Source organism: Streptomyces sp. T12 (assembly GCF_028736035.1).
Lineage (GTDB): Bacteria > Actinomycetota > Actinomycetes > Streptomycetales > Streptomycetaceae > Streptomyces.
In genome coordinates this window covers 6,729,644-6,786,775 of record NZ_CP117866.1, presented here as the reverse complement: position 1 = coordinate 6,786,775, position 57,132 = coordinate 6,729,644, and the positions used below count along the sequence as shown (strand labels likewise).

Here is a 57,132-nt window from a genome sequence, read left to right as displayed (position 1 = left end):
TCGACGCCGTCCAGAGCCCTTACGTCACCGAAGGTCTTCACCAGGCCTTCGGCATAGATGGCGCCTGGCATATGAATCTCCACGTCTTCGGGGAAACTTCGGAAAGCCTAGGTTTGCACTTTTCGTTCCGCGCTCATCACTCAGCGCTGCGGCGGGGATACGAGACACACCATAACGCGATGTATCGCGTCTCTCAACGGAATTGCCCGAATGAGTGACAAAGAGCCTCCGACCTGGGCTTTCTCCCGATCGTGTCTCAGCCGATGACCGTGTAGCCCGCCTCGCGCAGAGCCTGGCCGACCTCGACGCAGTGCGCGGTGCCCTTCGTCTCCAGGTGCAGCTCGACCTCCGCCTCCGTGAGCCCGAGCCGTGGGTCGGTCCGTACGTGGCTCACATCGAGGACGTTAGCGTCCACCACTGACAACACCCCGAGAAGCGTGGCGAGCGCGCCCGGCCGGTCCGTCAGCCGCAGCCGTACGGCCAGGTAGCGGCCCTGCGCGGCCATGCCGTGCCGTAGGACGCGCTGGAGCAGCACCGGGTCGACGTTGCCGCCGGACAGCACCGCGACGACCGGGCCCTCGAAGGCGCCGGGGTCGCTCAGCAGCGCCGCGACGGGGCTCGCCCCGGCAGGTTCGACGACCAGCTTGGCCCGCTCCAGGCACAGCAGCAGGGCGGTGGCCAGCTCGTCCTCGGTGACCGTACGGACCTCGTCCACCAGGTCGCCGATGATCCGGAACGGCACGTCACCGGGCCGTCCGACCTTGATGCCGTCGGCCATCGTCGCCGGGTTGTCGACCGCGACCGGGTGCCCGGCCGCCAGCGAGGGCGGGAACGCCGCCGCGCCCGCCGCCTGTACGCCCACGATCCGCACGTCGGGCCGCAGCGCCTTCACCGCCGTCGCGATGCCCGCCGCGAGCCCGCCGCCGCCGATGCCGACGACGATCGTCCGCACCTCCGGGCACTGTTCGAGGATCTCCAGGCCGACCGTGCCCTGGCCCGCGATGATGTCGGGGTGGTCGAAGGGGTGGATGAACACCGCGCCCGTCTCGGCCGCGTACTCCTGCGCGGCCACCAGCGTCTCGTCGACCACCTGGCCGTACAGGCGCACCTCGGCGCCGTAGTCCCTCGTGGCGCTGATCTTCGGCAGCGGGGCGCCCTTCGGCATGAACACCGTGGAGCGCACGCCGAGCAGCGACGACGCCAGGGCGACGCCCTGCGCGTGGTTGCCGGCGCTGGCGGCCACGACTCCCGCCGCCCGCTCCTGCGGGAGCAGCCCGGCGATCCGGACGTAGGCGCCGCGCAGCTTGAACGATCCCGTCCGCTGGAGGTTCTCGCACTTGAAGTGCACCGGGGCGCCCACCAGCTGGGACAGGTGCCTGCTGCCCTCCATCGCCGTCACCCGCGCCACGCCCGTCAGCATCTTCTGGGCGCCGCGCACGTCGTCGAGCGTGACGGGAGGCAAGGAGTCAGCCGTGCGGTAGCTCATGACTCAAGTCTCGCAGTTCACAGGCGCAAGGCCCTGGTGTGACCAAGCACCGAGATGTGTTTGCGCAGCGCCGGTACACCCCGCGTCCCGGCCGCGTACCCTGTCCCCCAACCCAGCACCCCCTTCATGAAGTGAGCCCCCGGCCATGCCCACAACACCTGAAATGTCGATGGACATGACGACCGTCGCTGACAGCGGTCTCCTCGACACGCTGCAGCACGAGGTGGCGGTGTTCGCTCGTCGTGCCGAACAGACCCGGCTCGGTGGGGTAGGGCAGGTGCGCAACTCCATGGACCGCGCCGCATACCTGCTGCTCAACCGTCTCGACAAGGAAGGCCCCATGGGCGTCAAGGCGCTCGCCGCGAGCATGGGGATCGACTCCTCGACGGTCACCCGGCAGGTGGCGCCGCTCGTCGACACGGGGCTCGTCAAGCGCACCTCGCACCCCGAGGACGGGCGCGCGGTGGTGCTCCAGCTGTCCCCGCGCGGGCAGTCGCGGCTGGAGGAAGTGCGCTCGTCGCGGCGTCAGTTGATGGCCGAGCTGACACACGACTGGGCCCCGGAGGAGCGCGAGGCGTTCTGCACGCTCCTCACCCGCTTCAACTCCGCGTTGTCCTCGCGGATGACACCGCAGGGGATCGCGGGCGCGGAGTCGCCTACGTCCTGAGGGACGGTCGTTCGGCGACCGCGCGTGCGAGGGCCGCATCGGATCTCGCCCCCGCCGCCCCTGCCCGTCCCCTCCTGAAGGGGCTGCCGCCCCTTCGACCCCGTCCCTGGGGGCTGCCACCCCCAGACCCCCGCTTCGGCCCTGAACGGGCCTCGTCCTCAAACGCCGGACAGGCTGAAAGACACGGACCGGCGCTGAGAGGCCCGGGCATGCCACCGGCTCGCGCATTCCCGGCTCTTGACCCCGGGCCGCCGCTGGCCTCATATGAAACCGGGGCCCCTTCTCGTGCGCGACCGAAGCGTCACGGGTGTGGCCGGGGCCCGGTTCCTCAGGGCGCTCAGGCAGGAGGGGCGGTGGGACGACGGCGTGCGGCCCAGGACGCCCGCCGGGCCCGGGAGTTCGAGGCGTTCGTCGCGGGCGCGGCAGGGCGACTGCTGCATGCCGCCACGCTGCTCACCGCGGAGCCCCCGGACGACAACCCACGCGCGCGGCACCTGCTGACGCTGTCCCTCGCGCACACGTACGCGTGCTGGGACCGGCTGCGCGGCGAGGACCCTTACGACCGCGCCCGCCAGTACCTGGCCACCCGCTTCTCCCGAGCCGCCTGGCATCAGTACGGCGGCCTGGGCGCCCTCGGCCGGTCCCGCCCGCACCCCGACAGCCCGCTCGCCCGGCTCTCCCCGCAGGAGCGCCTGATCCTGGTCCTGCGGCTGTACGAGGGTGCCGCCGAGGAACAGACGGCGGCCCTGCTCGGCCTGCCCAGGGAGCGCGTGCACGCGATCTGCGACCGGGCGACGGCGACCCTGCTGCATCCGCCGCGGGGGCCCGCACCGACCGTGCTGGAGGCGAAGGCGGCGTCGCCGTGAATCGCATCCAACGTGAGGCCGCCGCACGGCGGATCATGGAGAGCACGCCGCCACCGGTGCCGCCGGAGCTGTACGCGGAGGTCGTGCGGCGCGGTGGCCGGATGCTGCGCCGCAGGACGGCCGCCGTACGCCTGATGTGGCTGCTGCTGTTCGCCGCGACGGTGGCGTTCGTGGTGTGGGCGCTGATGGCCCAGCCGTGGGTGGAGCCGCCGTCGGAGACGACTCCACCACTGACGGGCTGGTGAATCCTTCCTGCGGGCCCCGGACCAGCCGAGTGCCTGTACCAGCCGAGCGCCTGGACTAGCCGAGCGCCTGCTGGAGGTCCTCCAGGAGGTCGTCGACGTTCTCGATGCCCACGGAGAGGCGGACGAGGTCGGCGGGGACCTCCAGGGCCGAGCCGGCCGCGGAGGCGTGGGTCATCCGGCCGGGGTGCTCGATGAGGGACTCCACACCGCCCAGGGACTCGCCGAGCGTGAACACCTTGGCGCGGTTGCAGACCTCGACGGCCGCCTCCTCACCGCCGGCGACCTGGAAGGACACCATGCCGCCGAACGCCCGCATCTGCTTCGCGGCGACCTCGTGACCGGGGTGCTCGGGCAGGCCCGGGTACAGAACGCGCGTCACGCGCGCGTGCCGGGTGAGCATGTCGGCGATCCGCGTGGCGTTCTCGCTGTGCCGGTCCATGCGCACCGACAGCGTCTTGGTGCCGCGCAGCACCAGCCAGGAGTCGAAGGGCCCGGCGACCGCGCCCATCGCGTTCTGGTGGAAGGCCAGTTCGTCGCCCAGGTCCGAGTCGCTGACGATCAGGGCGCCGCCGACGACGTCCGAGTGGCCGCCCATGTACTTGGTCAGGGAGTGCACCACGACGTCGGCGCCGAGGGCCAGCGGCTGCTGGAGGTACGGCGTGGCGAAGGTGTTGTCGACGACGAGCTTCGCGCCCGCGTCCCGGGCGATCTGGGCGACGGCGGCGATGTCGGTGATGCCGAGCAGCGGGTTGGACGGGGTCTCCACCCAGACGACCTTGGTCTTCGGGGTGATGGCGGCCCGTACGGCGGACGGATCGCTGGTGTCGGCGACCGACCACTCCACGCCCCACCGGGCGACGACCTTCGCGAAGAGGCGGAACGTGCCGCCGTACGCGTCGTTGGGGATGACCACGTGGTCGCCGGGGCTGAGCAGCGTACGCAACAGGCAGTCCTCGGCCGCCAGTCCGGACGCGAACGCGAGACCCCGGCGGCCGCCCTCCAGGGCCGCGAGGTTCTCCTCCAGGGCGGTCCTGGTCGGGTTGGCGCTACGGCTGTACTCGTAGCCGCCACGCAGGCCGCCCACGCCGTCCTGCTTGTAGGTCGAGACCTGGTAGATCGGCGGGACGACGGCGCCGGTCAGGGGATCGGCGGTGTTGCCCGCGTGGATCGCCAGGGTCTCGAAGTGCTGACTGATGTGCCTGTCACTCATGGGCACCGAGCGTAATGCGCGAACGAGGCTGATGCCGGACAGCGGGGTTTCCCGACGGATGTCCAGAGCCGGAAACCGACATTCCGAGCACCCCCGTCCCGTACGGCGGGGCCGCACGGCGCGTACCCCCACCCCACCTGCACAGGCCGCCGCAGGCATCCCCCGCCCAACCGCCGCAGACACCCGTTGGCCAATTGTCAGCGGCGTCTGGAACGCTGGAGGCATGGAGATTCTCTGGGTCCTGATCGCGCTCGTCATGATCGGCTTTGTGCTGGTGCCGTTCATGAGGCGTCGGCAGGGCATGATCGAGCAGGTCCCGCCGGGCCACCCGGACGCCGCGGACCCGGCGAACTACGGCTTCGTACGGCAGGAGGAGCTGGACGTCCGCATGCCCGGCCCCGACCAGGACCTGCTGGACGTCCTGGACCTGGTGCAGCGCACCCAGGACTACCGCGCGGCCTCGCAGCTGCTGGCCGGCACGGAGGCGGAGGGCGAGGTGCGCTGGCAGCGGGTGCAGGCCTTCGCCGGCGCCGCGTCGCTGGAGCTCCAGCAGCGGCCGGGCGGGGTCAGTGAGTCTCCAGGTGGGCAGTGGCTGCGGGTGTGGCGGGCCGAGCAGCCCAAGGACGCGGGCGGGGCGGCCGTGCACGCGGAGTTCCTGGTGCAGCAGGCGTGGCGCACGGCGACGCCGGGCACGGACGAGTTCCGGATCATCATGGAGGAGGCGAAGTCAGCGTGCGCAGACGCGGCGCTGCTCGCCCCCGGTGACCCGATCCCGTACATCGTCGAGCTGTCGGTCGCGCGCGGACTCGCCTACTCCCAGCCGGAGTTCGAGCAGCTCTGGCTGAAGATCCTGGACCGCGCCCCGGCCCACATGGGCGCGCACCTGGCGGCCCTGCACTACTGGTGCGAGAAGTGGCACGGCTCGCGCAAGCTGGCGTACGACTTCGCGGAGGCGGCCGCGGCCCGCGCCCCCCAGGGCTCCCTCCTCGCCGCGATGCCGCTCTTCGCGGTCTTCGAGCATCTGCCCGAGGTGAACCTGGTCAGCGGCTTCTACCAGAGCGAGGTCGTGACGAAGGCGATCCACGGCGCGCTGTACGCGGTGCACGCGGCCCGCCCAGACGACCCGATGCTGGCGCACGTACGTCATCTGCTGGTCTTCTTCCTGGTCCGCGGCGAACGCTGGGCGGAGGCCATGGACCAGCTGATAGCGGTCGACGGCCACGTAGGCGCGCTCCCCTGGACGCTCTCCCCCGACCCCGCAGCGGAGTTCGCGGTGTACCGCGCGCTGGCGGTGGCGGGCTACGAGGCGAACGGCGGCAGCCCGGCGACGCTGCCGCACTGAGCGGCCAACTCTGCGCGCGGGGCGGAATCTGAGGACCCAGCCGTACGTTGGAGGGGGTACCGCCCGGTGGGGAAGTGCCCCTGCCGACGTACCGCAGCCGTGGCCCCGGCCCGCGGGTCCGACAGGCCCCGTGAGTCCCGTGAGTCCCGCGAGGAAGGAACCCTCATGCTCTTCGGCCGTACGCCCGTCCTGCCCACCCCCGAGCAGGCGCTGCAGGGCCGCGCCGAGCCGGCCTTCACGGTCACCGACCGCCACACGGTCCTCGGCAACCCGCTGCTCGGCCCCTACCCCGAGGGTCTCGAGGTCGCCGACTTCGGCCTGGGCTGCTTCTGGGGCGCCGAGCGCAAGTTCTGGCAGCTTCCGGCGGGCGTGTGGACGACCCTGGTCGGCTACCAGGGCGGCCACACCGAGAACCCCACCTACGAGGAGGTCTGCTCGGGCCTGACCGGCCACACGGAGGTCGTCCGCGTGGTCTTCGACCCGAACGTGATCTCGTACGAGCGCCTCCTGAAGACCTTCTGGGAGTCCCACGACCCCACCCAGGGCTTCCGCCAGGGCAACGACGTCGGCACCCAGTACCGCTCCGCGATCTACACCCACACCCCGGACCAGGCCAAGACGGCCGAGGCCTCCCGCGCGTCGTACCAGCAGGTCCTGACGGGCTCCGGCTACGGCACGATCACGACGGAGGTCCTTCCGGCGGAGGGTCGGGCGTTCTATCCGGCGGAGGAGTACCACCAGCAGTACCTGGACAAGAACCCGGCCGGGTACTGCGGGATCGGCGGGACCGGGGTGTCCTGCCCGATCGGTGTCGCCAAGGCCGACGGGTGAGCACCGGCGTCACACCCACGCTGCTCGCAGCGCTCTGGCGGGAACGGCGGCCGTCGGGGCCGCCCCTCGCCCACACATTCCGCAGTACGTACGCGGACCGCTGGGTGCGCTTCCACAGCCTCCCCGGCTCGAAGCGCTACCCGGAGTCCGAGGGCGAGTACGCAACAGCGCTGGAGCGGTACAACACGATCCTCGACGAGCTGTTCGCCGGCACAGAGGTTTTCGTGGTGACGGCGGACTGGTCGGACACACCGAACGGCCCCGCGCACCACCCGGAACCGCGCCAGGCGCTGCACGCCGACGGCGTCCGCTGGTGGAACGAGCCGGACGAGGACGACCCGCACCCGCAGTTCCACACCCACACACGTCTCTACGCCGACCGACGGCCGTGGCGACACGGCTGCGCCGACGAGCTCCTGCGCGCCGTCGCGGACGACGGGCTTGCCGGAGTCTTCCTCACCGACACCGACCTTCGTCGTATCCACCACCCCTACGACGGGGGCGCGGACGTCATCCTCGCGACGTCGGCCGAACGGGACCAACTGCGCGACCGGCACACGGACTGGCTCTCCACCCACCCGGCCTGCCTTTGACACCAGCAGTACCGGGAAGGGGCACGCGGGAAATGCCCTCTCCATTCATGGCCGCAGTCTGAATCCCGACCAAGGTATCGGCACGGGATTTTTCCTCGGATAACATGATCGAACTCACGAGCGATCGACCCCATCATCCGCCCCGGATCGGAAAGCAGTGCTATTCGACACGATAAGTAAGCAATTCCGCCGATAGATTCCAAATCAACCAAAACACCACAATTGATACCTATATCATCGCGGGCATTTTCCCGAATAAGACACCGAATAAGACGCAGACATGTCCTGTGGGCCACGGCAGGCGTAGCGACGCTCGGATTCCTCGTCGCGCTGGAGATCTCCGCGCGCCGGTACGGCCTACCGGGGCCGATCACCAGTCAGGCACGAGAGGTGATATTCGCCCCTAAATCGGGGTTTCTGCTGTACGCCAGCATGGCGTTGATGATGGTGGTGCTCACCTGGCGGCAACGGATCATCGCGATCGGTGCCGCGATCGGCATCGACGTCGTCTTCGTGCTGGTGCGGTGGGTGTTCGACGTCAAGACGACCGACGGCCACCCCTTCGGCAACGGCGCGCTGTGGGTGATGCTGGGCTGTGCGGTCATCGCCGTCACACGCCGCACCGGCCGGGAACGTGCCCTGCTGCTGAAGGGCGTCGGGCTGGGCCTGCTGCTGGTGGCCGGCCGCAAGACGGGCGACACCTGGCTGCTCATTACGGCGAAGACCCGCCCGACGGTGCTCGACCAGTACCTGGCGACCGCCGATCACGCACTGGGCAACCCGTCGTGGCTGGTGGGCCGGATGGTCAGGGCCACCGGTCCGGTCGGCACCCATGTTCTCGACTTCGTCTACGTTCAGCTCGCCGTGGCCGCGGTCGTCATCGCGCTGTACCAGCTGCGCAACGTGGCGGTCGAGCGCCGCTTCCCGAGCCACCACCTGGTGCGCACCTTCTTGCTGATCGGCCTCCTCGGGCCGGGCATCTACATGATCTTCCCGGTGGTCGGACCGATCTTCGCCTACGGCACCGGCGCCTTCGGCACCGGCGGTGGGCACTGGGCGCTGGCCAACCTGTGGCCGGACGTGCCGCCACCGCTCAATACCCCGCACGCGATGCCGTACGACGAGATCACCCCGCGCAATTGCATGCCCAGCCTGCACACCGCATGGGCCACCGCGCTCTTCATTCATTCCCGCAAGGGCCCGCGGATTCTGCGCTTCGCCGGCGTGTTCTGGCTGATTGCCACGCTCAGCGCGACGCTGGGATTCGGCTACCACTACGGCGTGGATCTCATTGCCGGCGTGGTGTTCGTGCTCACGGTCGAGGCGGCTCTGCGCGCGCAGGGACGCGGCTGGGATCGGTCAGGAATCCAGCTGGTCACTTACGGTGCAACGGTCTTCGCCGCGCTCCTGGTGTCGTACCGCTATCTACCGGCGGAAATGGCCGCACATCCCTGGGTGTTCGGACCACTTCTCCTTCTGGCGATGTTTTCAGTGATCTACGGCTATGTGCGGACCACCAGCCTGTGGGAGCCGAAGGCCGTGTCGGCGCCGCATCCGGAACCGCAACCCGAACTCGTTTGAGTCGAGCGCCCTCCGGCGGCGTCACGCGCCTGGGCCGCAGCCGCTGAACCTCGCGCACCTCGCCCGCCCCACCTGCCCGGCAGCGCCCGATTTTCGGAATTTCGAAAATATCTGCGAATCGCGCGTCCGTAGGCCTACGCTCCTCCCCATGCCGCTTCGCCGAGCGTTACAGGTGTTCTTGGCCCTCGTCGTGGTCCTGACCGGCGCGGTCGGGACTGGTACGGGGAAGGCGCTGGCCGAGGAGGGCCCGGCGCAGTCCGATCGACAGCTGCTGTTCTACAACCACGCCTACGGAGTGCTCGACCGGGAGACCGCCGACGCCATCGAACACTCCGCGTATCTCCGGGAGTTCGCGAACTTCCAGGTCCGCACCACGACCGGGGCCGGCGGACAGACCTGGACCGGCCGGTATCTGATGGGCCGGGAGACGTATCTCGAACTGTTCGGGGTGGGTGATCTGCCCGGCCAGGACGGCACCCTCGGCGCGGCCGGGATGGGCGTCTCGACCGAGCGGGCCGGTGATCTGGGCGCGGTGATCGCCCGACTGCGGGAGCAGGGGATCGCCGAGCCGATCGAGTTCCGTCAGACACGTGACTTCGGTGACGGGGTGCCGGTGCCGTGGTTCGACGCCGTTTTCACCACCGATCAGTACGACGCCTTCGGCGCCTGGGGGATGGAGTACCGCCCGGAGTACTTCGCCGACCCACGGAGCAACACCGAGCCGGCCGCTCATCCCGGCGACGTGGGCCGGGAGCGCTATCTGCCCGACGGCTACCGCGACCACCTGATGCGTGACGTGGCCTCCGTGCGCATCGCGATGACCGAAGGCGACCTGGCCGACACGGTGCCGTTGCTGCGGGCCGGCGGGTTCAGCGTCCGGGATGTGGCGGGCGGTGGGGTCGTGGCGCGGGGCGGCGGGACGACGATCCGCTTCGACGCGGTCGCGCGCGACCAAGTGGGCCTGCGTCAGGTCGCGTTCTCACTCAACGAGGCGGTGCCGTACCGGCACGAGGAGCGGATCGGCCGGTCGACCCTCACGGTCGGGCCCGGCGCCCGCGCCGTGTGGAGGTTCGGCACCTGACGGGGCTCGGGACGGGCGGGAGCGGGGCCCGGGCGCCTGTCACACCGACGGCGCCGACGTCCCCGTACCCGTCGTACCCGCTGCCCCCGCCTTCGTCGCGTCGGTGCCCCAGCTCGCCAGCAACCGCAACGCCTCCGCCGACGGCGACCCCGGCTCCGCGTGGTACGTGATCAGGCTCTGTTCCGAGCCGTCGGGCAGGCGGAACGACTCGAAGTTCAAGGTCAGCCCGCCCACCAGCGGATGCCGCAGGTGCTTGACGCCGTAGCTCTTCTCCTTGACGTCATGGGTGGCCCACAGCCGGCGGAACTCCTCGCTCTTGACGGAGAGTTCGCCGACCAGGGCGGACAGGAGCGGGTCGTCCGCGTGGCAGCCCGCGTCCATGCGGAGGTAGCTGACCATGTCGTACGCCTTCTGGTCCCACTCCACGAACAGGTCGCGGTACTCGGGCCGCAGGAACACCAGCCGCGCCCAGTTCCGCTCCTGCGGCGGCAGCTCCGACCAGTCGCCGAAGACCGCGGCCGCCATCCGGTTCCAGGCGAGGATGTCCGAGCGCCGACCCGAGATGTACGCGGGCACGCCGTCGATCGAGTCCAGCAGCTGCCGCAGCGCAGGCCGCACCTGCTCCGTCCGCGCGACCTGCTTCTTCTTGTGCTGCTTGGGCTTCGCGAGGTGCGTGAGGTGCGCGTGCTCGGCGTCGCTCAGCCGCAGCGCCCGCGCGATCGCGTCGAGGACCTCCGCCGAGACGTTGCGCCCGTTGCCCTGCTCCAGGCGCGTGTAGTACGCCACGGACACCCCGGCGAGCTGTGCCAGCTCCTCGCGCCGCAGCCCCGGCACCCGGCGGTGCCGCCCGAAGTCCGGCAGCCCGACGTCCTCCGGCTTCAGCCGGGCACGCCTGGTGCGCAGAAACTCGCTGAGCTCGGCGCGCCGGTCCAGGCCGGCTCCGGTGTCGATGCCCGTGCCGGCAGCGGGTCCCTGCGTGGATTCGGGCCTGTTGTCCATGCCTCAAGTATTCCCGGTCGTACGCATACAAGCCTGACCCCGCCAGTGGTAGGACCGGCGGACGTACGTACAACCGAGGTCTGGGTGGCTGCGACGTCATCCAGCAGGCTGGATGACGTGCCCGGACGGAAAGCAGCAAGTCAGAAGGCAGCCGGGCGCGCAATCCCCTCTAGGAGAACCCCGGCATGACCACCGTTGCCGCATACGCAGCACCCGCCGCCAAGGCTCCGCTGGAGCGCACCACCATCGAGCGCCGTGCCGTCCGCGAGCACGACGTGCTGATCGACATCAAGTTCGCGGGCATCTGCCACTCCGACATCCACCAGGTCCGCGAGGGCTGGGGCGAGGCGATCTTCCCGATGGTCCCCGGCCACGAGATCGCGGGCATCGTCTCCGAGGTCGGCCCGGGCGTCACGAAGTACAAGGTCGGCGACCGCGTGGGCGTCGGCTGCCTGGTCGACTCCTGCCGTGAGTGCGACAACTGCAAGGCCGGCCTGGAGCAGCACTGCACCGGCGGCTCGGTCGGCACGTACAACGCCGTCGGCAAGGACGGCGAGCCCACCTACGGCGGCTACTCCGAGAAGGTCGTCGTCGACGAGAACTTCGTCGTCCGTATCCCCGACGGCCTGCCCCTGGACGTGGCCGCCCCGCTGCTGTGCGCGGGCATCACCACGTACTCGCCGCTCAAGCGCTGGGGCGCGGGCCCGGGCAAGAAGGTCGCCGTGATCGGCCTGGGCGGTCTCGGCCACATGGGCGTCAAGATCGCGCACGCGCTCGGCGCGGAGGTCACCGTCCTGTCGCAGTCGCTGCGCAAGAAGGACGACGGCCTGAAGCTGGGCGCCGACCACTACTACGCGACCAGCGACCCGAAGACGTTCGAGGAGCTCGCGGGCTCCTTCGACCTGATCCTCTCCACGGTGTCGGCGCCGCTGGACTTCGGCGCCTACCTCAGCCTGCTCAGGACGGGCGGTGCCCTGGTGAACGTGGGCGCCCCGGAGGAGCCCGTCGCCCTGAACCTGTTCTCGCTCATCGGCGGCAACAAGACCCTCGCCGGTTCGGCGATCGGCGGCATCGCCGAGACCCAGGAGATGCTGGACTTCTGCGCCGAGCACGGCTTGGGCGCCGAGATCGAGCTGATCGACGCCGAGCAGATCAACGAGGCGTACGAGCGGGTGCAGAACAGCGATGTGCGGTACCGGTTCGTGATCGACACGGCGACGATCTGACGCCGACTGCGTGACGTTGACTATCTGGCGTCGACTGTCTGACGTCGACTGTCTGACGTCGACTGTCTGACGTCGACGGCCTGAGCGGCCGCCTGCGCCGCCGCAGACCGAGGGCCCCGGAGCCGCACTGCTCCGGGGCCCTCAGCGTGTCGCCGTACGACGCCCCAGCAGCCACAGCAGATACGGCCCGCCGACGAGCGCGGTGAGCGCGCCGACCGGGATCTCCAGCGGGGGCAGCAGGGTACGGGCGGCGAGATCGGCAGCGACGAGGACGATCGCGCCGGTCAACCCGGCGTTGAGGAGCGGCAGTTGGGGCGTACGCGTGAGTCGCCGGGCGAGCTGCGGCGCGGTCAGCGCCACGAACCCGATCGGCCCCGCCGCGCCGGTCGCCGCGGCGGCGAGGACGACGCCGAGAACGGTGAGTCCGAGCCGCGCCCGATCGACCCGTACGCCGAGTCCGGACGCGGTCTCGGGATCGAGCCCGAGCGGCCGCAGCGCGCGGCTCGCCCACACCAGAGCGGGCAGCGAGAGCGCCAGTACGACAGCGAGCGGCTCCGCCTGCGCCCAGCCCCGCCCGTTGAGGCTCCCGGTCAGCCACAGCTTGAGCTGCTCGGCGGCTTCCAGCTCGCTGTCGGTGAGATAGAGCTGCACCACGGCGGACAGCGCGACACCGATGCCGACGCCGGTGAGCACGAAACGACTCGGCTGCATACCGCGCCGCCAGGCCAGCACGTACACGAGCGCGGCCGCGCCAAGTCCGCCGAGCACGGACACGACGGGCAGGGCACCCGGCGAGCACACGGCACCGGTCGCCAGCGCGAGCACCGTCGCGGCGGCGGCCCCGTGCCCGACCCCGATGACGTCCGGGCTGGCCAGCGGATTCCGCGTGACGGTCTGCACGAGAGCACCGGCCAGCCCGAGCGCGGCACCTACGAGGGCGCCGACCGCGATGCGGGGGACCCGGAGTTCATTGACGACGAGGTCGTGGGGGCCGGATCCGGTGCGCAGGGTGCGCCAGACGTCGGGGGGCGAGATGTACGTCTGGCCCGCGCAGGCGGAGGCCAGCATGACGACGGCGAGGAGCCCGAGGAGGACGAGGGCCACGGCGGCGGAACGGCGGTGGAGGAGGAGGGAGACGCGGGTGTGAGGGCGCAGGAGCGTGAGGCCGGGCGCCAACGCGCGGCCTGCCGCAGGCCTCCCCACCGCGGCCCGCACCACCCCGCCGCACCGCCGAGCACCCCTCAAGACACCGCACCTCTCCTCCGCACCAGCACCACCAACACCGGCACCCCCACCAACGCCGTCATCACCCCCGCCGGCACCTCCGCAGGAGCCCGCACCACCCGCCCCACCACATCCGCTCCCAGCAACAGCGCCGCCCCGAGCAGCGCGGACAGGGGCAGCACCGCCGCATACCCACCCCGCACCAGCCGCCGCGCGAGATGCGGTACCGCCAATCCCACAAAGGCGACAGGCCCCGCCGCAGCCACCGCGGCAGCGGTGAGCAGCGTCGCCCCCAACGCCGCGGCCACCCGCACCACCCGCACCCGATGCCCCAGCGCCCGAGCCGTCTCGTCCCCCAGCGCCAGCGCGTCCAGCCCTCGCGCGCAGGCCAGCACCAGCACCGCCCCGCCGACGAGGAACGGCAGCATCCGTACGACCGTCCCGGCGTCCCGTCCACTGAGCGCGCCCACCTGCCAGAACCGGAACTGGTCGAGCGTGGCGGAGCTCGAGGTCAGGACGACGGTCGTGGCCCCGGCCGTCATCGCCGACAGCGCGGTCCCCGCCAGCGCCAGCTTCACCGGCGACGCCCCGCCCCGCCCGCGCGCCGCGATGCCGTACACCAGGCACGCGGCGACGACGGCGCCGGCGAAGGCGTACCAGACGTATCCGCCGAAGCCGTTCGCCAGGCCCAGGGCGATGGCCAGTACGACCCCCGCCGCGGCCCCCTGGCTCAGCCCGAGGATGCCGGGATCGGCGAGCGGGTTGCGGGTGACGGCCTGCAGCGCCGCCCCGGCCATGCCGAGCGCGGCACCGGCCGCCAGCCCCACCTCGGTGCGCGGCAGCCGCAGCGACCGTACGACCAGCGCGTCCGGCGAACCGCCGCCGTGCAGCAGGGCATCGAGCACGGCGGACGGCGGCACGGCACGGGTGCCGACGGCGAGGCTGAGCACGGCCACGGCGGCCACCGCGAGGGCGGCCGCCGGAAAGGCCAGACGGGAACTCATCGTCGTCGTACGCGACTCACGACTCGTTGTCGCACCCGCCCCACGATGCACGCGGCTCACTTGCCGACGTGCTCGGCGAGCTGTCGTACGACCAGGCGCGCGGCCGTGGGACCGGCGTTGAGGTACCACGGGTCGTCGTCCACCTTCACGGCGTGCCCGGCCTCGACGGCCTTCATCGACTTCCACAGCGGCCCGGCCACCACGCTCCCGGCATCGGTCTTCGCCGGGTCCCCCTGCACGGAGTAGAAGATCCAGTCACCGTCGGCGGTGTCGACGCTCTCGGGACCGATGTCCTCCGAAATGGCGTTGAACTGCTGCGACTTGGGCCGCTTCAGCCCCATGTCCACGGCGATGGACCCGGTGAAGGACGAGACGCCGAACATCCGGGTACGGTCCGGCGTGAACCGCACCATGGAGACGGCGGGGGCCCCGTCGATGCCCCGCCCCTTCTCCTTTGCCTCGGCAACGATGTCACCGAGCAGCTCCTGCGCCTGCTGCCCCTTGCCGACGGCCTCGCCGACGAGCAGCAGGTCGCGCTTCCAGTTGATGCCGTTGCCGGCGGTGATCACGGTAGGCGCGATCTTCGACAGCTTCGGGTAGAGGTCGCCGAGCGAGTCGTTGGCGAGGATCAGGTCGGGCTTCGCTGCGGCCAGCGACTCCAGGTTGGGCGCCTGCCGGGTGCCCGCGTCGGTCATCTCGGCGAGCCGGGCCTTGTCCTTGGGGAAGGCGTCGGCAAGGTAGTCCGGTACGAGCCCGGCATTGTCGGCGCGGGTGGTGGCCGTGGGCACGATGCCGAGGGAGAGCAGGTCGTCGAGCTGCCCGGTGCTGAGGACGGCGATCTTCTCGGGCTCGGCCTTGAGGGTCGTGCTGCCCCGGAAGTGCTTGACGGTGCGCGGGAACGCGGCGTCCTCGTCGGTGTCGGCGCCCATGCCGTCGGTGAGGGCGCTGGGCGCGGCGGAGGGGCCTTGGCCTCCGGCGGAGCCGATCACCTGGCTGCGCGAGCCGTCCTCCTTCTCGGCGCCGCCGCCACCGCCGTCCGTCGAGGACGAGCAGCCGACGAGCAGCCCTCCGATGACGGCCGTGGCCAGGACGGCCTTCGTTCCGACGGCCCTCGTTCCGACGGCCTTCATTCCGACTGCGCGCACGACTGCTCCAACGACGATCACGATTACTAAGGCGAGCCTTACCTTATCCCGATCGATCAGTCCCGGTGCGATCTACCCCGCCGGTCCGGCGCCGAGCCGCAGGGCCGCGACGGCCGACTCCAGGTTTCTGCGGCTGGTGCGGGTGTCGGGGTGGCCGGCGCCCAGGGTGCGTTCCCGTATGGCCAGGGATTCGCGATGGAGTTCCACGGCCTGGCGGTAGTCCCGGAGCTCCAGCAGAACACCGGCCAGGCGGTCGCGGCTGCCGAGGGTGTCGGGATGCTCGGGCCCCAACAGGCGGCTGTCAGTGGTGAGTTGGATCTGGCACAGGGCGAGCCGCTCGGCGCTCAGACCGGCCTCTCTCAGCACCTCCCCCAGGTCTTCCACGGTGCGGCGGGCGTCGCGCATCGGCAGCGGAAGGTCCTGGCCACCCAGCAGGAGCGGGGCGTGGAGGGCGAGGACCCGGGCCATCGCCCACCCGGGTCTGCCGGTCGCCCGCACGTCGGCCACGGCTTGCGTGAGGGACTGCGCGACGGCCGAGTGCCAGCGAACGGGATCGGCCGACTCCTCGGCCAGGGCGATGATGCTGATCTGCCGGACCAGTGGATCCAGGGTGATCGTCCGGGCACCGTTGTGCGTGGCCAGGGCGTCCGGGACACCGAGGAGTCCGTACCGGTTCAGGCCCGCGAGCACGGCGTCCAGGGCGCCCTGGTCGACCGGTTGCCGAACGGCCGTCTGCAGCAGGTCCGTCGTGATGAGCGAGAGGGGTATGGGCGCCTCGCCGAAGAGGGCCAGCAGTCGCAGCAACGGGCGGGCCAGGGCGTACCCCTCGCTGCTCAGTTGGTCGAGTGAGACTTCCCAGGTGTGGCGGACCGTCTGGCGTGCCACTTCCGGGTCGGCCGCGTTGGGGTCGGCCGATCCCAGCAGCGAGCGCATGTCCTCCAGCAGGGCGCTGCGGTAGGCCATGAACGTCTGGAAGCGGCTGGTGGGCTTGGCGAGGTAGGTGCTGGTCGACCACAGGGCCAGGGGCAGACCACCGAGTCGGGCGGCCAGGGCCTCGGCCTCGCGCAGTGTCCCCGCCCTGGGTGCGGTGTCCAGCAGAACCTGCGCGGCCGCGTGCACGGTCAACGGCCCGAGGCGTACGACCTCGGCGCACGGTCCCCAGGTGTCCGTACTGGTGTCCCGGCTGGTGACGAGCAGGAGGCCGCCGCCCTCCGGGCGGATCCAGCCGCGATAGTCGCGCACCTTCTCCGTTCCCGGGCCGATCCTGGCGGTCTCGTCGGCGTCGTCGATGACCAACAGCCACTTGCGCGCCACGACGAGTTGCTGCCACACGACGTCGGGCAGGTTCTCGTGACCGGCGTTGGCCCGGTCCAGCGCGCTCACCGGCAGACCGCAGGCGAGCGCGACCTGGGTGAGGTGCTTCGCCAGGTCGGCCTGGTCGCGCCAGTGGACCCAGAAGACGGTGTAACCGGCCCTCCTCGCCTCGGCGCACAGGGTCGCCGCCACGGTCGTCTTGCCGATGCCGCCCACTCCGCTCAGCACCGCGAACCGGCCCGCCGGGGCCCGTAACAGCTCTGCGAGCTGCGTCAGTTCCGGCTCGCGTCCGCGCACCAGGGCCGGGACGACATGCGGCGCGCGCAGGGAGCTCAGCCCGGCGGTGGTCGCCGCCTCCACGTGGGTCAGGGGACCGGACGGCGCCGCCTCCCCGTCGAGATACCTGCTCAACAGCCCCAGGCCGACGGCCGAGAGCGCGAGCGAGGCGAAGATCGCCCAGACCACCCAGGGGTTGTCGCGCACCCAGCCGGGCACGGACTCGCTCGCGTAGTTGGTCACCGGCCCCAGCAGGACCGTGACCATCGCCAAGGCCCCGGCTGCCGCTGCCCCCAGCCTCGCCCGGCGTTTGTGTCGCACGCTCTCCCCCTGCCGGCATGCCGGTCCACTGCCAGCATGATGGCGGAGCGCAACGGTGGTTCGCAGCCGACCTTCGGCAACCGGCCTCCGGCAACAGCCGAGAACCGGAGAGGGACAGCCGCTCGGGCGGCTGCACACCCCTCATGTCGCCGCGCTGAGCGTCATCCCCGATACGGCGGGGCGGCCCCCCAGTTCCACCTCGGCACCGGCTGCTCCGCCGGCACCGCCGCGTCCGGCCCCGAGAAGTACACCGCCAGCCGCGTCCCCCACTCCACGTAGGCCAGGAACGCCGAACGGAACTCCGCGTCCGTCGGCAGACCCGCCTCGTCGGCCGCGTCCTGGATGAGGTTGACCCAGCGGCGGCGCTGGAGCTCGGTGATCCCCCGGCCCATGTGCTTGGCGACCATGTGGCCGTGGCCGCCCTGGGTCTCGGAGTAGGCGGGCGGGCCGCCGAAGACCTCGCCGAGCCAGAGCGCCACATGCTCCGCGTGGGCCGGGTCCAGGCCCGCGAACAGCGGGGCCAGGACGTCGTCCTTGAGGACCTTGTCGTAGAAGACCGACGTCAGGCGGGCGAAGGCCTCCGCGCCGCCCGCCCAGGCGTACAGCGTCGGCACCGACGCGCCCGTGCCGCGCACCGTCGTCGGCTTGTAGTGGCGCATCTCCTCGATGTGCGAGATGTACGGCCGGATGTCGGCGAGGAACTCGGGGAACAGCTCCGACTTGCGAAAGCCCTCCACGTGGTCCTCCGTCGAAGTCCAGGTGATGCGCAGGACGTAGTGCTCGAAGTCCTCCTCGCAGCGGGCGAGTTCGTAGTCGACGCAGTGCGGGGACGCGGCCAGCTGGGCCGCGGCGCGCGTGTAGGCGGCCAGGAACTCGGCCGATCTCTGCTCGGGAATGCGGTACCGGATGTATTCCACCGTGTGAGCCGTCATGACCTCAACGAAACACGAACCGCCCGCCGGAAGCTGCACTTCCGGCGAGCGGTTCGCTCATGGCTCACATATCCGCCGTTGGATCACTTGGCGACTGGATCACTTGCCGTAATACGCGTTGTAGATCGAGATCGTCGACTTGTTGCCCTTCTTGTCGGCGACCTTGGCATGGAAGGAGATGGCCTTCCCCTTCGCCGGGTTCTTCACAGTGATCTTGCCGTCCTTGACCTCGAGCTTCTTCCAGGTCTGCCCGTAGTCGTACGACACGTACACGTGCAGCGACTTGAGGTTGCTGCCCGCGGCCGCACCCACGACGCTGACCGGGAACGTCACCTTCTTGTCGGCCTCGACCCGGCTGTCCAGGCCGGTCTTGGCGTTGAAGCGGACCGTGGAGGCAGGGAGCTTGACCTGCTCGGCGGCCGAGTCGCCACCGGACGTCGGCGGCTTCTTGGAGCGGAAGGTCCAGCTCGCGTCGATCCGCGTGGAGGCGGCCGCGACCTTGACGCTCCGCTTGACCGAGGTCGTCAGCTTGTACTCGGCGTCCCCGGCCGGGACCTTGAACGGCTCGCCGAACAGCGGGTCCTCGTTGGTGCCGATCTTGGTGCCGTTGCGGTACAGGTTCGTGGTCACCGCGGTGAAGTCCGACGAGCCGGCGTGCTTGTTGGCGTCGGCGAACAGCGGCAGGGAGCCGTAGATGTCGTTGCCGTCACGGAACAGCCCGAAGTCCTTGTTGATGTGCGGGCCGAAGACCGCCGTGTTGAAGGTCTTCGTGTAGCTCTGGCCCGCTTTGAAGGTCTGCGGGTCGCCCAGCGTGTAGTACGCGTCGACGATCGGGAAGCCGTCCGCGTCCTTGCCGGCGTACTGCTCGAGGTCGAACGTCCACTGGATCTTGTCGGACGTCGACAGGTACACCGTCCGCGAGCCCGGCAGCTTCTGCTCGACCGGCGTGCCGATCGCGATGTCCGCCGGGAGGAGGCCCACAGGCAGCAGTCCGCCGGTCTTGCCGGGGGCCGCGGCACCGAGGTTGTTCTTCACCTTGGCGAGCTCGCCCGCCTTGAAGTGGCGGACCTTGTTGCCCTGGATCTTCTTGACCTTGGCGGTGGTGGCGACGTCGTACTCGGTGTCGGCGCCCTTGGTCCACTGGCCGTTCCAGGTCTGGCTCAGGCCGCTCGCGATCTCCGGGCCCAGGTGCGCCATGCGCACGTCGGCGAAGGAGCCGAGGCCGACGGCGATACCGATGCCCGCCGGCTCGTAGAAGTAACCGGCGCTGGCGACCACCGGCTTGGCCTGTGCGTCCGGCACGGTGATGTCGGCCGACCTGGTCGTGCGCCCGTCGATCGTCACGGCAGTGTTCTTGGTGACGTTCAGCTTCGGCTGGACCACCCAGTCGAGGCCGCCCTCCAGGTTCACCCAGTCCTTGGCGATCCAGGCGTCCAGCAGATACGTGCCCTTGGGCAGCCGCATCTTGGTCGTGCCGGACGCGGCGACCGGCACCTGGTAGACCCGGTCCGTCGCCAGACCCGAGTAGCCGAGCAGGACGGTGTTGTACTCGGGGGCCGGCTTGCCGTCCTTGTCGATGTGCTTGACGGTGACGTCGTACGACTCCACCTCACGCTGCACCGCGGCGGCCGTACGGACGCTCTGCCCGCCGCCCGTCGCCGTCACATACGCGGAGTAGGCGCCGTCGACCGTGCCGCCCAGCTTGGTGTTGACGGTCAGGTCGACGGAGGCCTTGCCGCCCGCCGGGACCGTCACCTTCGTCGCGCCGAGCTTGAAGAAGCCCGCAGGAGCCGCCTGCCCCTTGGGGTTGGTGGCGGTCGCGGACAGCGTGAGCGTGACGTCCTTCGTACCGAGGTTGCGGTACGTCAGGCCCTCGGTGACCGGCTTGTCGTCGGTGTGCGGCCACTGCTGCACACCGAAGCTCACCGACACCGGGTCGGCGATCACGGTCTGCTTGATGGCCTTGTCGACCTGGATGCGGCCCGAACCCTGCTCGAACGGCGTGTACTTGCCGCCCTTGGTGGAGGCGGTCAGCGCGCCCTTCAGCTCGGCGTACGTCCAGTCCGGGTGCTGCTGCTTGAGGATCGCCGCGGCGCCCGCGACATGCGGGGTCGCCATGGACGTACCGGAAATGGTCAGGTAGCCGGCCGGCTTCTCGCCGACCTCCTGCTCGATGAGGCTGCCCTTGGCGGACGCGGCCGTGATGTCCACGCCGGGCGCGGTGACGTCCGGCTTGATGGCGCCGTCGCCGAGCCGCGGGCCGGTGCTGGAGAACCCGGCGAGCTTGTCCTTGTCGTCGACGGCGCCGACGGTGAGGGCCGCGTCCGCGCTGCCCGGCGAACCGACCGACTCCGGGCCGGAGTTGCCCGCCGCGATCGCGAAGAGGATGCCCTTCTCGGCGGACAGTTTGTTGACCGCCGCCTCCAGCGGGTCGACCTCCGGGGTGTCCGTGCCGCCGAGGCTGAGGTTGACGACCTGGGCGCCCTGCTCGGCGGCCCACTCCATGCCGGCGAGGATGCCGGAGTCGTCGCCGAAGCCCTGGTCGTCGAGGACCTTGCCGTTGAGGATGTCGGCGCCTGGTGCGACGCCCTTGAACTTGCCACCCGACTTGGCGCCGGTGCCCGCCGCGATGGACGCGACGTGCGTGCCGTGGCCGACCTTGTCCTCCGCGGTGGCGGACGGCGAGAAGTTCTTGGCCGCGATCACCTGGTCCTTGAGGTCCGGGTGGGTCGCGTCGACACCGGTGTCCAGTACGGCGATCTTGACGCCCTTGCCGTCGTAGCCGGCCCCCCACGCCTTGGGGGCGCCGATCTGCGCGACGGACTTGTCGAGGCTGGCCTTGCGGACGCCGTCGAGCCAGACGTGCGCGATGCCGGAGGCGGCCTTGTCGCCATTGGTGAGCGCGTCCCACAGTTCGGGCGTGTCCTGGTGCGGAGTCTGCACCGCGTCCGCGTTGAGGGACTTCAGGGTCCGGCGGAGCTTGCCCGCGTCCCGGACGTCCGCCTTGGCGCCGGCCGCGGCGCCCTGGTAGCCGACGATGACCTTCAGGCCCTTGGCCTGGGAGGTACGCGTCGCGGACTTGCCCAGCTCGGTGACGTCGAACAGCCGCTGGTCGAGCTTGCCGGCGGCGACCAACCGGGCCGCGTCGGCCGGGGTGACGAGCGTGTGCCCGTCGGCCTTGCGTATCTGTACGGGTATGTGCTCGCGCCCCTTCGCCCGCTCCAGGCCGACCACGCGGCCCTTGGAGTCGACGGAGACCCGGTCACCCGTGATCAGGGTGATGCGGTGGGGGGACGTGAACGAGGCAGCGGCGCCGGACGGGCGCTGCTCCGGTTCGGCCGACGCCGGGCTGGTCATGCCCGCGGCGAGGGCGACGGCGGCCGCCGTGGCGACAGAGGCCGCGCATATTCTTTTGACTTTTCTGCGCAAGTTTCCCCCTTGCAGAAGGTCCGGGCGAATTCCCGTTCGCCCGGCCGGGGGAGGTCACACACGCACGCTTCGCCCCCCGGAATACGCAGTATGCCGAGGGACGATCACGCACCTCAATACGTGAGAGGAAGGTAAGAAGCAGACCTGGCGACTGTTACGCGCCGGTGCGAACTCCGTTACACAGTCGTCTTGTTACGCCCCCGCGTTCTCCTTGACACTGATCCGTCCCTTGCGAATGGTTGCCACCCGCGGGGCCTTTTTCGCGATCGCCGAGTCGTGGGTGACCATGATGAAGGTCAACCCGAGTTCCTTCCACATGCGTTCGAGTACGTCCATGATCTCGTCGCGCATCGACTCGTCGAGGTTGCCGGTGGGTTCGTCGGCCAGCAGCACCTTCGGCTCCTTGACCAGCGCGCGGGCGATGGCGACGCGCTGCTGCTGGCCGCCGGACATCTCGCTCGGCAGATGCCCGAGCCGCTCGCCGAGCCCGACCGACTTCAGCGCCTCGGCGGCCCGTTCGCGCCGCTCCTTCGTCTTGATGCCGAGGGGGACGAGGGCGGTCTCGACGTTCTCCTGTGCGGTGAGGGTGGGGATGAGGTTGAAGGACTGGAACACGAACCCGATGTTCTCGCTGCGGACCTTTGTCAGCCGGGTCTCGGAGAGCTTGGCCAAGTCGGTCCCGTCGAGGACGACTTCACCTGCGGTGGGCCGGTCCAGCCCACCGAGCATCTGCAGGAGAGTGGACTTGCCGCCGCCGGTGGGGCCCTGGATGACGAGCCGGTCGCCGTCGGCGATGGTGAGATCGACTCCGTCGAGGGCGTCTACGGATTCCTTGCCTCGGGTGTAGCGCTTGGTGACGCTCTTGAGTTCGTACATGGTGGGTGACTCCTGGGTGGGGTGGGGTTGGGCCTGGATGCGGTTGGGCCTGGATGGGTTGAGTGGGGGTTGGGTGGGGTTCGGGGGCGGTGCGGATCGTTTGGCCGCGGGTCTGTGGGGGCTGGTCGCGCAGTTCCCCGCGCCCCTTAGGTGGGTGCAGTCCCGCCGGCTGCACTGGGCCGCCGCTCGACGACTCACCGCAGGCCGGCCGCCGCAGCCCGCGCAGCCACCGACCGCCATAGCCTGCGCAGCCGACGACCATCGCGGCCCGCTTAGCCGCCAACCGCCGCACCCTGCGCAACTGCCGAGCGCCATAGCCTGCGTAGCCACCGACCGCCGCAGTCTGCGTAGCCACGGACCACCGCAACCCGCACAGCCACCAACCACCGCAGCCCGCGCAGCCACCGACCACCGCAACCTGCACGGCCACCGACCACCGCAGCCTGCGTAGCCGCCGACCACCGCAGCCCGCACACCCACCGACCACCGCAGCCTGCCTAGCTGCGGGCAGTCGTGCCGCTGGGGCGGCACGGGTGGGCGCGGCGGCACCCCGCGGCGCCGGGTTGCGCGGCCCACCCCCGCCCAGCCGCAGCCCACGTCAGCTACTCGACGCGGCGCAGTGCGTCCGCCGGGCGGAGCCGAGACGCCCGCCAGCCGCCGAAGGCGCCCGCGATCAGGCCACCCGTCACCGCCAGCCCGACCGCAAGGGCAACCGTCGTCAGGCTGACCGGCGCGGTCAGCGCGACGTCGAGCGTCGTGGACGCCGTCTGCCGCCCAGGACCACCCCCGAAGCCACCGCCTCCCGGGCCGCCTCCCATGCCGCCACCACCGCCGCCCAACTGGGCCTGCAGCGTCGGGCTGATCGCCGTCACGACGTACGCCCCCGCGAGCCCGACCGCGATACCCAGCGCACCGCCGAGCAGCCCGTTGACGAACGCCTCGCCGACCACCTGCCGGGTCACCCGGCCCGACTTCCACCCCAGCGCCTTCAGCGTGCCGAACTCCCGCACCCGGCGCGACACCGCCGAGGAGGTCAGCAGCCCGGCCACCAGGAACGCCGCCACCAGCACGGCGATGGACAGCCATTTGCCGACGCTGGTGGCGAGAGACGAAGCCGTCGACAGGGAGCCGGACACCGTGTCCGCGAGGTCCGCGGAGGTCGTCACCGTCGTACCGGAGATGTTCTTCTGGATGGTCGACTTGACGGAGTCGATCTGCTGGGAGTCGGTCGCCTTGACGTAGATCGTGGTGACCTTGTCCTTCGCGTCGGCGAGCGTCTGCGCCTGCTTCAGCGGGATGTAGAGGTTGGCGGCCGCGTCCCCGCTGTCGGGCGTGGCGATGCCGATCACCTTGAACTTGGTGCCCTTGACGGTGACCGTGGAGCCGACCTTGAGCTTCTTCTCCTTGGCGTACGACGTGTCGGCGACGACGACCTCGGCGTTCGTCTCCGTCGTCTTGAACGTACGGCCGCTGGTGATCTTCGACGAGGTCAGCGGGCCGAGCGCCGGCTTGGTGACGTCGGCGCCGTAGACGGAGTAGTTGTTGACGTCGAAGTCGGCGCCGCCACCGCGCACTTCGCCCTGCGGCTGCCCGGTGCCCCCACCGCCCTGCTGCCCGGGACCGCCGCCCTGCTGGCCCCCGCTGTTCTGGTCCTGCTGGAACTCACCCCGCGTGAACTCCCCGCTGACCTTGATGACCTGCAGGCTCAGCCCGCCGACGGCGTCCGAAACACCGTTCTGCGAGCCGACCTTGGCCACGGTCGAGCTCGCCAGCGTCTGGAAACCCTGGACCATCACACGGTCGCTGGACTGCTCCTCGTCGGAGCCGTCCGCCTGCGCGTCGAACTGGAAGCGCGGCCGCTCGGAGCTGTTCGCGGTCGGCTCGGCGGCCTTGGTGACGGTCATGTCCGTGCCCAGGCCGTACAGGGACTGCAGGACCTTGTCCTGGGCCTTGCTCATGCCGGAGGACACGGAGTTGACCACGATGACCAGCGCGATGCCCAGCGCGAGTCCGGAGGCGACGACGAGGGCCGCCTTTCTGCGGCGGCGCAGCTCGCGCCTCAGGTAGGTGAAGAACATGCGCCGCAAGATAGGTACGGCGCGTGATGACTGGATAAGGCCGAAATAAGAGAAGGATGAGAAGGCTGAGACCGCCCCCGGAAACACCGATGCCGCCCCTGAGGGCGGCATCGGCCAGCTGTGCGGGAGCTGTACGGCGGCTATGGGCGGCTATACGGCGGCCGGTACGGCTGCTGCTACGCGTGGAGGAACCCGCAGGGCCGTCAGACGGCCGAACCGGCCTTCCACTGTGCCCAGTCCATGTTCCAGCCGTTGAGGCCGTTGTCCGGCGAGACCGTCTTGTCGCCGGTGTTCTGGACGATCACGACGTCACCGACGATCGAGTTGGTGTAGAACCAGTAGCCCGCCGTGCCCTTGTCGTTGGCACCCTTGGTGTCGGACAGGCCCACGCAGCCGTGGCTGGTGTTCACGCTGCCGAAGATGGACTTGGCGCCCCAGTAGTTGCCGTGCACGAAGGTGCCGGAGTTGGTGAGGCGGATGGCGTGCGGCACGTCCTTGATGTCGTACTCGCCCTTGCCGTCGTCGTCGGTGAAGCCCACGGTCGCGCCGTTCATGCGCGTCTCCTTGAACATCTCCGACATCACCATGATGCCCTCGTACGTCTTGTTCTCGGGCGAGCCGGCGGAGATCGGGATGGTCTTGATGGTCTTGCCGTCCTGCGTGACCTTCATCTGCTTGGTCTTCGCGTCGACGTAGGTGACCTGGTTGCGGCCGATCTTGAAGGTGACCGTCTTCTGCTGGACGCCGTAGACACCGTCGGCGCCCTGGACCCCGTCCAGGGCCATCTTCAGGGTGACGGTGGAGCCCTCCTGCCAGTACTCGTCGGGCCGGCAGTCCATGCGGGTGTCGTTGAACCAGTGGCAGACGACTTCCTGGCCGCTGGTGGTGGAGACGGTGATGCCCTTCTGGACGTCCGCCTTGTTGGTGATCGACTTGTCGAAGTTGATCGACACGGGCATACCGACGCCGACGGTGGAGCCGTCCTCCGGCGTGAAGTAGCCGAGGAAGCTGTTGTTCGGGGAGACCGTGGTGAAGGAGGCGTTCTCGTGGGCCTCCAGGCCCTTGGAGTCCTTCGCCGTCACCGAGATCTTGTAGGTCGTGGAGCGCTCCAGCTGGGCGTTGGGCTTCCAGCTGGTCTTGTCGGCGGATATCGCGCCCTCGACCGCGGCGCCCTCGGCGGTCGTCATCGTCACCTCGGTGAGCGTGCCCTTGCTCACGGTGACGGCGGCGGAGTTGTTGATGGAGGCGTTGTCGGTGCCGTCCTCGGGCGTGATCTTGATCTGGGCTTCGGAGGTCTTCTTGGCGGCCGCCTCGTCGACCTTGGCCTGCGAGGTGTCGCCGTCGCCGCTTCCGGAGGCGTCGTCGTCACCGCCGGAGCAGGCAGAGAGCACCAGGACACCGCCGAGCAGTGCGGACGCGACCGCCAGGCCCTTGCGCCGCTTACTGTTCGTCATCACACGCTTCTCCATAGTTGCCGAATCCCCAAAAACCCCGAGAGTCCCCGTCAAGAACCTTCAACGCTACGACCGGTTCGTCCCGTTCCACATTCCTTGCATGTGTGGGGCACACCACGTCCGCCGGGGCGCGTGATGCAGGTGTCGGTCAGTGCGTCCCATGAGACGACGAAACCCCGGACGGCGGTTGCCGCCCGGGGTCACGATTTCCCCAAGCCGCGTCAGCCGACCCTCTTGGCCCCTTCGGCATCTTCGTCGTCGAAGTCCTCGTCGACATCATCGTCGTCGAGATCCCACTCCGGCGAATCCGGGTCGTAGCCGATGCGCTCGCTGGACCAGGAGGCTTGCGCGAGCTCGACCCCCGGTACCTCGCTGACCAGGTCGAACGGGTCGACGAGATAAGCGAGGGCTTCCGCCGTGTCTTCCGTCACAGCGCTTTCTGCGTGGGCCCGTTCGTCGGCCGGCATGGTCTCGTCGGCGGCGATCCGCCGCAGCGCAGCCTTGGTCAGGGCGTCCTCGTCCTCCACTTCGAGGACGAGTTCCACGCGAAGCCGTACAAAACGTGATGTTTCTGGTGTACTCATGCCCGGAGCGTACGGCTCATTTCCCCCGTGACTTTCCCGTGACCCGCGACTTTCACTAACATCGCCCCACACGGCCAATTCGCCAGCGCCACAAGGGGATCGATATTCCGTGTCCGCCGCTCACCGATCGTCGTCCACCGCACGCCGATCGCTGCTGACCGCCACCGCCGCGGGGGCCCTGCTGGGCGCCCTGTGGTTCGTGCCCTCCGCCAACGCGACGGGGGACGAGCCGGCGAGAACGGACCCCTCCGTGACCCGGACGACGCAGGTCACCCAGCAGGCACGGGCCGCGTCCGAGAGCACGGACGACACCGCCGAGGACAGCACCCGGCTCGCCGACACCGGAAGCTTCGACACCACGCCGTACATCGTCGGCGGGACCGTCTTCCTGGCGCTGGGCGCGGGCTTCGTCGCCTACTCGGTGCGCCGCGAGCGTCTCGGATTTTGAATTCGCTTGACTCTCCCTTCACATGGGCTTCATAGTCCGCCCATGAAGAGATCATCGGGCGTGCGTGTAGCCGCCACGGTTGCCGTGAGTGCGCTGACGCTCGCCCTTGTCACGGGTTGCGGGGGTGACTCCGGCGGTTCGGACGCGAAGGCGCTGAGCTCCGCGGAGTTGAAGAAGGCGATCATCGCCCAGAGCGATGTCGACGGATACAAGGTGAACACCTCCGGCAAGCAGCTGCCGAAGTCCAAGGACGAGATCAAGAGCAGCGAGGAGAAGTGCGTCCCGCTGGCCTACGCCATGGGCGGCCTGGCGCCGGGTGACTCGGCCTCGAACGCGGCCGTCATGGCCACGCAGGACAAGAAGCAGCCCACCGACACCGCCTCCAAGTCCCTGGAGGACCTGACCGAGGGCGAGTTCGAGGACTCGTTCGCGGACGCGCTGAGCCTCGACATGACCGTCGTGGGACTGTCCTCGTACGACGGTGACGGCGCCGAGGAGACCTTCAAGTCCGTGTCGGACGCGGTGAAGAGCTGCTCCGGGGGCTTCACCCTCACCATGCAGGGCACGGACCAGAAGGTCACCAAGATCACCTCGGAGAAGGCGTCCGGGGCCGGTGACGAGTCGGTGGCGTTCACCGCGGTGAGCGACATGGAGGACGGCGACGTGGCCACCACGCACGTCGAGGCGGTCCGGCACGGCAGCACCATCGCCACGTACTACACGATGAACCTCGGTCTGATGATGACGGACAAGGCGTACGACGTCCCGGCCGCCCTCATCGACGCGCAGGCCGCGAAGCTGAAGTAACCCGCCCTTGCCGCAGGGGCCCTGTCGCAGGTACGACAGGGCCCCCTTCCATTACGGGTATTACTGGAATTACTGGAGCGGCCCGGTGACCTTCTCCACCGCCACGACCAGCTCCCCACCCCGCACGAACGCGTCGGCGGCGGCCAGGTCGGGCGCCAGGAACCGGTCCGGCCCCGGACCCTGGACGCCGGCGGCCCGTACGGCGTCGATGACCGCCTGCGAGGCCGGCGCCGGCGCGAGTCCCTCCCGCAGCTCGATGGCACGGGTGGCGGCGTACAGCTCAACCGCCAGAACACGCGTGAGGTTGTCGACGGCCGTACGCAGCTTGCGGGCGGCGGACCAGCCCATGGAGACGTGGTCCTCCTGCATGGCGGAGGAGGGAATGGAGTCGGCGGACGCGGGCACGGCCAGCCGCTTCAACTCGCTCACCAGGGCGGCCTGCGTGTACTGGGCGATCATCAGCCCCGAGTCGACACCCGCGTCGTCGGCCAGGAACGGCGGCAGCCCATGGCTGCGGTTCTTGTCCAGCAGCCGGTCGGTACGGCGCTCCGCGATGGAGGCGAGGTCGGCGACGGCGATGGCGAGGAAGTCGAGCACGTAAGCGACGGGCGCCCCGTGGAAGTTGCCGTTGGACTCGACGCGCCCGTCGGGCAGCACGACGGGATTGTCGACCGCCGACGCCAGCTCCCGCTCGGCGACGAGCCGCGCATGCGCCATGGTGTCCCGCCCGGCACCGGCGACCTGCGGAGCACACCGCACCGAGTACGCGTCCTGCACGCGGGGCGCGTCGTCCTGGTGATGCCCGGTCAGCCCCGAACCCTTCAGCACGGCCAGCATGTTGGCCGCGGAGGCGCCCTGACCGGGATGCGGCCGAATGGCATGCAGCTCGGGTGCGAGCACCTTGTCGGTCCCGAGGAGCCCTTCAAGGCTCAGCGCGGCGGTGACGTCGGCGGACTTGTAAAGGGTGTCGAGGTCGGCGAGGGCCATGATCAGCATCCCGAGCATGCCGTCGGTGCCGTTGAGGAGGGCGAGCCCCTCCTTCTCCCGCAGCTCGACGGGTGCGATGCCGTGGGCGGCGAGCAGTTCTCCAGCAGGCCGCACGCTCCCGTCCGGACCTTCCGCCTCCCCTTCCCCCATAAGGGCGAGGGCGCAGTGCGAAAGGGGAGCGAGATCACCGGAGCAGCCGAGGGAACCGTATTCGTGGACGACGGGCGTGATCCCGGCGTTGAGAACGTCGGCCATGGTCTGGGCGACCTCCGGCCGCACACCGGTATGCCCCGAGCAGACGGTCTTGAGCCGCAGGAACATCAGCGCCCGTACGACCTCCCGCTCCACCCGCGGCCCCATCCCGGCGGCGTGCGAGCGCACGATGTTGCGCTGCAGCTGGGCCCGCAGCTCCTGGCTGATGTGCCGGGTCGCCAGGGCGCCGAAGCCGGTGGAGACGCCGTAGACCGGCTCGGGCTTGGCCGCCAACGCCTCCACGATCTCGCGCGCCGCGCCAAGCGCCGCGAGCGCCTCGTCCGACAACTCGACACGCGCCCCACCGCGCGCCACGGCAAGGACGTCGGACGCGGTGACCCCGGACGTCCCCACCACCACAGTGTGCATATCCATATTCAGGAGCGTACGCATTGAAGACGAAGATGTCACTAGTGGGCGGGCGGTACGCCCCTTACAGGGTCGGCGGCACCATCCAGCCCGTCCGGCACCTTTCAGCTCCGGTCCAGGCAATCTCAGCCCGTCCGGCGTTTGAGGACGAGGCCCGTTCAGGGCCGAAGCGGGGGTCTGGGGGCCGCAGGCCCCCAGGAGGCGGGGTCGAAGGGGCGGCAGCCCCTTCAGGATGGGACGGGTAGGGGCGGCGGGGGCGAGGAAACCCGTCAGGCCCGCCGCAGCGCCCGGCCACCGTCACGGCACACGGCCACGGAACCGCCGCCGCTCCACGGCCCCCTCCCCCGCCGGCTCCGCGTCAGCGAGCCGCACCACAGGATCGTCCGGCCCCTCCCGCCCCGCGACCACAGGCTTGCCGGCCCGAACCGCCTTCGCCTGGTACTGAGCCGCATCAGCAAGCCGAAACAGCCGCCGCGCAGAGCGAACCGGCCCGACGGCATCCTCGGTCGACGCCACCCCACACGCGACCCCCTCCCCCAACTCCAACTCAGCAGCCCGACGGCACAATTCATCGGCAGCCTTCACGACATCGCCGACGGGCGACCCGACGACAAGCAGACAGAACTCGTCACCGCCGAGCCGGGCGGCGAGAGCCCCGGGCAACATGGCGCCGCACAGCGACAGCACCGACCCGAACCGCTCCAGAAGCCGGTCCCCCACGGCATGCCCCAGCGTGTCGTTCACACGCTTGAGCCCATTGAGATCACAGACGACGAGGCTCACGACAACCCCGTGGCCGCGATGCCGCTCAATGGCCTCCTCCAACCGCACATCGACGGCACGCCGATTGGCCAGCCCCGTGAGCGCGTCGGTGAAGGCGAGCCGCCGAGCCTCCTCCAGCCGCTCGCACTGCGCCATCCCGGCGGCCACGACGGAGGCCAGCACGGTCGCGAAGTCGGCGTCCCCACGGTCGAAGACAGGCGCACCGGCGGCACGGGCGACATACAGCTCCCCCCAGGCACGCCCGTTCAGCACGATCGGCGCCACGACACAGCACCCTCGCCCACGCCGGCGCAGGGCGGCCACCCGCTGATGGCAGTACCCGGGATGACCGGTGGACGGTCCGTCGGCCGTCTCCACCCAGGCGTTGGGCTCACCACCGGCGGCCCACCGCTCGTGCAGGAACTCGGTGATCTCCGGGAACTGATGCACGGGATAGGCCTCGTCGCCCGGAAACTCCTCCTCCCCCCGAGCCCGGTCCCCCACGTTCACGAGCACCCGCAACCGCCCGAGCTCCCGCTCCCACACCGACAGCGCCGCAAAGCTCCCGTCCAGCGCCCGGCACGCCCCGAGCGCCGCCGCCCGCCAGGACTCACGCGGAGTGTGCGCCGCCGCCATCCCCTGCGCCAACGCCACTACGGCCGCGAGCCGTCTGTCCTCACCCATCACTCCAGGCTAGGTAGCTTTGCCCAGATTTGGGACGTTGGCGTGGCGAACGGGGCCCTCACCGCCGATTTCCACCTCACCCCGCCCCACCAGCGATCTCCCCTCCCCCTCAGCAATCCAGCGATCCCCCCTCCCCACCCACAAAGGGCACCCCGTCACTCCCCCGGCCACTCAGGCCGCCGCTTCTCGTTGAACGCCGCCACCCCCTCCGCCCGGTCTCCCGAGAACGCCGTCGCCCGCCAAGCCGCGTCCTCGACCTCCAGCCCGGCCCGCAGATCCAGCCCGTGCCCCATCCGCAGCGCCCGCTTGGCCGCCCGCAGCCCCACCGGCGAGTTCACGGCGATCCGGCCCCCCAGCGCCAGGGCCTCCTCCCGATCCCGCCCCTCCTCCACCAGCACGTCCACGAGCCCCAGCTCCCGGGCCTCACCGGCCTCGACCCGCCGCGCCGTGAAGATCAGCTCCGCCGCCCGAGCGGCCCCCACCCGCCGGGGCAGCAACTGGGTGCCGCCACCCCCCGGAATCACCCCGACCGACACCTCGGGCAGCCCCACCACAGCCGTACGGTCGGCCACGATCACATCGCAGGACAGCGCCAGCTCGAAGCCACCGCCCAGCGCGAAGCCGTGCACCGCCGCGATCGTCGGCACCGGCAACTCCAGCACCCCCGTGTACGCCCCCCGCGCCACGGGCCGCTGCCGCACCAGATCCGCGTCACTGAAGGAATTCCGCTCCTTCAGATCCGCCCCGACACAGAACGCCCGCTCATGCGTCGAGGTCAGCACCACCACCCGTACGTCACGGTCCGCACCCAACGCCGCGCACGCCCCCGCGATCGAACGGGCCATCTCCGTCGACACGGCGTTCATGGCCTTGGGCCGGTCGAGGACGAGCTCCGCGACATGCCCGACACCCCCGTCACCCCCGTCACCGTGTCGCCGCACCAGCACGAACTCCCCGTACCGCTCCTCACTCATGACACCCTCCGGTTAACGCGGGTTAACAGCATTCGCCCCGATCATCGCAGCCGGACCCCGCCGGGGAAAGGCCCGACGACCGGTTCCCAAGCCGAGTCCCGACACCCCGTTCGAGTGACATCCCGCCCAACTCCCGTCCCACCGCCCACGACTACGCATAACGTGCGCGACACCACGGCGCATTGGGGGCGCGAGTGCGTTGGGAGGGGTCGTGATGGGCGTGACGGCGGAGACATCAGCGGAAACCGGGGCGAGCGGTGAGGCGGAACAGACCATCCCCCGTCTCTTCGGCCCCCGTGGCCGCCACCGCCGCCCCCGCCCCCGCAAGGTCCTCCTCGCGGCCGGAGGCCTGGCCCTGGCCGCGGGCGCACTGAGTCTCGTACGCCTGACCCCCGACTCGGACGTCACCGGCCTCAGCGCAACGGAGACGGAACCCACCCCGGACTCCGGCACAGACACGGACACGGCGACGGACACGGGTCGTTCGGCGAACGCCGCCGCCACCGTCCCGACCCCCGGCCCGAAGGCAAGCCCGTCGGCGACCTCCGTCATGGGCGCCCTGGACACGACACCGACGACCACCACGATCGTCGTACCCACGACGAACACGACCGCGACACCACGCCCCGGCACGACGGCCGACGGCCAGGCACCGGCGCCAACCCCCACGCACCGCCCACCAGCGGGGACCAGCCAGGCACCCCAACCGGCGCCGACTCCGCCCCCCAGCCGACCCACGACGAATCCCCCGACCCCACAGCCGGATCACCCCGAGGACAACACCGTCTGCGTCCCAGTCATCGGCCTGTGCGTGGACCCCTTGACCACCGACGACTGAAACGCCCCGCAACGGCGCTCACTCGCCCGCGCCGGAGGCCCTCCGCGTCAAGAGCCACGGCTCGACCACACCAAGCCCCCGCACCGGCCGCTGCCACATCGGCTGCAGCGCAAACCGGTACACCGGCGGCTCCTCCCCCTCCTTCTCCGCCGCGGCCGCGGCCTCCGCGGCCTCCGCCTCCGACGCAGGGGCTTCACCCGTTCGGATGAGATCCTCCGCAAAGGCGCTGTCGACGAGAACGGCGTCACGCGGAGCTATCGACGTGAGCCGGGAGGCGAGGTTCACGGTCGTACCGAAGACATCGCCCATCCGGGTGGTCACCGTGCCGAAGGCGATGCCGACGCGCAACTCGGGCATCGTCTCGTCGTGGGCCATCGTCTCGATGAGCCGCAGGGCGATCTCCGCCGCGACGCCCGCGTCGTCGGCCGCGTACAGGACCTCGTCGCCGAGGGTCTTGATCAGTCGCCCCCCGCGCGCGGCCACCAGGTCGGCCGCGGTGGTCTCGAAGGCCTCGACGAGTTCGCCGAGTTCCTCCTCCTCCATCCGGCGGGTCAGGCGCGTGAAGCCGACCAGGTCCGCGAAGCCCACGGCCAGGCGCCGGTCGACCATCTCCTCGTCGTCGGCGGCCTGGATGACCCGGCCGGCCGAGGCGGCGAGCTGGCGGCGCCAGACGTAGACGAGGAACTCCTCCAGCTCGGGCAGGAGCAGCTCGATGATCGGGTACGTCACCTCGGTGCGCGTCATCCCCGGCTCCGGCGGCTCGGTCAGCCCCTCCAGGAACGAGTCGATCTGCCACTCGGCGAGCCGCGCCGTGGTCTGCCCGGTGGACCTGGCCACCTGTACGGCCATGGCCTCGCTGAGCAGCCCCGCCTCGACGAGACCGGCGAGGCGCCTGAGCGCCAGTACGTCGGCCTCGGTCAGCGCCTTGGCCTGCCCGATGTCGGCGAACCCCATGGCCCGCCAGAACCGGGACGCCAGCTCCATGGAGACTCCGGCGCTACGGGCCGCCTGAAACGGGGTGTAGCGCCGCTCGGCGCCGAGGATGAGGCCTTCGAGGCGCAGGGCGAGCGGATCCTCGCCGGGGTCGGCGGCGTGGGGGTCCACCCGGCCGTCCGCGCCCGTGCCGGAGCCCGTGTCGTCGACGGTCACGCCTGCTGCCCTTCCGATCTGCCGCGGTCAGTAATCGACCGGCCTTCACTTTACGGCAGGTGTGGGCCACCTCACTCCCGAGAGGAGCACAGCCCCACCCGCACCTACGCCGGCCTCAGATGCACGATGTCCCCCGCCCCTACGGGCTCCTGCACCCCTTCCGCCGTAGCCAGCACCAGCCGTCCGTCCCCGTCGATGGCGACCGCCTCCCCCGTGATCGACCGATCCCCCGGCAACTCGGCCCGCACGACCCTCCCCAGCGTCGCGCACCCCGCCGCGTACGTCTCCTGCAGCCCGCTCACCACCGGGTCCCCCGCCGCGGCCCGCCAGCGCCCGTACCACTCCTCCAGCGACCGCAGCATGCCCCGCAGCAGCGGATCCCGGTCCGTGCTCACGGCTCCGGCGAGTGCCAGCGAGCCCGCCTGGGGGACCGGCAGCTCGTCCTCACGCAGCGTGACATTGATGCCGACGCCGACGACGACCCCTTCGTTCCCGGCCCGCTCCGCCAGGATCCCGCCGGCCTTGCGTTCCTCGCCGCCCACGGTCACCAGCAGGTCGTTCGGCCACTTGAGTGCCGTGTCGACGCCCGCGGCCCGCGACAGCCCCGTCGCCACGGCGACTCCGGTGAGCAGCGGCAGCCACCCCCAGCGGGCGGCCGGCACCTCGGCCGGGTTCAGCAGCACGGAGAAGAACAGCCCCGAGCGGGGCGGTGCCGTCCACTGCCGGTCGAGGCGGCCCTTGCCGGCCGTCTGCTCCTCGGCGACCAGGACGGCGCCCTCGCCCGCCTTGCCCTCGGTCGCCAGGTCCACCAGGTCGGTGTTGGTGGAGCCGGTGCGCTGCACCACTTCCACGTCCCGCCAGAACCCGCCCTCCCGCACGAGCCCGCGTCGCAGCGCGGCCGCGTTGAGCGGCGGACGTTCCAGGTCGGACCAGCGGCTGTCGTCTGATGCATCTTGCGGCGTCATGCAAGCCACCCTAGGTGTGGCAAACGCCGCACTGCTGATTCGTAGGCACCCCACTACTCTACGGATGAGTAACCGTCCCCCCTTTTGAGCAGGCAGGGAGCGCAATCCCGATGTCCGAGCCGGAAGAGCGTCACGAGATCCAAGGGATCGACATCCACACCACCGCGGGCAAGCTCGCGGATCTCCAGCGCCGTATCGAGGAAGCGACGCATGCCGGCTCCGCACGCGCCGTCGAAAAGCAGCACGCCAAGGGCAAGTTGACGGCCCGTGAGCGCATCGACCTGCTCCTCGACGAGGACTCCTTCGTCGAACTCGACGAGTTCGCCCGGCACCGCTCCACCAACTTCGGTCTGGAGAAGAACCGCCCGTACGGCGACGGCGTCGTCACCGGGTACGGCACCGTCGACGGCCGCCCCGTCGCCGTGTTCTCCCAGGACTTCACCGTCTTCGGCGGTGCGCTGGGCGAGGTCTACGGCCAGAAGATCGTCAAGGTCATGGACTTCGCGCTGAAGACCGGCTGTCCGGTCATCGGCATCAACGACTCCGGCGGCGCCCGCATCCAGGAGGGCGTCGCCTCGCTGGGCGCGTACGGCGAGATCTTCCGCCGCAACACGCACGCGTCCGGTGTCATCCCGCAGATCAGCCTGGTCGTCGGCCCGTGTGCGGGCGGTGCGGTCTACTCGCCCGCCATCACCGACTTCACGATCATGGTCGACCAGACCTCGCACATGTTCATCACCGGCCCGGACGTCATCAAGACGGTCACCGGCGAGGACGTCGGCTTCGAGGAGCTGGGCGGCGCCCGCACCCACAACTCCGCCTCCGGCGTGGCCCACCACATGGCCGGCGACGAGAAGGACGCCATCGAGTACGTCAAGCAGCTGCTGTCGTACCTGCCGTCCAACAACCTCTCCGAGCCCCCGGCCTTCCCGGAGGAGGCGGACCTCGCCGTCACCGACGAGGACCGCGAGCTGGATCGCATCGTGCCGGACAGCGCGAACCAGCCGTACGACATGCACACGGTGATCGAACACATCCTGGACGACGCCGAGTTCTTCGAGACGCAGCCGCTGTTCGCGCCGAACATCCTCACCGGCTTCGGCCGGGTGGAGGGTCGCCCGGTCGGCATCGTCGCCAACCAGCCGATGCAGTTCGCCGGCTGCCTCGACATCCAGGCCAGCGAGAAGGCGGCCCGCTTCGTGCGGACCTGCGACGCCTTCAACGTCCCGGTCATCACGTTCGTGGACGTCCCCGGCTTCCTCCCGGGCGTCGACCAGGAGCACGACGGCATCATCCGCCGCGGCGCCAAGCTGATCTACGCCTACGCGGAAGCCACCGTCCCGCTCATCACGGTCATCACCCGCAAGGCCTTCGGCGGCGCCTACGACGTCATGGGCTCCAAGCACCTCGGCGCCGACATCAACCTCGCCTGGCCCACCGCCCAGATCGCCGTCATGGGCGCCCAGGGCGCGGTCAACATCCTGCACCGGCGCACCATCGCCGAGGCGGAGGCCAACGGGGAGGATCTGGAGGCGGTGCGCGCCCGGCTGATCCAGGAGTACGAGGACACCCTCCTCAACCCCTACATCGCGGCCGAGCGCGGCTACATCGACTCCGTGATCATGCCGTCCGAGACCCGCCGCCATGTCGTACGCGGCCTGCGTCAGCTGCGTACCAAGCGGGAATCCCTGCCTCCGAAGAAGCACGGCAACATCCCCCTCTAGGCCTGCTGGGAGCCGCTATGAACATCAAGGTCCTACGGGGCAACCCGACACCGGAGGAGCTGGCCGCCGCACTGGCGGTGGTCCGCGCCCGCGCCGCGGCGGCATCGGCCACGCCGTCCGGCGCGCCCGCCCCGCGCGACTCCTGGTCCGACCCGTCCCGCATCGCGGCACGCCGGCTGCCGCAGCCGGGGCCGTCGACGTGGGCGCGTACCTACTGGCCCGGCTAGAGGATCGTCGACACGACTTCGGCCATCACCGCGTACCCGGCGTCATTGGGGTGCAGGTGATCGCCGAAGTCGTACGACGGGTGCAGGCGGTCGGGGTCCGCGGGGTCGGCCAGCAGCCGGTTGAGGTCCACCACCGCGCCGTACCCCCCGTCGCACTCCCCGTCGTGCTCCCCCGAGCGACGGATCCACTCGTTCAGCTCGTGACTCACCTTGGCCGCGTGCTCACCCCAGTGGTCCGAGCCCCCGAACGGCAGCAGAGTCGCACCGATCACCCTCAGCCCCGCCGCCCTGCCCTGCCGTATCAACTCCCGGTGCCCGGCGATGAGTTCCTCCGCCTCCACCACCGGCGCCGGCTGGTACGTCGGCTGCTCGTCCGTCTCGCTGAAGCCGATGTCGTTGAGGCCGAGGAGCACGACGAGCGTGTCCACGCCGGGCTGGTCGAGGACGTCCCGGCGCAACCGGCGGACGCCCTTCTCGCCGTACCACGCGGAGTCGTTGAGCAGCAGATTCCCGCCGATGCCCGCGTTGAGAACGGGCCGCCCCGTGCGCGCGGCAAGGGCATCGGACCAGCGGCGGTCCGCCCCCGGCGTGGAACCGAACCCGTCCGTGATCGAGTCCCCGAAGAGCGCCACGGCGTCCGTGCGGCCGGCGTCGACCTCCACACCCGCCAGGAAGTACCAGGACTCGCTCACCGCGTCGAAGCCCTCGCCGCCGGTGTCGGCCGACAGGTCGCCCTCGCCCCGATAGCTGGTCGTGAAGGCCTGGGCGTGGAAGGTCGCGGGGCCGGTGGTGGTGTCGAAGTACAGGGTGACGGTCACCGACTCCCCGGCGGCGACGGCGAGTCGGACCTCGTCGCTGACGATCTCCCCACGCGCCGGCAGCTCGGCCTCACCGCCGCCCCCGAAGGTGAGCCGCGTGAGCGACTCCGGCTCCACGGCGGCTCCGACGGCCGTACGCCCCACGCTCGCGCCCGCGACCCGCACGGGCGAGGTGCCGTAGGCGTGCGAGAGCCGCACCCGCACCCGCCCACCACCCGCGGACAGCCGTACGACCTGCCGCAGTGACTGGCGCCAGAAGCCCTCGCGGGACCAGTTGGGAGTGAAGCCCTCGCTGGGCAGCTGAGGTGACGCGGTCCAGGAAGCCGTGAACATGGCAGCACATCCTCCAAACAGAACTGAAGACCCTTTAGCTAATGGAACCGTAGCACCGTTTATGGAAAAGTTGAGTATGCGTACTCAGGCGCCGCCCCGGATTCCCGATCGACGATGGAAGGCATGCTGTGGTCCGACCCCGAGAACGAGCCGCCCAAGGAACTGCGCGACACGCAGGAGATGTTGCGGCGGCTGGGCGTTCTCATGGCGCTGGCCATGGTGCTCACGATGATCGTGCTCGGGCTGAGGTGAGCCCGGCCGGGCGCGCCGATACGCTGACCGCATGACTGATCAGCCGCGCCGCCGACTCGTCCTCGCCTCCCAGTCCCCCGCCCGGCTCAACCTGCTCCGCCAGGCCGGGCTGGACCCCGAGGTCATCGTGAGCGGCGTCGACGAGGACGCCGTCACCGCGCCCACCCCCGCCGAGCTGGCGCTGGCCCTGGCCGAGGCGAAGGCCTCCGTCGTGGCGGCGAAGCCGGAGGTCAAGGGCGCGATCGTGATCGGCTGCGACTCGGTCCTCGACCTGGACGGCGAGGCCCTGGGCAAGCCTGCCGACGCCGAGGAGGCCACCGCCCGCTGGAAGTCGATGCGCGGCCGGGCGGGCACACTGCAGACCGGCCACTGCGTCTACGACACCGTCACCGGCCGGTACACCTCGGCCACCGCCTCCACGGTCATCCGCTTCGGCGAGCCGACCGACGAGGAGATCGCCGCGTACGTCGCCTCCGGCGAACCCCTCTACGTGGCCGGGGCGTTCACCCTGGACGGCCGCTCGGCCCCGTTCATCGACGGCATCGACGGCGACCACGGCAATGTGATCGGCATCAGCCTGCCGCTGGTACGGCGGCTGCTGAGCCAACTGGGCATCGGCATCACGGAGTTGTGGGCGCCGGCGGAGGGGTGACCGGGGAACCGCCGGCCGGGGAACCGCCCACCGGGGAGCCGTCGCCGCCCTTGCCCCCGTCGGGAGCGGCGCCGGCGGGCTCCTCGGAGGCGGGCGTGCCCTGGGCGTCGTACGTCATCAACAGCAGCACTATCAGGCCGAGTACGACGACCATGAACAGGAACGCCGTCCAGCCCACCAGCCCCCAGGCGAACGCGCCCAGCAGCCCGTGCACCACGGCCGCGCTGATCAGCAGGATGCGCCCGAAGCCGGCCGGGGCGCGGTCGCGCACGGCCACGAGCAGGGCGACCAGCCCGCACAGCGCGAAGTAGGCGCCGAAGACCAGGCCGCCGATCTTCGAGGACATCGACATCACGTCCGGGTCCAGGCCCGCGAGGGACATGTCCTGCCGGTCGACGACAACGCCGAGGAACCACTGCACCGCCGCGACGCCGAGCCCCTCGACGAAGAGCACGACCGCCACCACCCACGCCACCGGCCTGCGTACCACCGGTCCCCACCCACTTCCGAGCTCCGCGCTGTTACCCCAAGTACGTACGAGACATCGCGAACGCTACTAACGGGTAAACCCCGGGACAAGGGTTCGGGCGACAGCAAAGAATCATTGGGCCATTCGTAGGGATTCCACAAAGAAACCGAGTGGCCCGCAGCACGTGATGACAGAGACCTTGACCACAGCGGAGGGCTAGGGTTTCCGGGAAGAGACCTGCGTGCCGAGGCGCGACATGGGATTTCGCAGGTCGAGCGAGCCTGGAATCACGCTCCGTGTGGGCAAGCTCACCACTGGGGACGGGTCGATGTGGCGTGTCGGCAGTCCCTAAACTCGGCTTGTTTCAAGGAGGGAGCCTCAATCGTGCGCAAGGTGCTCATCGCCAACCGTGGCGAAATCGCTGTCCGCGTGGCCCGGGCCTGTCGGGACGCCGGGATCGCGAGCGTGGCCGTCTATGCCGACCCGGACCGGGACGCTCTGCATGTCCGCGCCGCGGATGAGGCGTTCGCCCTGGGCGGTGACACTCCGGCCACCAGCTACCTGGACATCGACAAGGTGCTGAACGCCGCGCGTGAATCCGGGGCGGACGCGATCCACCCCGGCTACGGCTTCCTCTCCGAGAACGCCGACTTCGCCCAGGCGGTCCTGGACGCGGGCCTGATCTGGATCGGCCCGCCGCCGCAGGCCATCCGCGACCTCGGTGACAAGGTCGCCGCCCGGCACATCGCCCAGCGGGCCGGCGCCCCGCTGGTGGCCGGCACCCCCGACCCCGTCTCCGGGGCCGAGGAAGTCGTCGCCTTCGCCGAGGAGCACGGCCTGCCGATCGCCATCAAGGCCGCGTTCGGCGGCGGCGGGCGCGGCCTGAAGGTCGCCCGCACGCTCGAAGAGGTGCCGGAGCTGTACGAGTCGGCGGTGCGTGAGGCGGTGGCCGCGTTCGGGCGCGGTGAGTGCTTCGTCGAGCGCTACCTCGACAAGCCCCGGCACGTGGAGACCCAGTGCCTGGCCGACTCCCACGGCAACGTCGTGGTCGTCTCCACCCGCGACTGCTCGCTGCAGCGCCGCCACCAGAAGCTGGTCGAGGAGGCCCCCGCGCCGTTCCTGTCGGAGGCGCAGGTCGCCGAGCTGTACTCCTCCTCCAAGGCCATCCTGAAGGAGGCCGGCTACGTCGGCGCCGGCACGGTGGAGTTCCTCGTCGGCCTCGACGGCACGATCTCCTTCCTGGAGGTCAACACCCGCCTGCAGGTCGAGCACCCGGTCACCGAAGAGGTCGCCGGCATCGACCTGGTGCGCGAGATGTTCCGCATCGCCGACGGCGAAGCCCTCGGCTACGACGACCCGCCCCTGCGCGGCCACTCCCTGGAGTTCCGCATCAACGGCGAGGACCCCGGCCGCAACTTCCTGCCCGCCCCCGGCACGGTCACCACGTTCACCGCGCCGTCGGGTCCGGGCGTCCGCCTGGACGCGGGGGTGGAGTCCGGTAGCGTGATCGGCCCGGCGTGGGACTCCCTGCTGGCCAAGCTGATCGTCACCGGCGCCACCCGCGAGCAGGCGTTGCAGCGCGCGGCCCGTGCGCTGGCCGAGTTCCAGGTGGAGGGCATGGCCACGGCGATCCCGTTCCACCGCGCGGTGGTCACCGACCCGGCGTTCGCGCCGGAACTGACCGGCTCCAGCGAGCCGTTCACGGTCCACACCCGCTGGATCGAGACCGAGTTCGTCAACGACATCAAGCCCTTCGCCGCGCCCGCCGACACCGAGGCGGACGAGGAAGCCGGTCGTGAGACGGTCGTGGTCGAGGTCGGCGGCAAGCGCCTGGAGGTCTCCCTGCCGGCCTCCCTGGGCATGACCCTGGCCCGCACCGGCCTCGCCGCCGGCGCCAAGCCCAAGCGGCGCGCGGCCAAGAAGTCCGGCCCCGCGGCCTCCGGCGACACCCTCGCCTCCCCGATGCAGGGCACCATCGTCAAGGTGGCCGTGGAAGAGGGCCAGGAGGTCAAGGAAGGCGACCTGATCGTCGTCCTCGAGGCGATGAAGATGGAACAGCCGCTGAACGCGCACAAGTCCGGCACCGTCAAGGGCCTGTCCGCCGAAGTCGGCGCCTCCCTCACCTCCGGCGCCCCCATCTGCGAGATCAAGGACTGAGTCGTACGACGCCCCGAGGCGCCCGGTGGACTGAGCGATCAGTCCACCGGGCGCCTCTTTCTTGGGGTCCGGCGGCCGATGGCATGCTGAACCCACGGAACAAGTGAAGGAAGGGCAGGTGAACCCCATGGCCCGGCCGCCGGCAGGCATGCGCGCCGATGCCCGCCGCAACTACGAGCGTCTGGTCACCGAGGCCCGCTCCGCCTTCGCCGAACGCGGCACGGACGCGTCCTTGGAGGACGTGGCCCGCCGCGCGGGCGTCGGAATCGGCACGCTGTACCGCCACTTCCCCAACCGCGACGCCCTGCTGAGCGCGGTCTTCGAGGACGCGGTCGGCGACCTCCTGACCCGCTCCCGAGAACTCCTCGACGCCCCGGAGCCGTGCGCGGCCCTGGTGACCTGGCTGCGCGAGATGGTCACACACGCGGGCGAGTACCGCGGCCTGGCCAGATCCCTGATGTCCGTCTCGGACGACAACACCTCGGCCCTGGCCCGTTGCAGCGGCCCGATCAGGGAGGCGGGCGGCGCGCTGCTGGCGCGCGCACAGGAGGCCGGGTCGGTCCGCCAGGATGTGGCGATCGGCGACCTCCTCCAACTGACGCACGCCATCGCGCTGGCGGCGGAGGAGACACCTGGCGACCCGGACCTGGCGGACAGGTTGCTGCACTTGACACTGCGGGGGCTGAAGCCCATCTAGGGGCGCGGGGCTGTGTCAATTGCGGCTCCGCCGCGTGGGCGCAACCAGCCACGAACCGCCCGCGCCCGCGCAATAACGCAAACCCCTACGGCGAACAGGCGAATCTAACGCCGCCGCAGATCCGCAACCCGGGCCCGCTCCCGCTCGGCCCCTTGCTCCCCGAGCACCGCCGCAGCGGACCGCAACCCGGGCGCCGGCGCCTGTCCCCGCCTCGGCCCCGGCAGAGCACGACGCCGCGCCGGGACCTCGTCACCCCCCGGGTTCCCGGTCGCCCCGGCCACGGCGATCTGCACCCCCTGGTCGGCCAGGGCCTGCAACTCGGTGTGGGCACGGTCGTCGTGCGCCGGCGGATCATCGGTGACGAGCCGGGTGATGACCTCCGTGGGCACCGTCTGGAACATCGTGTCCGTACCGAGCTTCGTATGGTCGGCAAGGACGACGACCTCCGCGGCCGCCTGCACCAGCGCCCGGTCGACGGACGCCGAGAGCATGTTGGACGTGGACAGCCCGCGCTCGGCGGTGAGCCCGCTCCCGGAGATGAAGGCCCGCGACACCCGCAGCCCTTGCAGGGACTGCTCGGCGCCGCTGCCCACCAGCGCGTAGTTCGAGCCGCGGAGCGTACCGCCGGTCATCACGACCTCGACCCGGTTGGCATGGGCCAACGCCTGCGCCACCAGGAGGGAGTTGGTGACGACGGTCAGTCCGGGGACGCGAGCGAGCCGGCGGGCCAGCTCCTGCGTGGTGGTCCCCGCCCCGACGACGATCGCCTCGCCCTCTTCCACGAAGTTCGCGGCGAGGTCGGCGATGGCCGTCTTCTCGGCGGTCGCGAGATGTGACTTCTGCGGAAAGCCGGACTCCCGCGTGAACCCGCCCGGCAATACCGCACCGCCATGCCGGCGGTCGAGGAGTCCTTCTGCCTCCAGTGCGCGCACGTCCCGCCGTACGGTCACTTCGGAGGTCTGGACGACGCGGGCGAGCTCACGGAGCGACACGGCTCCGTTCGCTCGCACCATTTCGAGGATCAATTGGCGACGTTCTGCAGCGAACACGAAACTGACAGTAACCCCAACGACCGTCTGGTTTCAGCAGTTTGCGCCGAATAACAGAAGTTGTTCGTACGTGAGGGCGAGAAGTGGTATAGGGCCTAGTCCCGCCGCCTATGCCGTACGCATGCTCGACAACTCCCCGTGACCAGCGAGGAGTTGATTCCGGCCGTCAGATCTCGTCGCCGGCCTTCCGCGTGTGCAGCTGCCGTGCGACCTCGGCGATCGACCCCGAAAGGGAGGGGTACACGGTGAAGGCGTTCGCGATCTGTTCGACCGTCAGATTGTTGTCGACCGCGATCGAGATGGGGTGGATCAGTTCCGAGGCGCGCGGGGCCACGACCACACCGCCGACCACGATGCCCGTACCCGGACGGCAGAAGATCTTGACGAAGCCGTCCCGGATGCCCTGCATCTTGGCGCGCGGGTTGCGCAGCAGCGGCAGCTTGACGGCCCGGGCGTCGATCTTGCCCGCGTCGACGTCCGCCTGGGTGTAGCCGACGGTGGCGATCTCGGGGTCGGTGAAGACGTTGGAGGACACGGTCTTGAGGTTCAGCGGGGCCACCGCGTCGCCGAGGAAGTGGTACATGGCGATACGTCCCTGCATCGCCGCCACCGAGGCGAGGGCGAAGACACCGGTGACGTCACCGGCGGCGTACACGCCCGGCGCGGTCGTCCTGGACACCTTGTCGGTCCAGATGTGCCCGGACTCGCGCAGCTTGACCCCGGCCTCCTCCAGGCCCATGCCCGCGGAGTTCGGGATGGCGCCGACGGCCATGAGGCAGTGGCTGCCGCTGATGACGCGGCCGTCGGCGAGGGTGACCTCCACCCGGTCGCCGACGCGTTTGGCGGCGGCGGCACGCGAGCGCGCCATGACGTTCATGCCGCGCCGCCGGAAGACGTCCTCCAGGACGGCCGCGGCGTCCGGGTCCTCACCCGGCAGCACGCGATCCCGCGACGAGACGAGAGTGACCCGCGACCCGAGCGCCTGGTAGGCGCCGGCGAACTCGGCACCGGTGACACCCGAGCCGACCACGATGAGTTCCTCGGGCAGCTCGGTGAGGTCGTAGACCTGGGTCCAGTTGAGGATGCGCTCGCCGTCGGGCTGGGCGTCGGGCAGCTCGCGGGGATGCCCACCGGTGGCGATCAGCACCGCGTCGGCGGCGAGCGTCTCCTCGGTCCCGTCCGCGGCCCGCACCACGACCTTGCGCGACCCGTCGAGGGCCTGCATGCCCTCCAGCCGGCCGCGGCCGCGCAGGACCCGGGCGCCGGCGCGGGTGACGGAGGCGGTGATGTCGTGGGACTGGGCGAGCGCGAGCCGCTTCACACGCCGGTTGACCTTGCCCAGGTCGACGCCCACCACCCGTGCGGGCGTGTCGATGTGCGGCGTGTCGTCGGCGACGATGATCCCCAGTTCCTCGTAGGAGGAATCGAAGGTGGTCATCACCTCGGCCGTGGCGATAAGAGTCTTCGACGGCACGCAGTCGGTGAGCACCGACGCCCCGCCCAGACCGTCGCAGTCGACGACGGTCACCTCCGCGCCGAGCTGGGCGGCCACCAGGGCCGCCTCGTATCCGCCGGGTCCGCCACCGATGATCACGATCCGAGTCACGTACTCCATTGTCCCGCACGCCACACCGTGCCACTGCCCGGGGGCCCGCCCGAGACACCACTGTTACGGGAGGGGAGGACGATTCGCCTGCCGTACCCTCTCTGCATGTCGCTCTACGCCGCGTACGCCGGCAATCTCGACGCGCGGCTGATGACCCGCCGCGCCCCGCACTCGCCGCTGCGCGCCACCGGCTGGCTGAACGGGTGGCGACTGACGTTCGGGGGCGAGCAGTTGGGCTGGGACGGCGCGCTGGCGACGCTCGTCGAGGAGCCGAAGGAGCAGGTCTTCGTCGCGCTGTACGACATCGCCCCGATGGACGAGGAGTCCCTGGACCGCTGGGAGGGCGTCGGCCTGGGCATCTACCGGCGGCTGCGGGTGCGGGTGGACACGCTGGAGGGCGAGGAGCCGGCCTGGGTGTACGTGCTGAACGCCTACGAGGGCGGCCTGCCGTCCGCCCGCTATCTGGGCGAGCTCGCGGACGCGGCGGAGTCGGCGGGCGCACCGCACGACTACGTGATGGAGCTGCGGAAGCGCCCCTGCTGAGCATCCCCGGCCTCACCACCCCCTCGCGCCCCACCGATCGCACCTCTTCGTTGGAAACGACAAGACAACGATCGCCATCCCGTGAGCTCTGTCATCTACGCGCGTAGGCCCAAACCGGCTACCCTCAGTCGCGTGAACGCATCTCTTCTTCCGGACGACATCCAGGGCGACCCCCACGCCGCCGCCGACGCCGCCGCCGCGCGCCTGCGCGAACTCACCGGCGCCGAGACCCACGACGTCGCCCTCGTGATGGGCTCCGGCTGGGCACCGGCCGTGGATGCCCTCGGCGCACCCGATGCCGAGTTCCAGGTCACCGAGCTGCCCGGTTTCCCGCCGCCGGCGGTGGAAGGGCACGGCGGCAAGATCCGCTCGTACAAGATCGGCAACAAGCGCGCGCTGGTCTTCCTGGGCCGCACCCACTACTACGAGGGCCGTGGCGTGGCGGCCGTGGCCCATGGCGTCCGCACCGCGGTCGCGGCCGGCTGCAAGACGATCGTCCTCACCAACGGCTGCGGGGGCCTGCGCGAGGGCATGCGCCCCGGCCAGCCGGTCCTGATCAGCGACCACATCAACCTCACGGCGACGTCCCCGATCGTCGGCGCGAACTTCGTCGACCTGACGGACCTGTACTCGCCGCGCCTGCGCGCCCTGTGCAAGGAGATCGACCCCACGCTGGAGGAGGGCGTCTACGCCCAGTTCCCCGGCCCGCACTACGAGACTCCGGCCGAGATCCGCATGGCCCGCGTCATCGGCGCGGACCTGGTGGGCATGTCGACGGTCCTCGAAGCCATCGCGGCGCGCGAGGCCGGTGCCGAGGTCCTGGGCATCTCCCTGGTGACGAACCTCGCGGCGGGTATGACGGGCGAGCCCCTCAACCACGAGGAGGTCCTGCAGGCGGGCCGCGACTCGGCGACGCAGATGGGCTCGCTGCTGGCGCAGGTGCTCGGGCGGCTGTAAGCCGTTTCCCCGCCCCCGCCGCCCCTACCCGTCCCGTCCCTGGGGGCTGCCGCCCCCAGACCCCCGCTTCGGCCCTGAACGGGCCTCGTCCTCAAACTCCCCCAGAGGGGGCACCCCCAGACGGGCTGAAAAACCAGCCCCTCCGGCGTTTGAGGAGCGGGGGTCCAGGGGGCAGAGCCCCCTGGCGGGGTCGAAGGGGCAGCGCCCCTGGGGATGGGACGGGTAGGGGCGGCGGGGGCGAAGAAAGCCCGCCCCCCGCCCCGCACCGAACGACACGAACGAGAGGTTGACCGACGTGCACGACGATCTCATCGCCCGGGCCCAGGCCTGGCTCGCCGAGGACCCGGACCCGGAGACCCGCGAAGAGCTCGCCAAGCTCATCGACGCCGCGGACATCGAAGAGCTCGCCGCACGCTTCAGCGGCACCCTCCAGTTCGGCACCGCGGGCCTGCGCGGGGAACTCGGCGCCGGGCCCATGCGGATGAACCGCACCGTCGTCATCCGCGCCGCCGCCGGCCTCGCGGCGTACCTCAAGAAGCAGGGTCCCCCCCACGGGGAAAGGGGTGAGGGCCTCGTCGTCATCGGCTACGACGCCCGCCACAAGTCGGAGGACTTCGCCCGCGACACGGCCGCCGTCATGACCGGCGCCGGTCTCCGCGCAGCCGTACTCCCCCGCCCCCTGCCCACCCCGGTCCTCGCGTACGCCATAAGGCACCTCGGCGCGGTCGCCGGCGTGGAGGTCACCGCCAGCCACAACCCGCCCCGCGACAACGGCTACAAGGTCTACCTCGGCGACGGCTCCCAGATCGTCCCGCCCGCGGACATCGACATCGCGGAAGAGATCGCCGCCGTCCCGTCCCTGACCGTCGTCCCCCGCCCCACCGAAGGCTGGGAAACCCTCGACGACAGCGTCCTGGACGCCTACCTCGCCCGCACGGACGCGGTCCTGTCCGCCGGCTCCCCGCGCACCGCCCGCACCGTCTACACGGCGATGCACGGCGTCGGCAAGGACGTCCTCCTCGCCGCCTTCGCCCGCGCCGGCTTCCCCGCCCCCGCCCTGGTCGCCGAGCAGGCCGACCCGGACCCGGACTTCCCCACCGTCGCCTTCCCCAACCCGGAAGAGCCCGGTGCGATGGACCTGGCCTTCGCCAAGGCCCGCGAGACCGACCCCGACCTCGTCATCGCCAACGACCCCGACGCCGACCGCTGTGCCGCGGCCGTCAAGGACGGCGAGGACTGGCGGATGCTGCGCGGCGACGAGGTGGGGGCGCTGCTCGCCGCGCACCTGGTGAGCCGCGGAGCACAGGGCACCTTCGCCGAGTCGATCGTCTCCTCCTCCCTCCTCGGCCGTATCGCCGAGAAGGCGGGACTGCCGTACGAGGAGACCCTCACCGGCTTCAAGTGGATCGCCCGCGTCGACGGCCTGCGCTACGGCTACGAGGAGGCCCTCGGCTACTGCGTCGACCCCGAGGGCGTACGCGACAAGGACGGCATCACCGCCGCCCTGCTGATCACCGAGCTGGCGTCCGTCCTCAAGGCCGAGGGCCGCACGCTCCTCGACCTCCTCGACGACCTCGCCGTGGAGCACGGCCTGCACGCCACCGACCAGCTCTCGGTCCGCGTTGAGGACCTGTCGGTCATCGCGAACGCCATGCGCCGGCTGCGCGAGCAGCCGCCGACCGAGCTCGCCGGCCTGGCCATCACCCGCGCCGAGGACCTCACCCAGGGCACGGACACGCTCCCGCCCACCGACGGCCTGCGCTACACCCTCGAGGGCGCCCGCGTCATCGTCCGCCCCAGCGGCACGGAGCCCAAGCTGAAGTGCTACCTGGAGGTCGTCGTCCCGGTCCCGGCCCACGCCGACCTCCCGGCCGCCCGCGCCAAGGCGACCGACCTGCTCGAGACGATCAAGCGGGACCTGTCGGCGGCGGCCGGCATCTGAGCCGTACGCGACTCTCCAGCTCGTTCCCGAAAGGGTGCCCCCATCCGGAGGCACCCTTTCGGGCGATTTCCCCCCGGTGATTGACCCGCGCTCCACGCCCCGCCCCGCCCCCCGGGCAACGGTGGACGGGAAAGCACGACCGAACCGCCTGGAGCCGCGCCGTGTCCACGACCGCATCCCGGCCGACCCACCGAGCGAACCCCACCCCCGGGAACCCCAACCACCCCGGCTCCCGCCCCCCACCACCCCCACGAGCCCGCCCCGCTGCACTGCACGCCCTGCGCCACGCGGCCCCCGCCCTCCTCGCGTACCTCGCCGTACGCGGCACGGGCCTGCTGCTCCTGACGGTCTGGGCACACCGCCAGCGGCACGGCGTCTGGCCGATCCTGGCGACGCAGTGGGACGCCGACTGGTATCTCGGCATCGCCGACCACGGCTACGCGCACGCACTCGGCACCGCGTACAGCGCCAACAACCTCGCCTTCTTCCCGCTCTACCCGGTCCTGGTCAAGGCGGTCGCGGTGGTCACCCCGGGCACCCGCGCCAGCACCGGCCTCGCGATCGCCGTCCTCGCCTCCCTCGTCGCCGCGTGGGGCGTCTTCGCCGTCGGCGACCGGCTGCACGGCCGCCGGGTCGGCATCCTCCTCACGGTCCTGTGGGCCGCGCTCCCGGTCGGCCTGGTGCAGTGGATGGGCTACACCGAGTCCCTGTTCACGGCGCTCGCGGCCTGGTCGTTGTACGCCGTGCTCACCGGCCGCCTCCTCACCGCGGCCTGGCTCGCCGCGCTCGCGGGGCTGACCCGCCCGACCGGCATCGCGGTCGCGGCAGCGGTCACCGTGACGGCCCTGCTCGCGCTGCGCCGCCGCTTCCGCGTCCGCACCCTCGCGGCCGCCGCGATCGCGCCGCTCGGCTGGTGCGGCTACGTCGGCTGGGTGGGCCTGCGGGTGGGCCGCTGGGACGGCTACTTCGCCGTACAGCGGCTGTGGCGCAACGAGCTGGACGGTGGCCGCGAGACCCTTCGCCTGATGCGGCGGCTGCTGGTGTACGAATCCAACCCCGGGCTGTTCCTGGTGATGGTGACGCTCACGCTGATCGCGTCGGTGGTGCTGTTCGGGCTGGCGGTGTGGGACCGGCAGCCGGTGCCGCTGCTGGTCTTCACGGCCGTACTGCTGGCGATCGTCCTGGGCAGCGGCGGCGTCTACTTCCCCCGCGCCCGCTTCCTCCTCCCCGCCTTCCCGCTCCTGCTCCCCGTCGCCCTGCACCTGTCCCACGCGTCCCGCCGCTACCGCACCCTGGCCCTCGCGGCGGCGGTCACCGGCTCGGCGTACTGCGGTGCGTACATGGCACTGGTGTATCCGGGGGCGCCCTGAGGCAGCGGCATCGAGGCCACCGGGTCACGGCGACGACCAGCACGGTCCGGGGCGGATTGGCCATCGGCCGACCCTGGCGTCGGGGCGGGAGCGCTGATGACGCAGGTAGCCGTGAACGGAGCGGCTGAGCAGGCTGCCTACCGGCTCAGGCCCTCAGGACGTACACGGACCCGCGGGTGCCTCAGGACATCACCAGCAAAATCACCAGCAACACAGCCCCCGCAACCGCCGGCCCGGCCACCTCGTAGGCCCACCGCACGGTCACCTCACCCTGCGCGGACTCCGCCGTCTCCCGGTGCTCCAGCAGTTCGCGCAGGTCGTCCATGACCTTGTCGGTCTCGGCCCGCATCGGCCCGTGTGCGTCGACATCTCCGCGCGGCGCCCCGAACCCGAGCCCCGTCCCCCCGCCCGCGCGGGCACCCCGCTCACCGCGCGCGGCAGCGCTTCGCTCCCCGGCCGCCCGGGCCGACCGGCGCGCCGCCTTCTTGCGGGCCCGCAGCGAGACCGGGATCGCCCAGAGCTGGAACTTGGTGCCGGACTTGGCGACGACCTCGTTCGAGTAACCGGACCGCAGTGAGGCGACCTGTCCCCAGGGGAGCACGATCACGCGGAGCGGGTTGCGGATGCGCAGCCGGTCCTCGTTGGCGTAGACGGCGGGCCGCAGCGTGAAGGCGGACACCAGCGGCACGATCAGGATCAGCGCCGCGAGCGCCAGCCACTGGGTGCGCCCCTCGCCCCGCACCAGCGCGTCGACGCCCAGCCAGAGCACGAGGGCCAGCAGCGCGACGCCGCCGACGATGCCCATGGGTGAGCGGAAGACCCGGTCCTTCGACGCGGGGTCCGGGGTGGGGGGCTGATGCTCCGGGGTCGTCATGGGCCCGATTCTGCCCGACGCCCCGGACAGCGCTCATCCGCACCACCCACCACACAAGATGAGCACCCGGGCCTGTACAGCCGCTACGCGCGTAGATATGCTCGTCTGGTGACCATGCCCACCAATGCACCCTCCCCCACCGCCGAAAGCGTGGGAGGCACCCCCAGCGCTCATGCCCTCACGGACGTCGCCGCGTCCGACAGCACGCTGCGCCGCTTCCTCCACGGGCTGCCCGGCGTCGACGCGGTCGGCCTGGAGGGGCGTGCCGCGTCCCTCGGCACCCGTTCCATCAAGACGACCGCGAAGGCGTACGCCATCGACCTCGCCATCTCGATGGTCGACCTGACGACGCTGGAAGGCGCGGACACCCCGGGCAAGGTCCGGGCGCTCGGCGCCAAGGCGGTCCACCCCGACCCCACCGACCGTACGACTCCGGCGACCGCGGCCGTCTGCGTCTACCCGGACATGGTGGCCACCGCCAAGGAGGCCGTCGCCGGCTCGACCGTGAAGGTCGCCTCGGTCGCCACCGCCTTCCCGGCCGGCCGCGCGGCCCTCGCCGTGAAGCTGGCCGACGTGCGCGACGCCGTCGCGGCCGGTGCGGACGAGATCGACATGGTCATCGACCGCGGGGCGTTCCTCGCGGGCAACTACATGAAGGTCTACGACGAGATCGTCGCCGTGAAGGAGGCCTGCGCGGCGAGCGCCCGCCTCAAGGTCATCTTCGAGACCGGCGAGCTGTCGACGTACGACAACATCCGGCGGGCGAGCTGGCTCGGCATGCTGGCGGGCGCCGACTTCATCAAGACGTCCACCGGCAAGGTCGCCGTGAACGCCACCCCCGCGAACACCCTCCTTATGCTGGAAGCGGTACGCGACTTCCGCGCCCAGACCGGCATCCAGGTCGGCGTGAAGCCGGCCGGCGGCATCAGGACGACCAAGGACGCCATCAAGTTCCTCGTCCTGGTCAAGGAGACCGCGGGTGAGGACTGGCTGGGCAACCACTGGTTCCGCTTCGGCGCCTCCTCGCTCCTGAACGACCTGCTGATGCAGCGTCAGAAGCTGGCCACCGGCCGCTACTCCGGCCCCGACTACGTGACGGTGGACTGATCACCATGGCATCGGCATTCGAATACGCACCGGCCCCCGAGTCCCGCGGAATCGTCGACATCGCGCCCTCGTACGGCCTGTTCATCGACGGCGAGTTCGTGGAGGCGGCGGACGGCAAGGTCTTCAAGACCGTCTCCCCGTCCACCGAGGAGGTCCTCTCCGAGGTCGCCCAGGCCGGCGAGGCGGACGTCGACCGCGCGGTGAAGGCCGCCCGCAAGGCTTTCGGGAAGTGGTCGGCGCTGCCCGGCTCCGAGCGTGCGAAGTACCTGTTCCGCATCGCCCGGATCATCCAGGAGCGCAGCCGTGAGCTGGCGGTCCTGGAGACCCTGGACAACGGCAAGCCGATCAAGGAGACCCGCGACGCCGACCTCCCGCTGGTCGCCGCGCACTTCTTCTACTACGCGGGCTGGGCCGACAAGCTGGAGCACGCCGGCTTCGGGCCGAACGCGAAGCCCCTCGGCGTCGCCGGCCAGGTCATCCCCTGGAACTTCCCGCTGCTGATGCTGGCCTGGAAGATCGCCCCGGCACTCGCCACCGGCAACACGGTGGTGCTCAAGCCCGCCGAGACGACCCCTCTCTCCGCCCTGTTCTTCGCGGACATCTGCCGCCAGGCGGGCCTGCCCAAGGGCGTCGTCAACATCCTTCCCGGATACGGCGACGCGGGCGCCGCGCTCGTCGCGCACCCGGACGTGAACAAGGTCGCCTTCACCGGCTCCACGGCCGTCGGCAAGGAGATCGCGCGGACCGTCGCCGGCACCCACAAGAAGGTCACCCTCGAACTCGGTGGCAAGGGCGCCAACATCGTCTTCGACGACGCCCCGATCGACCAGGCGGTGGAGGGGATCGTCAACGGAATCTTCTTCAACCAGGGCCAGGTCTGCTGCGCGGGCAGCCGTCTGCTGGTCCAGGAGTCGATCCAGGACGAGCTGCTGGACTCCCTGAAGCGCCGCCTGTCGACCCTCCGCCTCGGCGACCCGCTCGACAAGAACACGGACATCGGCGCGATCAACTCCGAGGAGCAGCTCTCGCGCATCACCTCGCTCGTCGAGCAGGGCGAGGCGGAGGGCGCCGAGCGCTGGTCCCCGGCCTGCGAGATCCCGACCTCCGGCTACTGGTTCGCGCCCACGCTCTTCACGAACGTCACCCAGGCGCACCGGATCGCCCGCGACGAGATCTTCGGCCCGGTCCTGTCGGTCCTCACCTTCCGCACGCCGGACGAGGCCGTCGCCAAGGCCAACAACACCCCGTACGGCCTGTCGGCGGGCATCTGGACGGAGAAGGGTTCGCGGATCCTGGCCGTGGCCGGCAAGCTCCGCGCAGGCGTCGTCTGGTCCAACACGTTCAACAAGTTCGACCCGACCTCGCCGTTCGGCGGCTACAAGGAGTCGGGCTTCGGCCGCGAGGGCGGCCGCCACGGCCTGGAGGCGTACCTCGCCCCGTCGAGCCCGGAGGGCGAGCGATAAATGAGCACAGCTGACAAGAACGACAAGACCGAGCGCGCCGAGCGGCTCTCCGTCTTCAAGACCTACAAGCTGTACGTCGGCGGGAAGTTCCCGCGTTCCGAGAGCGGCCGGGTGTACGAGGTGACCGACGCAAAGGGCAACTGGCTGGCGAACGTACCGCTGTCGTCCCGCAAGGACGCCCGTGACGCGGTCGTGGCCGCCCGCAAGGCGTTCGGGGCGTGGTCCGGCGCGACGGCGTACAACCGCGGTCAGATCCTCTACCGCATCGCCGAGATGCTGGAGGGCCGCCGCGAGCAGTACGTCCGTGAAGTGGCCGACGCGGAGGGCCTGTCGCCCGCGAAAGCAAAATCAAATACAGCGAAGGCGGCGGCGCAGGTCGACGCGGCGATCGACCGCTGGGTCTGGTACGCGGGCTGGACCGACAAGATCGCCCAGGTGGTCGGCGGTGGCAACCCGGTCGCGGGCCCGTTCTTCAACCTCTCCTCCCCCGAGCCGACGGGCGTGGTGGCCGTCCTGGCCCCGCAGGAGTCGTCCTTCCTGGGCCTGGTCTCGGTCGTCGCCCCGGTGATCGCCACCGGCAACACGGCGATCGTGGTGGCGTCCGAGAAGTCCCCGCTCCCTGCCCTCTCCCTCGGCGAGGTCCTGGCCACCTCCGACCTCCCCGGCGGTGTCGTCAACATCCTCTCCGGCCGTACGGCGGAGATCGCGACGCCGCTGGCCGCGCACCAGGACGTCAACGCGATCGACCTGGCCGGCGCCGACGACGTACTGGCGAAGGAACTGGAGATCGCCGCGGCGGACAACCTGAAGCGCGTCCTGCGTCCACAGCCTGTGGATTACACGGCCACCCCCGGCATCGACCGCATGACGGCGTTCCTGGAGACCAAGACGGTCTGGCACCCGACGGGGTCGCTGGGCGCGTCCGGCTCGTCGTACTGAGGTCCGACGGGCATCGAGACCGGAGAGCCGCGTTTCCCCTCCGTCCGGGGGAAGCGCGGCTCTCTGCCGCGCCGCCTCTCCGACGCACAGGGTGATCGTTCGGACACGAAGAGCATTCGGAGTGTGACGCACGCTTCAAAGGCGGTACGCGGGGTCGTTCTGTGGCCCGGCGATGCCTCACACTGGTGTCCCGTGAGTCCCCAACCGCCCATACCGACGCGAGTCGTGCTGCTTTGCGGCCCCTCCGGCTCCGGCAAGTCCCTTCTCGCGGCCCGCTCCGGTCTTCCGGTGCTACGGCTCGACGACTTCTACAAAGAGGGCGACGACCCGACCCTGCCGCAGGTCCCCGGGAGCTCCGACATCGACTGGGACCACCCCGACTCGTGGGACGCCGACACGGCCGTGGCGGCGATCACGCAGCTGTGCCGCACGGGCCGTACCAGCGTTCCGCTGTACGACATCTCGCTCAGCGCCCGCACCGGCGAGGAGACCGTCGAGGTCGGCCGGACCCCGCTGTTCATCGCGGAGGGCATCTTCGCGGCCGAGATCGTGACCCGCTGCCGGGAACTCGGCGTGCTGGCCGACGCGCTGTGCCTGAGCCGCGGCCCGGTGAAGACCTTCCGCCGCCGCTTCGTGCGCGACCTGAAGGAGGGCCGCAAGTCGGTTCCGTTCCTCCTGCGCCGCGGCTGGCGCCTGATGCGCCTGGAGCGCTCGATCATCGCCCACCAGACCGCGCTGGGCGCCCACGCCTGCGACCGGGACGAGGCCCTCGGCCGCCTCACCGCGGCCGCCGCGGGGCGGTGCCCGGCGGCGACTCCGGCCACCTGAACCTTCAGGCCGGCCGACGGACGATCATGACGGCCCTGCTCCTCACGGCGGCCGTCGGCTGCGCGGAGTCGGGCGGGGCGGGCGGTACGGCCGCGGCCTCCTGCGCGTACGTCGTGACGTACGACAGCCGCTCCTATCTGGACGCCGGGAACCTCGAATTCACCGTCGGCGAGAAACTGGGCAGCGCCACGCTCCCGGCGTGCGACGCCATCGCCGTCGGCGACACCGCCGCCGAAGCGAGGCTCGTGAAGGTCCGCTGAACGCACCCGAATGAACGCACACGAAGAACGGGACTGGACGGACCCCCCGGCCCTCCAGCCCCGCTCTCGTTGTGCTCCCCCGCCTCCCCCGGTTTCCCGGGTTCCCCGTGGTGGAGCATCCCCCGTGTTTCCCCCGTCGGTCCCCCCGTGGGCCCCCCGGCCCCCGTGGGTCCCCCCACTTCTTACCGCTCCCCCGTTGCATCCCCCCGGATGCGGTCCCCCCGGACCTTCAGGCGACGAGCTCCCCGAAGGCGTCCTCCTCGTCACGGCCGAAGCTGAGGACCTCGTCCTCGCGCAGCCGGCGGAGCGACCGCCAGATGCTGGACTTCACCGTGCCGACACTGATGTCGAGGATGTCCGCGATCTCCGGGTCGGTGCGGCCCTCGTAGTAACGGAGGACCAGCATCGTCCGCTGGAGTTCGGGGAGCCGGGCGAGCGCCTGCCACAGGACCGCGCGCAGTTCGGTGCCGCGCATCGCGTCCGTGTCGCCGGGCGTCTCCGGCAGTTCCTCGGTCGGGTACTCGTTCAGCTTGCGGCGGCGCCACGCGCTGATGTGCAGGTTCGTCATCGTCCGCCGCAGGTAACCCCCGACGGCGGCCTTGTCGCTGATCCGGTCCCACGCCTTGTACGTCGAGAACAGCGCGCTCTGCAGCAGGTCCTCGGCCTCGAAACGGTCACCGGTCAGGTGGTAGGCGGTTGCGTACAGGGAGGCGCGGCGCTCCTGGACGTAGGCGGTGAACTCCGCCTCCGACAGCGAGCGACGACGCTCCCCCGAGTCCTCCCTGTACGCGGTTCCCCCGTGCGGTTCCCCCGTGAAACCGTCAACCACCGTCATGTACGCGGTGTGCTGACGCCCGGCGCCGCGAGCGCACCCCCGCCCGCTCACGGCACCGGACTTCTCCGAACCCCGGCCCCCGTTCACGTCGTGCAGACGCGTGATCACTGCGCTGGTGCTGGTGCCGTGCAGCGTGTTCATCTCGCGCCCCCCGTCGTGGACTTCCGGTGTTCTGCTCGTTCGTCTTGCTGTGGTGCGGCTTGCTGTCTTGCCTGTGCCGAAAAGCTTGCCCGGGCACCTTCATGGCCGTGTCCGCCGACTGTCACAGACCTGTCACAGGGGCCTGCGTCAGAGGTGGCTCCCAGGCGCGGGACAGTCCGGTCACAGACGAACGCGCTACGTGCGCGTAGGCGTACTGCTCGTACAGGTGTCGAAAGACCGCCCCGCATGGGCCAGAATGACCCCCGTGCCTTCCCTGTTGCTGATCGAGGACGACGACGCCATCCGCACGGCCCTGGAGCTCTCACTGACGCGCCAGGGACACCGTGTGGCCACGGCTGCCACCGGCGAGGACGGCCTGAAACTGCTGCGTGAGCAGCGGCCGGACCTGATCGTGCTGGACGTGATGCTGCCCGGCATCGACGGCTTCGAGGTGTGCCGCCGCATCCGGCGCACCGACCAGCTGCCGATCATCCTGCTGACCGCGCGCAGCGACGACATCGACGTGGTCGTCGGCCTGGAGTCCGGTGCGGACGACTACGTGGTCAAGCCCGTACAGGGGCGGGTCCTCGACGCCCGGATCCGGGCCGTGCTGCGGCGCGGCGAACGGGAGTCGAACGACGCGGCGAGCTTCGGCAGCCTGGTCATCGACCGCGCGGCGATGACCGTGACGAAGAACGGCGAGGACCTCCAGCTCACCCCGACCGAGCTGCGCCTGCTGCTCGAACTGAGCCGCCGTCCGGGTCAGGCCCTGTCCCGCCAGCAACTCCTGCGCCTCGTCTGGGAACACGACTACCTCGGCGACTCACGCCTCGTCGACGCCTGTGTCCAGCGCCTGCGCGCCAAGGTCGAGGACGTCCCGTCGTCCCCGA

At 70.6% G+C, this 57,132-nt stretch carries 53 protein-coding genes (2 of these 53 only partly in view); 28 read left to right on the top strand and 25 right to left on the bottom strand.

Annotated features, from left to right (window positions below):
- Positions 1–71, bottom strand: the 5' end (the start) of a protein-coding gene (locus PBV52_RS30740; protein ID WP_274242748.1) for an ATP-binding cassette domain-containing protein. The gene continues 907 nt to the left of window position 1, outside the view; the window shows 71 of its 978 coding nt (coding positions 1–71); it begins with the start codon at positions 69–71; its stop codon lies beyond the left edge, outside the window.
- Positions 72–256: 185 nt separating this feature from the next.
- A complete protein-coding gene (gene ilvA, locus PBV52_RS30735) occupies positions 257–1,486 on the bottom strand; it encodes a threonine ammonia-lyase (RefSeq protein WP_274242747.1) in 1,230 nt (409 codons plus the stop codon).
- A gap of 163 nt (positions 1,487–1,649) precedes the next feature.
- Here ilvA and PBV52_RS30730 point away from each other — a divergent pair, with 163 nt between their 5' ends.
- The 3 genes from PBV52_RS30730 to PBV52_RS30720 all read left to right on the top strand — a co-directional run bounded on the left by PBV52_RS30730 (position 1,650) and on the right by PBV52_RS30720 (position 3,264).
- Positions 1,650–2,153, top strand: coding sequence for a MarR family winged helix-turn-helix transcriptional regulator (locus tag PBV52_RS30730; protein WP_274249708.1), 504 nt, complete (start codon positions 1,650–1,652; stop codon positions 2,151–2,153).
- A gap of 353 nt (positions 2,154–2,506) precedes the next feature.
- Positions 2,507–3,019 carry a sigma factor-like helix-turn-helix DNA-binding protein gene (locus PBV52_RS30725; protein WP_274242746.1) on the top strand — a complete coding sequence of 171 codons (513 nt, stop codon included), beginning with the start codon at positions 2,507–2,509 and terminating at the stop codon, positions 3,017–3,019.
- On the top strand, positions 3,016–3,264 hold the full coding sequence (locus PBV52_RS30720) for a hypothetical protein (protein ID WP_274242745.1): 249 nt from the start codon (positions 3,016–3,018) through the stop codon (positions 3,262–3,264). The genes PBV52_RS30725 and PBV52_RS30720 overlap by 4 nt, the downstream gene beginning before the upstream one ends.
- Before the next feature lie 55 nt (positions 3,265–3,319).
- Here the strand turns inward: PBV52_RS30720 and PBV52_RS30715 are convergent, their stop codons facing one another.
- Complete coding sequence (locus PBV52_RS30715; RefSeq protein WP_274242744.1) at positions 3,320–4,474, bottom strand: cystathionine gamma-synthase; 1,155 nt, start codon at positions 4,472–4,474, stop codon at positions 3,320–3,322.
- Positions 4,475–4,697: 223 nt separating this feature from the next.
- Between PBV52_RS30715 and PBV52_RS30710 the strand changes: the two genes are divergently transcribed.
- The 5 genes from PBV52_RS30710 (at position 4,698) to PBV52_RS30690 (ending at position 9,902) form a co-directional block, all read left to right on the top strand.
- Positions 4,698–5,816, top strand: a complete 1,119-nt coding sequence (locus PBV52_RS30710; RefSeq protein WP_274242743.1) for a hypothetical protein — start codon at positions 4,698–4,700, stop codon at positions 5,814–5,816.
- A gap of 165 nt (positions 5,817–5,981) precedes the next feature.
- Complete coding sequence (msrA, locus tag PBV52_RS30705) at positions 5,982–6,647, top strand: peptide-methionine (S)-S-oxide reductase MsrA (RefSeq protein WP_274242742.1); 666 nt, start codon at positions 5,982–5,984, stop codon at positions 6,645–6,647.
- A 104-nt stretch (positions 6,648–6,751) separates the two neighbouring features.
- Positions 6,752–7,240, top strand: a complete 489-nt coding sequence (locus PBV52_RS30700; RefSeq protein WP_373922033.1) for a hypothetical protein — start codon at positions 6,752–6,754, stop codon at positions 7,238–7,240.
- A 267-nt stretch (positions 7,241–7,507) separates the two neighbouring features.
- A complete protein-coding gene (locus PBV52_RS30695; protein WP_274249706.1) occupies positions 7,508–8,821 on the top strand; it encodes a phosphatase PAP2 family protein in 1,314 nt (437 codons plus the stop codon).
- A 148-nt stretch (positions 8,822–8,969) separates the two neighbouring features.
- A complete protein-coding gene (locus PBV52_RS30690; protein WP_373921927.1) occupies positions 8,970–9,902 on the top strand; it encodes a DUF5829 family protein in 933 nt (310 codons plus the stop codon).
- 39 nt (positions 9,903–9,941) lie between these two features.
- Here PBV52_RS30690 and PBV52_RS30685 read toward each other — a convergent pair whose 3' ends face one another.
- Positions 9,942–10,901 (bottom strand): helix-turn-helix domain-containing protein, encoded by a 960-nt coding sequence (locus tag PBV52_RS30685; RefSeq protein ID WP_274242740.1) that lies wholly within the window; start codon positions 10,899–10,901, stop codon positions 9,942–9,944.
- Between the two features lie 185 nt (positions 10,902–11,086).
- Here PBV52_RS30685 and PBV52_RS30680 point away from each other — a divergent pair, with 185 nt between their 5' ends.
- Entirely contained in the window at positions 11,087–12,127 is a 1,041-nt protein-coding gene (locus PBV52_RS30680) for an NAD(P)-dependent alcohol dehydrogenase (protein ID WP_274242739.1), read from the top strand.
- A 141-nt stretch (positions 12,128–12,268) separates the two neighbouring features.
- On the opposite strand, the gene PBV52_RS30675 is transcribed toward PBV52_RS30680, so the two are convergent.
- The 10 genes from PBV52_RS30675 to PBV52_RS30630 form a co-directional block, all read right to left on the bottom strand.
- Positions 12,269–13,342 carry an iron chelate uptake ABC transporter family permease subunit gene (locus PBV52_RS30675; RefSeq protein WP_274249702.1) on the bottom strand — a complete coding sequence of 358 codons (1,074 nt, stop codon included), beginning with the start codon at positions 13,340–13,342 and terminating at the stop codon, positions 12,269–12,271.
- A 26-nt stretch (positions 13,343–13,368) separates the two neighbouring features.
- Positions 13,369–14,355: an iron ABC transporter permease gene (locus tag PBV52_RS30670; protein ID WP_274242738.1), complete on the bottom strand. Its 987-nt coding sequence runs from the start codon at positions 14,353–14,355 to the stop codon at positions 13,369–13,371.
- Positions 14,356–14,411: 56 nt separating this feature from the next.
- Entirely contained in the window at positions 14,412–15,485 is a 1,074-nt protein-coding gene (locus PBV52_RS30665) for an iron-siderophore ABC transporter substrate-binding protein (RefSeq protein ID WP_274249700.1), read from the bottom strand.
- Positions 15,486–15,572: 87 nt separating this feature from the next.
- Positions 15,573–17,411 carry a tetratricopeptide repeat protein gene (locus PBV52_RS30660; RefSeq protein ID WP_274242737.1) on the bottom strand — a complete coding sequence of 613 codons (1,839 nt, stop codon included), beginning with the start codon at positions 17,409–17,411 and terminating at the stop codon, positions 15,573–15,575.
- Positions 17,412–17,572: 161 nt separating this feature from the next.
- The gene (locus tag PBV52_RS30655; protein WP_274242736.1) at positions 17,573–18,343 is read right to left on the bottom strand and encodes a group II truncated hemoglobin; all 771 of its coding nucleotides are present in this window, start codon (positions 18,341–18,343) and stop codon (positions 17,573–17,575) included.
- Between the two features lie 99 nt (positions 18,344–18,442).
- The gene (locus PBV52_RS30650; protein ID WP_274249698.1) at positions 18,443–21,700 is read right to left on the bottom strand and encodes a S8 family peptidase; all 3,258 of its coding nucleotides are present in this window, start codon (positions 21,698–21,700) and stop codon (positions 18,443–18,445) included.
- A 264-nt stretch (positions 21,701–21,964) separates the two neighbouring features.
- Complete coding sequence (locus PBV52_RS30645; RefSeq protein WP_274242735.1) at positions 21,965–22,648, bottom strand: ABC transporter ATP-binding protein; 684 nt, start codon at positions 22,646–22,648, stop codon at positions 21,965–21,967.
- 602 nt (positions 22,649–23,250) lie between these two features.
- Positions 23,251–24,726 carry an ABC transporter permease gene (locus PBV52_RS30640; protein ID WP_274242734.1) on the bottom strand — a complete coding sequence of 492 codons (1,476 nt, stop codon included), beginning with the start codon at positions 24,724–24,726 and terminating at the stop codon, positions 23,251–23,253.
- A gap of 203 nt (positions 24,727–24,929) precedes the next feature.
- Positions 24,930–26,195 carry an Ig-like domain-containing protein gene (locus tag PBV52_RS30635; RefSeq protein WP_274242733.1) on the bottom strand — a complete coding sequence of 422 codons (1,266 nt, stop codon included), beginning with the start codon at positions 26,193–26,195 and terminating at the stop codon, positions 24,930–24,932.
- Positions 26,196–26,401: 206 nt separating this feature from the next.
- On the bottom strand, positions 26,402–26,725 hold the full coding sequence (locus PBV52_RS30630; RefSeq protein WP_274242732.1) for a hypothetical protein: 324 nt from the start codon (positions 26,723–26,725) through the stop codon (positions 26,402–26,404).
- Between the two features lie 148 nt (positions 26,726–26,873).
- On the opposite strand from PBV52_RS30630, the gene PBV52_RS30625 reads away from it, so the two are divergent.
- Together PBV52_RS30625 and PBV52_RS30620 are read left to right on the top strand one after the other, a co-directional pair.
- Positions 26,874–27,212, top strand: coding sequence for an LAETG motif-containing sortase-dependent surface protein (locus PBV52_RS30625; RefSeq protein ID WP_274242731.1), 339 nt, complete (start codon positions 26,874–26,876; stop codon positions 27,210–27,212).
- Positions 27,213–27,254: 42 nt separating this feature from the next.
- Positions 27,255–28,019, top strand: a complete 765-nt coding sequence (locus PBV52_RS30620; RefSeq protein WP_274242730.1) for a hypothetical protein — start codon at positions 27,255–27,257, stop codon at positions 28,017–28,019.
- Positions 28,020–28,088: 69 nt separating this feature from the next.
- On the opposite strand, the gene hutH is transcribed toward PBV52_RS30620, so the two are convergent.
- The 3 genes from hutH to PBV52_RS30605 all read right to left on the bottom strand — a co-directional run bounded on the left by hutH (position 28,089) and on the right by PBV52_RS30605 (position 32,047).
- Entirely contained in the window at positions 28,089–29,627 is a 1,539-nt protein-coding gene (gene hutH, locus PBV52_RS30615; RefSeq protein ID WP_274249696.1) for a histidine ammonia-lyase, read from the bottom strand.
- A 297-nt stretch (positions 29,628–29,924) separates the two neighbouring features.
- Positions 29,925–31,073, bottom strand: a complete 1,149-nt coding sequence (locus PBV52_RS30610) for a sensor domain-containing diguanylate cyclase (protein ID WP_274242729.1) — start codon at positions 31,071–31,073, stop codon at positions 29,925–29,927.
- 155 nt (positions 31,074–31,228) lie between these two features.
- Complete coding sequence (locus tag PBV52_RS30605) at positions 31,229–32,047, bottom strand: enoyl-CoA hydratase/isomerase family protein (protein ID WP_274242728.1); 819 nt, start codon at positions 32,045–32,047, stop codon at positions 31,229–31,231.
- Positions 32,048–32,261: 214 nt separating this feature from the next.
- Here PBV52_RS30605 and PBV52_RS30600 point away from each other — a divergent pair, with 214 nt between their 5' ends.
- On the top strand, positions 32,262–32,885 hold the full coding sequence (locus PBV52_RS30600; protein ID WP_274242727.1) for a hypothetical protein: 624 nt from the start codon (positions 32,262–32,264) through the stop codon (positions 32,883–32,885).
- A gap of 18 nt (positions 32,886–32,903) precedes the next feature.
- On the opposite strand, the gene PBV52_RS30595 is transcribed toward PBV52_RS30600, so the two are convergent.
- Complete coding sequence (locus tag PBV52_RS30595) at positions 32,904–34,034, bottom strand: adenylate/guanylate cyclase domain-containing protein (protein WP_274242726.1); 1,131 nt, start codon at positions 34,032–34,034, stop codon at positions 32,904–32,906.
- A 104-nt stretch (positions 34,035–34,138) separates the two neighbouring features.
- On the bottom strand, positions 34,139–34,999 hold the full coding sequence (locus PBV52_RS30590) for a biotin--[acetyl-CoA-carboxylase] ligase (protein ID WP_274242724.1): 861 nt from the start codon (positions 34,997–34,999) through the stop codon (positions 34,139–34,141).
- Between the two features lie 110 nt (positions 35,000–35,109).
- Here PBV52_RS30590 and PBV52_RS30585 point away from each other — a divergent pair, with 110 nt between their 5' ends.
- Positions 35,110–36,723 carry an acyl-CoA carboxylase subunit beta gene (locus PBV52_RS30585; protein WP_274242723.1) on the top strand — a complete coding sequence of 538 codons (1,614 nt, stop codon included), beginning with the start codon at positions 35,110–35,112 and terminating at the stop codon, positions 36,721–36,723.
- A gap of 17 nt (positions 36,724–36,740) precedes the next feature.
- A complete protein-coding gene (locus tag PBV52_RS30580) occupies positions 36,741–36,950 on the top strand; it encodes an acyl-CoA carboxylase epsilon subunit (RefSeq protein WP_274242721.1) in 210 nt (69 codons plus the stop codon).
- Here PBV52_RS30580 and PBV52_RS30575 read toward each other — a convergent pair.
- Positions 36,947–38,101, bottom strand: coding sequence for an SGNH/GDSL hydrolase family protein (locus PBV52_RS30575; RefSeq protein ID WP_274242720.1), 1,155 nt, complete (start codon positions 38,099–38,101; stop codon positions 36,947–36,949). The genes PBV52_RS30580 and PBV52_RS30575 overlap by 4 nt on opposite strands.
- Before the next feature lie 123 nt (positions 38,102–38,224).
- On the opposite strand from PBV52_RS30575, the gene mmpB reads away from it, so the two are divergent.
- Both mmpB and PBV52_RS30565 read left to right on the top strand, forming a co-directional pair.
- Positions 38,225–38,353, top strand: a complete 129-nt coding sequence (mmpB, locus tag PBV52_RS30570; RefSeq protein ID WP_274242718.1) for a morphogenic membrane protein MmpB — start codon at positions 38,225–38,227, stop codon at positions 38,351–38,353.
- 31 nt (positions 38,354–38,384) lie between these two features.
- Positions 38,385–39,005 carry a nucleoside triphosphate pyrophosphatase gene (locus tag PBV52_RS30565; RefSeq protein WP_274242716.1) on the top strand — a complete coding sequence of 207 codons (621 nt, stop codon included), beginning with the start codon at positions 38,385–38,387 and terminating at the stop codon, positions 39,003–39,005.
- Here PBV52_RS30565 and PBV52_RS30560 read toward each other — a convergent pair.
- Positions 38,974–39,495: a hypothetical protein gene (locus tag PBV52_RS30560; protein ID WP_274242714.1), complete on the bottom strand. Its 522-nt coding sequence runs from the start codon at positions 39,493–39,495 to the stop codon at positions 38,974–38,976. The two genes, PBV52_RS30565 and PBV52_RS30560, sit on opposite strands and share 32 nt — an antisense overlap.
- A gap of 363 nt (positions 39,496–39,858) precedes the next feature.
- Here PBV52_RS30560 and PBV52_RS30555 point away from each other — a divergent pair, with 363 nt between their 5' ends.
- Positions 39,859–41,631, top strand: a complete 1,773-nt coding sequence (locus PBV52_RS30555; protein ID WP_274242713.1) for a biotin carboxylase N-terminal domain-containing protein — start codon at positions 39,859–39,861, stop codon at positions 41,629–41,631.
- A gap of 148 nt (positions 41,632–41,779) precedes the next feature.
- Complete coding sequence (locus tag PBV52_RS30550; RefSeq protein WP_274249694.1) at positions 41,780–42,328, top strand: TetR/AcrR family transcriptional regulator; 549 nt, start codon at positions 41,780–41,782, stop codon at positions 42,326–42,328.
- A 104-nt stretch (positions 42,329–42,432) separates the two neighbouring features.
- Here PBV52_RS30550 and PBV52_RS30545 read toward each other — a convergent pair whose 3' ends face one another.
- Entirely contained in the window at positions 42,433–43,377 is a 945-nt protein-coding gene (locus tag PBV52_RS30545) for a DeoR/GlpR family DNA-binding transcription regulator (RefSeq protein WP_274242711.1), read from the bottom strand.
- A gap of 166 nt (positions 43,378–43,543) precedes the next feature.
- Positions 43,544–45,007, bottom strand: coding sequence for an NAD(P)H-quinone dehydrogenase (locus PBV52_RS30540; RefSeq protein WP_274242710.1), 1,464 nt, complete (start codon positions 45,005–45,007; stop codon positions 43,544–43,546).
- An 81-nt stretch (positions 45,008–45,088) separates the two neighbouring features.
- On the opposite strand from PBV52_RS30540, the gene PBV52_RS30535 reads away from it, so the two are divergent.
- From PBV52_RS30535 to PBV52_RS30520, 4 genes are all read left to right on the top strand, one after another.
- Complete coding sequence (locus PBV52_RS30535) at positions 45,089–45,526, top strand: gamma-glutamylcyclotransferase (protein WP_128433353.1); 438 nt, start codon at positions 45,089–45,091, stop codon at positions 45,524–45,526.
- A 132-nt stretch (positions 45,527–45,658) separates the two neighbouring features.
- Positions 45,659–46,483, top strand: a complete 825-nt coding sequence (locus PBV52_RS30530) for a purine-nucleoside phosphorylase (RefSeq protein ID WP_128433352.1) — start codon at positions 45,659–45,661, stop codon at positions 46,481–46,483.
- Between the two features lie 295 nt (positions 46,484–46,778).
- On the top strand, positions 46,779–48,425 hold the full coding sequence (locus tag PBV52_RS30525; RefSeq protein WP_274249692.1) for a phospho-sugar mutase: 1,647 nt from the start codon (positions 46,779–46,781) through the stop codon (positions 48,423–48,425).
- Positions 48,426–48,586: 161 nt separating this feature from the next.
- Positions 48,587–49,795 carry a hypothetical protein gene (locus PBV52_RS30520; RefSeq protein WP_274242708.1) on the top strand — a complete coding sequence of 403 codons (1,209 nt, stop codon included), beginning with the start codon at positions 48,587–48,589 and terminating at the stop codon, positions 49,793–49,795.
- 181 nt (positions 49,796–49,976) lie between these two features.
- Here PBV52_RS30520 and PBV52_RS30515 read toward each other — a convergent pair whose 3' ends face one another.
- Positions 49,977–50,669 carry a PH domain-containing protein gene (locus PBV52_RS30515; RefSeq protein ID WP_274242707.1) on the bottom strand — a complete coding sequence of 231 codons (693 nt, stop codon included), beginning with the start codon at positions 50,667–50,669 and terminating at the stop codon, positions 49,977–49,979.
- Between the two features lie 114 nt (positions 50,670–50,783).
- Between PBV52_RS30515 and deoC the strand changes: the two genes are divergently transcribed.
- The 5 genes from deoC (at position 50,784) to PBV52_RS30490 (ending at position 55,266) form a co-directional block, all read left to right on the top strand.
- Complete coding sequence (deoC, locus tag PBV52_RS30510; protein ID WP_274249690.1) at positions 50,784–51,776, top strand: deoxyribose-phosphate aldolase; 993 nt, start codon at positions 50,784–50,786, stop codon at positions 51,774–51,776.
- Positions 51,777–51,781: 5 nt separating this feature from the next.
- The gene (locus PBV52_RS30505) at positions 51,782–53,239 is read left to right on the top strand and encodes an aldehyde dehydrogenase family protein (protein ID WP_274242705.1); all 1,458 of its coding nucleotides are present in this window, start codon (positions 51,782–51,784) and stop codon (positions 53,237–53,239) included.
- Positions 53,240–54,178 (top strand): aldehyde dehydrogenase family protein, encoded by a 939-nt coding sequence (locus tag PBV52_RS30500; RefSeq protein ID WP_274242704.1) that lies wholly within the window; start codon positions 53,240–53,242, stop codon positions 54,176–54,178.
- 123 nt (positions 54,179–54,301) lie between these two features.
- Complete coding sequence (locus PBV52_RS30495) at positions 54,302–55,006, top strand: uridine kinase (protein ID WP_373921926.1); 705 nt, start codon at positions 54,302–54,304, stop codon at positions 55,004–55,006.
- Between the two features lie 26 nt (positions 55,007–55,032).
- Complete coding sequence (locus tag PBV52_RS30490) at positions 55,033–55,266, top strand: DUF6281 family protein (RefSeq protein WP_274242702.1); 234 nt, start codon at positions 55,033–55,035, stop codon at positions 55,264–55,266.
- A 229-nt stretch (positions 55,267–55,495) separates the two neighbouring features.
- On the opposite strand, the gene PBV52_RS30485 is transcribed toward PBV52_RS30490, so the two are convergent.
- Positions 55,496–56,242: a SigE family RNA polymerase sigma factor gene (locus PBV52_RS30485; RefSeq protein ID WP_274242700.1), complete on the bottom strand. Its 747-nt coding sequence runs from the start codon at positions 56,240–56,242 to the stop codon at positions 55,496–55,498.
- Positions 56,243–56,507: 265 nt separating this feature from the next.
- On the opposite strand from PBV52_RS30485, the gene afsQ1 reads away from it, so the two are divergent.
- Positions 56,508–57,132: the 5' portion of a two-component system response regulator AfsQ1 gene (gene afsQ1 / locus PBV52_RS30480; RefSeq protein WP_062722075.1), read on the top strand. 53 nt of this gene lie beyond the right edge of the window; only the first 625 of its 678 coding nucleotides appear in the window; the start codon lies at positions 56,508–56,510; the stop codon falls past the right edge of the window.

Coding starts and splice junctions, on each gene's coding strand:
- PBV52_RS30655 (WP_274242736.1), bottom strand. CDS start 18,343: ATGACGGCTCACACGGTGGAATACATCCGGTACCGCATTCCCGAGCAG.
- PBV52_RS30590 (WP_274242724.1), bottom strand. CDS start 34,999: ATGACGCCGCAAGATGCATCAGACGACAGCCGCTGGTCCGACCTGGAA.
- PBV52_RS30620 (WP_274242730.1), top strand. CDS start 27,255: ATGAAGAGATCATCGGGCGTGCGTGTAGCCGCCACGGTTGCCGTGAGT.
- PBV52_RS30635 (WP_274242733.1), bottom strand. CDS start 26,195: ATGGAGAAGCGTGTGATGACGAACAGTAAGCGGCGCAAGGGCCTGGCG.
- mmpB (WP_274242718.1), top strand. CDS start 38,225: ATGCTGTGGTCCGACCCCGAGAACGAGCCGCCCAAGGAACTGCGCGAC.
- PBV52_RS30490 (WP_274242702.1), top strand. CDS start 55,033: ATGACGGCCCTGCTCCTCACGGCGGCCGTCGGCTGCGCGGAGTCGGGC.
- PBV52_RS30680 (WP_274242739.1), top strand. CDS start 11,087: ATGACCACCGTTGCCGCATACGCAGCACCCGCCGCCAAGGCTCCGCTG.
- PBV52_RS30715 (WP_274242744.1), bottom strand. CDS start 4,474: ATGAGTGACAGGCACATCAGTCAGCACTTCGAGACCCTGGCGATCCAC.
- PBV52_RS30500 (WP_274242704.1), top strand. CDS start 53,240: ATGAGCACAGCTGACAAGAACGACAAGACCGAGCGCGCCGAGCGGCTC.
- PBV52_RS30565 (WP_274242716.1), top strand. CDS start 38,385: ATGACTGATCAGCCGCGCCGCCGACTCGTCCTCGCCTCCCAGTCCCCC.
- PBV52_RS30485 (WP_274242700.1), bottom strand. CDS start 56,242: ATGAACACGCTGCACGGCACCAGCACCAGCGCAGTGATCACGCGTCTG.
- PBV52_RS30585 (WP_274242723.1), top strand. CDS start 35,110: ATGTCCGAGCCGGAAGAGCGTCACGAGATCCAAGGGATCGACATCCAC.
- PBV52_RS30505 (WP_274242705.1), top strand. CDS start 51,782: ATGGCATCGGCATTCGAATACGCACCGGCCCCCGAGTCCCGCGGAATC.
- PBV52_RS30610 (WP_274242729.1), bottom strand. CDS start 31,073: ATGGGTGAGGACAGACGGCTCGCGGCCGTAGTGGCGTTGGCGCAGGGG.
- hutH (WP_274249696.1), bottom strand. CDS start 29,627: ATGCACACTGTGGTGGTGGGGACGTCCGGGGTCACCGCGTCCGACGTC.
- PBV52_RS30665 (WP_274249700.1), bottom strand. CDS start 15,485: ATGAAGGCCGTCGGAACGAGGGCCGTCGGAACGAAGGCCGTCCTGGCC.
- msrA (WP_274242742.1), top strand. CDS start 5,982: ATGCTCTTCGGCCGTACGCCCGTCCTGCCCACCCCCGAGCAGGCGCTG.
- PBV52_RS30640 (WP_274242734.1), bottom strand. CDS start 24,726: ATGTTCTTCACCTACCTGAGGCGCGAGCTGCGCCGCCGCAGAAAGGCG.
- PBV52_RS30580 (WP_274242721.1), top strand. CDS start 36,741: ATGAACATCAAGGTCCTACGGGGCAACCCGACACCGGAGGAGCTGGCC.
- PBV52_RS30600 (WP_274242727.1), top strand. CDS start 32,262: ATGGGCGTGACGGCGGAGACATCAGCGGAAACCGGGGCGAGCGGTGAG.
- PBV52_RS30730 (WP_274249708.1), top strand. CDS start 1,650: ATGTCGATGGACATGACGACCGTCGCTGACAGCGGTCTCCTCGACACG.
- PBV52_RS30670 (WP_274242738.1), bottom strand. CDS start 14,355: ATGAGTTCCCGTCTGGCCTTTCCGGCGGCCGCCCTCGCGGTGGCCGCC.
- PBV52_RS30650 (WP_274249698.1), bottom strand. CDS start 21,700: ATGACCAGCCCGGCGTCGGCCGAACCGGAGCAGCGCCCGTCCGGCGCC.
- deoC (WP_274249690.1), top strand. CDS start 50,784: ATGCCCACCAATGCACCCTCCCCCACCGCCGAAAGCGTGGGAGGCACC.
- PBV52_RS30645 (WP_274242735.1), bottom strand. CDS start 22,648: ATGTACGAACTCAAGAGCGTCACCAAGCGCTACACCCGAGGCAAGGAA.
- ilvA (WP_274242747.1), bottom strand. CDS start 1,486: ATGAGCTACCGCACGGCTGACTCCTTGCCTCCCGTCACGCTCGACGAC.
- PBV52_RS30515 (WP_274242707.1), bottom strand. CDS start 50,669: ATGACGACCCCGGAGCATCAGCCCCCCACCCCGGACCCCGCGTCGAAG.
- PBV52_RS30605 (WP_274242728.1), bottom strand. CDS start 32,047: ATGAGTGAGGAGCGGTACGGGGAGTTCGTGCTGGTGCGGCGACACGGT.
- PBV52_RS30550 (WP_274249694.1), top strand. CDS start 41,780: ATGCGCGCCGATGCCCGCCGCAACTACGAGCGTCTGGTCACCGAGGCC.
- PBV52_RS30685 (WP_274242740.1), bottom strand. CDS start 10,901: ATGGACAACAGGCCCGAATCCACGCAGGGACCCGCTGCCGGCACGGGC.
- PBV52_RS30535 (WP_128433353.1), top strand. CDS start 45,089: ATGTCGCTCTACGCCGCGTACGCCGGCAATCTCGACGCGCGGCTGATG.
- PBV52_RS30690 (WP_373921927.1), top strand. CDS start 8,970: ATGCCGCTTCGCCGAGCGTTACAGGTGTTCTTGGCCCTCGTCGTGGTC.
- PBV52_RS30710 (WP_274242743.1), top strand. CDS start 4,698: ATGGAGATTCTCTGGGTCCTGATCGCGCTCGTCATGATCGGCTTTGTG.
- PBV52_RS30575 (WP_274242720.1), bottom strand. CDS start 38,101: ATGTTCACGGCTTCCTGGACCGCGTCACCTCAGCTGCCCAGCGAGGGC.